Origin of the sequence: Streptomyces sp. NPDC059247, from assembly GCF_042754005.1 — a bacterium.
GTDB lineage: Bacteria > Actinomycetota > Actinomycetes > Streptomycetales > Streptomycetaceae > Streptomyces.
Window position 1 is genome coordinate 224,482 of sequence record NZ_JBHYZW010000005.1, and the last position, 57,671, is coordinate 282,152.

The 57,671-nt window shown below is 72.8% G+C and carries 34 protein-coding genes and 1 pseudogene (2 of these 35 only partly in view); 10 read left to right on the forward strand and 25 right to left on the reverse strand.

Annotated elements, in window-relative coordinates; genetic code table 11:
• Both ACFXGN_RS12930 and ACFXGN_RS12935 read left to right on the forward strand, forming a co-directional pair.
• Nucleotides 1-361: the final stretch of a DEAD/DEAH box helicase gene (locus ACFXGN_RS12930; RefSeq protein WP_384857354.1), read on the forward strand. It extends 1,772 nt beyond the left edge of the window; the window shows 361 of its 2,133 coding nt (coding positions 1,773-2,133); its start codon lies beyond the left edge, outside the window; its stop codon occupies nucleotides 359-361.
• 224 nt (nucleotides 362-585) lie between these two features.
• Entirely contained in the window at nucleotides 586-714 is a 129-nt protein-coding gene (locus ACFXGN_RS12935) for a DUF6408 family protein (protein WP_384857357.1), read from the forward strand.
• Nucleotides 715-772: 58 nt separating this feature from the next.
• Here ACFXGN_RS12935 and ACFXGN_RS12940 read toward each other — a convergent pair whose 3' ends face one another.
• From ACFXGN_RS12940 to ACFXGN_RS12970, 7 genes are all read right to left on the reverse strand, one after another.
• Entirely contained in the window at nucleotides 773-2,893 is a 2,121-nt protein-coding gene (locus tag ACFXGN_RS12940) for a DUF2075 domain-containing protein (RefSeq protein WP_384857741.1), read from the reverse strand.
• A 246-nt stretch (nucleotides 2,894-3,139) separates the two neighbouring features.
• A complete protein-coding gene (locus ACFXGN_RS12945; RefSeq protein ID WP_384857359.1) occupies nucleotides 3,140-3,682 on the reverse strand; it encodes a hypothetical protein in 543 nt (180 codons plus the stop codon).
• A gap of 373 nt (nucleotides 3,683-4,055) precedes the next feature.
• Nucleotides 4,056-5,051 (reverse strand): LacI family DNA-binding transcriptional regulator, encoded by a 996-nt coding sequence (locus ACFXGN_RS12950; protein ID WP_384857361.1) that lies wholly within the window; start codon nucleotides 5,049-5,051, stop codon nucleotides 4,056-4,058.
• The gene (locus ACFXGN_RS12955) at nucleotides 5,048-6,871 is read right to left on the reverse strand and encodes a glycoside hydrolase family 36 protein (protein WP_384857363.1); all 1,824 of its coding nucleotides are present in this window, start codon (nucleotides 6,869-6,871) and stop codon (nucleotides 5,048-5,050) included. The genes ACFXGN_RS12950 and ACFXGN_RS12955 overlap by 4 nt, the downstream gene beginning before the upstream one ends.
• Nucleotides 6,872-7,200: 329 nt before the next feature.
• Complete coding sequence (locus ACFXGN_RS12960; protein ID WP_384857365.1) at nucleotides 7,201-8,247, reverse strand: carbohydrate ABC transporter permease; 1,047 nt, start codon at nucleotides 8,245-8,247, stop codon at nucleotides 7,201-7,203.
• Complete coding sequence (locus ACFXGN_RS12965) at nucleotides 8,244-9,155, reverse strand: carbohydrate ABC transporter permease (RefSeq protein ID WP_384857368.1); 912 nt, start codon at nucleotides 9,153-9,155, stop codon at nucleotides 8,244-8,246. Before ACFXGN_RS12965 ends, ACFXGN_RS12960 begins: the two co-directional genes overlap by 4 nt.
• A complete protein-coding gene (locus ACFXGN_RS12970; RefSeq protein ID WP_384857371.1) occupies nucleotides 9,152-10,534 on the reverse strand; it encodes an ABC transporter substrate-binding protein in 1,383 nt (460 codons plus the stop codon). The genes ACFXGN_RS12965 and ACFXGN_RS12970 overlap by 4 nt, the downstream gene beginning before the upstream one ends.
• A gap of 158 nt (nucleotides 10,535-10,692) precedes the next feature.
• On the opposite strand from ACFXGN_RS12970, the gene ACFXGN_RS12975 reads away from it, so the two are divergent.
• Both ACFXGN_RS12975 and ACFXGN_RS12980 read left to right on the forward strand, forming a co-directional pair.
• Nucleotides 10,693-12,684 (forward strand): hypothetical protein, encoded by a 1,992-nt coding sequence (locus tag ACFXGN_RS12975; RefSeq protein ID WP_384857374.1) that lies wholly within the window; start codon nucleotides 10,693-10,695, stop codon nucleotides 12,682-12,684.
• The gene (locus ACFXGN_RS12980) at nucleotides 12,681-13,937 is read left to right on the forward strand and encodes an aminotransferase class V-fold PLP-dependent enzyme (protein WP_384857376.1); all 1,257 of its coding nucleotides are present in this window, start codon (nucleotides 12,681-12,683) and stop codon (nucleotides 13,935-13,937) included. Before ACFXGN_RS12975 ends, ACFXGN_RS12980 begins: the two co-directional genes overlap by 4 nt.
• A gap of 121 nt (nucleotides 13,938-14,058) precedes the next feature.
• On the opposite strand, the gene ACFXGN_RS12985 is transcribed toward ACFXGN_RS12980, so the two are convergent.
• From ACFXGN_RS12985 to ACFXGN_RS13000, 4 genes are read right to left on the reverse strand one after another with little or no spacing between them, the layout of a single operon-like run.
• Complete coding sequence (locus ACFXGN_RS12985) at nucleotides 14,059-16,920, reverse strand: pPIWI_RE module domain-containing protein (protein ID WP_384857380.1); 2,862 nt, start codon at nucleotides 16,918-16,920, stop codon at nucleotides 14,059-14,061.
• Between the two features lie 11 nt (nucleotides 16,921-16,931).
• The gene (locus ACFXGN_RS12990) at nucleotides 16,932-20,474 is read right to left on the reverse strand and encodes a hypothetical protein (RefSeq protein ID WP_384857383.1); all 3,543 of its coding nucleotides are present in this window, start codon (nucleotides 20,472-20,474) and stop codon (nucleotides 16,932-16,934) included.
• Nucleotides 20,467-21,624 (reverse strand): hypothetical protein, encoded by a 1,158-nt coding sequence (locus ACFXGN_RS12995; RefSeq protein WP_384857385.1) that lies wholly within the window; start codon nucleotides 21,622-21,624, stop codon nucleotides 20,467-20,469. The genes ACFXGN_RS12990 and ACFXGN_RS12995 overlap by 8 nt, the downstream gene beginning before the upstream one ends.
• A gap of 32 nt (nucleotides 21,625-21,656) precedes the next feature.
• The gene (locus tag ACFXGN_RS13000; RefSeq protein WP_384857388.1) at nucleotides 21,657-23,162 is read right to left on the reverse strand and encodes a PD-(D/E)XK nuclease family protein; all 1,506 of its coding nucleotides are present in this window, start codon (nucleotides 23,160-23,162) and stop codon (nucleotides 21,657-21,659) included.
• Nucleotides 23,163-23,292: 130 nt separating this feature from the next.
• Here ACFXGN_RS13000 and ACFXGN_RS13005 point away from each other — a divergent pair, with 130 nt between their 5' ends.
• Entirely contained in the window at nucleotides 23,293-24,195 is a 903-nt protein-coding gene (locus tag ACFXGN_RS13005; RefSeq protein WP_384857391.1) for a serine/threonine protein kinase, read from the forward strand.
• Between the two features lie 24 nt (nucleotides 24,196-24,219).
• Here ACFXGN_RS13005 and ACFXGN_RS13010 read toward each other — a convergent pair whose 3' ends face one another.
• Nucleotides 24,220-26,961 carry a tetratricopeptide repeat protein gene (locus tag ACFXGN_RS13010; protein WP_384857394.1) on the reverse strand — a complete coding sequence of 914 codons (2,742 nt, stop codon included), beginning with the start codon at nucleotides 26,959-26,961 and terminating at the stop codon, nucleotides 24,220-24,222.
• Between the two features lie 796 nt (nucleotides 26,962-27,757).
• Between ACFXGN_RS13010 and ACFXGN_RS13015 the strand changes: the two genes are divergently transcribed.
• The gene (locus tag ACFXGN_RS13015) at nucleotides 27,758-28,444 is read left to right on the forward strand and encodes a hypothetical protein (RefSeq protein ID WP_384857396.1); all 687 of its coding nucleotides are present in this window, start codon (nucleotides 27,758-27,760) and stop codon (nucleotides 28,442-28,444) included.
• Entirely contained in the window at nucleotides 28,441-28,710 is a 270-nt protein-coding gene (locus tag ACFXGN_RS13020; RefSeq protein ID WP_384857399.1) for a DNA-binding protein, read from the forward strand. The genes ACFXGN_RS13015 and ACFXGN_RS13020 overlap by 4 nt, the downstream gene beginning before the upstream one ends.
• Before the next feature lie 120 nt (nucleotides 28,711-28,830).
• Here the strand turns inward: ACFXGN_RS13020 and ACFXGN_RS13025 are convergent, their stop codons facing one another.
• The 3 genes and pseudogenes from ACFXGN_RS13025 to ACFXGN_RS13035 all read right to left on the reverse strand — a co-directional run.
• Nucleotides 28,831-30,381 carry an MFS transporter gene (locus ACFXGN_RS13025; RefSeq protein WP_384857402.1) on the reverse strand — a complete coding sequence of 517 codons (1,551 nt, stop codon included), beginning with the start codon at nucleotides 30,379-30,381 and terminating at the stop codon, nucleotides 28,831-28,833.
• A 96-nt stretch (nucleotides 30,382-30,477) separates the two neighbouring features.
• Entirely contained in the window at nucleotides 30,478-30,891 is a 414-nt protein-coding gene (locus ACFXGN_RS13030; RefSeq protein ID WP_384857405.1) for a RidA family protein, read from the reverse strand.
• Nucleotides 30,892-31,235: 344 nt separating this feature from the next.
• Nucleotides 31,236-32,351: pseudogene (locus ACFXGN_RS13035) on the reverse strand (acyl-CoA dehydrogenase family protein); the annotation flags it as partial.
• 231 nt (nucleotides 32,352-32,582) lie between these two features.
• Here ACFXGN_RS13035 and ACFXGN_RS13040 point away from each other — a divergent pair.
• Both ACFXGN_RS13040 and ACFXGN_RS13045 read left to right on the forward strand, forming a co-directional pair.
• Entirely contained in the window at nucleotides 32,583-34,205 is a 1,623-nt protein-coding gene (locus ACFXGN_RS13040) for an AMP-binding protein (RefSeq protein WP_384857407.1), read from the forward strand.
• Nucleotides 34,206-34,278: 73 nt separating this feature from the next.
• Nucleotides 34,279-35,106 (forward strand): PaaX family transcriptional regulator C-terminal domain-containing protein, encoded by an 828-nt coding sequence (locus tag ACFXGN_RS13045; protein WP_384857410.1) that lies wholly within the window; start codon nucleotides 34,279-34,281, stop codon nucleotides 35,104-35,106.
• 120 nt (nucleotides 35,107-35,226) lie between these two features.
• On the opposite strand, the gene ACFXGN_RS13050 is transcribed toward ACFXGN_RS13045, so the two are convergent.
• Entirely contained in the window at nucleotides 35,227-37,461 is a 2,235-nt protein-coding gene (locus ACFXGN_RS13050) for a bifunctional salicylyl-CoA 5-hydroxylase/oxidoreductase (RefSeq protein WP_384857744.1), read from the reverse strand.
• Between the two features lie 164 nt (nucleotides 37,462-37,625).
• Nucleotides 37,626-38,453 carry an enoyl-CoA hydratase family protein gene (locus tag ACFXGN_RS13055; protein WP_384857413.1) on the reverse strand — a complete coding sequence of 276 codons (828 nt, stop codon included), beginning with the start codon at nucleotides 38,451-38,453 and terminating at the stop codon, nucleotides 37,626-37,628.
• A 444-nt stretch (nucleotides 38,454-38,897) separates the two neighbouring features.
• On the opposite strand from ACFXGN_RS13055, the gene ACFXGN_RS13060 reads away from it, so the two are divergent.
• Nucleotides 38,898-39,320: an ATP-binding protein gene (locus ACFXGN_RS13060; protein ID WP_384857747.1), complete on the forward strand. Its 423-nt coding sequence runs from the start codon at nucleotides 38,898-38,900 to the stop codon at nucleotides 39,318-39,320.
• On the opposite strand, the gene ACFXGN_RS13065 is transcribed toward ACFXGN_RS13060, so the two are convergent.
• The 8 genes from ACFXGN_RS13065 to ACFXGN_RS13100 form a co-directional block, all read right to left on the reverse strand.
• Entirely contained in the window at nucleotides 39,274-40,752 is a 1,479-nt protein-coding gene (locus ACFXGN_RS13065) for an amino acid permease (protein ID WP_384857416.1), read from the reverse strand. The two genes, ACFXGN_RS13060 and ACFXGN_RS13065, sit on opposite strands and share 47 nt — an antisense overlap.
• Before the next feature lie 229 nt (nucleotides 40,753-40,981).
• The gene (gene argF / locus ACFXGN_RS13070; protein ID WP_384857419.1) at nucleotides 40,982-42,043 is read right to left on the reverse strand and encodes an ornithine carbamoyltransferase; all 1,062 of its coding nucleotides are present in this window, start codon (nucleotides 42,041-42,043) and stop codon (nucleotides 40,982-40,984) included.
• Nucleotides 42,044-42,160: 117 nt separating this feature from the next.
• Nucleotides 42,161-43,393 carry an arginine deiminase gene (locus ACFXGN_RS13075; protein WP_384857422.1) on the reverse strand — a complete coding sequence of 411 codons (1,233 nt, stop codon included), beginning with the start codon at nucleotides 43,391-43,393 and terminating at the stop codon, nucleotides 42,161-42,163.
• 119 nt (nucleotides 43,394-43,512) lie between these two features.
• Nucleotides 43,513-46,200 (reverse strand): hypothetical protein, encoded by a 2,688-nt coding sequence (locus tag ACFXGN_RS13080; protein WP_384857424.1) that lies wholly within the window; start codon nucleotides 46,198-46,200, stop codon nucleotides 43,513-43,515.
• Nucleotides 46,197-48,932, reverse strand: a complete 2,736-nt coding sequence (locus ACFXGN_RS13085) for a hypothetical protein (RefSeq protein WP_384857427.1) — start codon at nucleotides 48,930-48,932, stop codon at nucleotides 46,197-46,199. Before ACFXGN_RS13085 ends, ACFXGN_RS13080 begins: the two co-directional genes overlap by 4 nt.
• Nucleotides 48,929-51,676 (reverse strand): hypothetical protein, encoded by a 2,748-nt coding sequence (locus ACFXGN_RS13090; RefSeq protein WP_384857430.1) that lies wholly within the window; start codon nucleotides 51,674-51,676, stop codon nucleotides 48,929-48,931. The genes ACFXGN_RS13085 and ACFXGN_RS13090 overlap by 4 nt, the downstream gene beginning before the upstream one ends.
• Nucleotides 51,673-55,488, reverse strand: a complete 3,816-nt coding sequence (locus tag ACFXGN_RS13095) for a tubulin-like doman-containing protein (protein ID WP_384857433.1) — start codon at nucleotides 55,486-55,488, stop codon at nucleotides 51,673-51,675. The genes ACFXGN_RS13090 and ACFXGN_RS13095 overlap by 4 nt, the downstream gene beginning before the upstream one ends.
• Nucleotides 55,489-55,755: 267 nt before the next feature.
• Nucleotides 55,756-57,671, reverse strand: the 3' portion of a protein-coding gene (locus ACFXGN_RS13100; RefSeq protein WP_384857750.1) for a VWA domain-containing protein. 640 nt of this gene lie beyond the right edge of the window; 1,916 of the gene's 2,556 nt are visible here — the last part of the coding sequence; its start codon lies off the right edge, out of view — the gene reads right to left on this strand; its stop codon occupies nucleotides 55,756-55,758.

Here is a 57,671-nt window from a genome sequence, read left to right on the forward strand (position 1 = left end):
CGGAACGCTCGTGGTGCGGCAGGGAGACGACGTCCGCTGGTGGACATGGGCGGGTTACCGCGCCAACGCGACGCTCGGCGCGACCCTGGGGTCGATCGCCGACCCCGTCCAACGTCCCACCGACTGCTTCGTCCGGCTGCGGGAGGACCTCACCCGGAGCATGTGGCGGGCCGCCCTGGACGCTGCCCGGTCCGGTCCCGCTCTCGTGCTTCCGGAGGTGGACCAGCGCGCGGTGGCGGGCCTGAAGTTCTCCGCCGCGCTCCCCCCGCGTCTCGCCATGGCGACGGTCGCGGCGAGACTGGCGGACTTCGACGGGGCACGCGCGGCGCTTTCGGAGACGGCCAGATTCCAGTCGGCGTAGTCATGCCGACGCGAAGCGCCGAAGAGGGCTCACCGGCCCCTGTGCCGTGCACTACTGTGGTGCGCGCCGCGCACCTTCCCGGAGGGTACGCCGGCGGTGCTCGGTCACCGGTTCCCGGTCATGACTGACGAATGGTTTCCCCCGCGTCCCGTACGCGGGGTGAGTGCGGATGCCCGGTAGGGCGATCCCTGCCATCTCCGATGTCATGTCGAGGAGTGGTGTTCATGAACCCCGTCGAGTACAAGGCCACGCGTCGCAACCGGTTCCTCAGGGTCCTGGTGGACGTGGGCGTGAGTGTCGTCGCCAACCTTCTGGTGGCGGCCCTGACGGCGGCAGCGCACCTGGTCTTCTGACCCGGGGCGAGTGGCGGGCCCGGGTTGCCCGCCACTCACTCGCGTGGTGCCGTCCCCTTCAGAAGAGCCTGAGGTCGTTCTCGCCTCCGCCCTTCTTCTTGCGCTTTCCGCGGCCTCGTCGCCTCTGGCGTTCACCCGGCGGGTGCACCGGGCGTGCTTCCGGCGGCAGGTTCTCCGTGGTGGGGCGAAGTCCGTGAATCATCACTTCACCGACCAACTCCTTGAGGTAGGTGCGGGTCTCCTCGTCCGTGGAGTAGATCACCGTCGCCCGGCTCGCCCTGGTCATCAGCACGTGGTACGCCTGGCGTACGAGCAGGGCGAATTCGTCGTCGTCAACGCTGCGGGGCTTCACCTTCGGATCGAACGATCCAGCCACGTGGACGCGTTTGACGCCCGACTCCGGATCCTTGCGCTCCTTGCCGCGCTGGAAGACCCACTTTCCGTCACGGCGCACCATGTCCTCGCCCATGATCACACCGCACCAGTCCCATTCGAGACCTTGCGCCGTGTACACGCATCCGATTTGACCGAGTCCGTTCTCGTGCACGGACCAGATTCGCGAAGGCGGAATGTCGTTCTCACAGAAGCTGAGGCTCTTCGCGTTCCACGGGCGATGCCAGCTTCCGATTCGGACATCGGACTCCAGCCTCTTTTTCTTCTTCTTTCCTTTCGGCTTCGTCCACGGCCAGCAATAGCCCGCGACCATCCGAGCGGACGCACCTGCCAACGTCTGGCTGCGGATGATCTGTTCGAGTTCCTCCGGAGTGTCCACGACCTCGACATGCATCAACCCGTCCGGTGTCCACTGCTCAGGTGTATCGTCCGTGAGCTCCAGCAGGTTCTTCACCCAGCGGATGTAGGAACCGCTGCCACCGCACCGGAACTGTTCCCGCAGCCCGTACGTGACGAGTGCGGCGTCGTGCCGCGCGGCCGCCTCCTCGATCAGTTTCACGGTTCCCACCTCCTTCGGCCGCACGGACTGCCCCTCGTCCATGAAGAACACGGTCAGACGGGACGCGGCGAAGAGTTCGTCCACCTGAGGCCCGGTTCCCTGCTGCTCCGACTTCTTGAACCGGTCCTCCGAACGTGCCCTCAAACGGTGTGCCTCGTCGCAGATCAGGATGTCCAGCGGTGGTTCGGGGGGCGTGACGAAGTTATGGAAGTAGACGAACGATTTCCGGAACTCGCGGTCACCGAAACCGATGTGCTCCTGCAGTGCACCGTTGAAGGCTCTGCTGCCGCTGGCATACTTCACCGTGTGTCCCTTGGCCTCCAGTTCGGCCTTCAGCTGCAGTCCGATCGCGCTCTTTCCTGTTCCGGCGCCACCAGTCACCAAAAAGACGGCCCGACGCTCGTCAGGAATCAGGGCAGGACGGCGAGGGTCCGGAAGCACTCTGGAGGCCGCCTCAAGGATGTCGACGGCGACGTCCTTCTGCCTTCCCCTCAACGTGAACACGGTGTCGGCGCCACGCGACCAGATCATGGCGTCCAGCAGCGGAGTGTTGCGCAGTCCCATGCCCTGGAGCAGGATCTCGGCGGCCGAGGAGGCTCCGTCCTCCGCGAAACTCCTCCGGAGGTCCGCCAGAAGCTGCTCGCGGCGGTCGAGCGTGTAGATACGGGAAACCGCCCCGGTCGGCGCATCCACATCGAGGAGAGGGCGAACGGAATCGTCCGTCGCGTTGTGCAAGTACGCGAACCCACCGCATTCGAATGCGAAGCCCCGGAACGGACCCCGGTCACTCGTGAACGCCTTGTAATATTCGCCCAGCTGCAGCGCGGGATGCGTCTTCGCGCCCATGCCCTGCACGTACACCAGATCCGCGGTGGCCTGTTCCACCCTCGTGACCGTCGACCAACGCTTCAGTTCGACCAGCTTGACGGACGGCCGATTCTCGAGCGGGTGACGGCCCACGAGAACGACGTCGATCAGGCGCGGATCGCCCGGGCGGTCGGACTCGTCGATCGTGGCGGCGCACTCGACGACCATCTCCACGTTCCCCCGGCCTGCGGCCACCAGGTCCGTAGCCAGGCTCACCAAGCTCTCCGCCCACGCGGCTCGCTCCGTGGCAGAGGCATCGGCGCCACGGAAGTGACGCCACCTGGCAGCAAGGTGCGGCACCATGAGGCGCCGTGTGTCGAGACCGAGCAGATCCCGCGCCGACATCTTCAGCAGGAGCATGGACACGAGGTGGTTCCCCCAGGGCACGAGTGACTCGTGCGGATGGGGGCATGTCCTCGAGAGGAAGCCCGTCGGGCCGCAGACTTGCCGCGATCTTACTGAACGGACGGGTGCCGCCCGCAGGCGCGTGGCTCCCGCTCGCCGTCCGGGCGGTTCGGATCATCTCTCGCCGGAAGGCCACGGAACGACGGGAAACGATGGGCCGCCCCCTTTTCCGGGGGCGGCCCTCCTCGCGGGTTCCGGTGGCTACTCGCCGTCCTCGTCCTCGAAGTAGGCGTCCAGTGCCGCGTCCAGTTCCTTCTCCCAGACGGGGAGCCGGTCGCGGTCCGGGGCGATGATCTCGATGGGGTACCAGCGGGGGCCGGGGGTGTGCACGGTGACGAGGAAACGGCGGCCGAAGCGCTTCGACTCCGACTCGACCGCGCTGATCTCGTCCCAGCGGAACTCGCACGCCTCCTCGTCGTAGCTCAGCCGGACGCCCTCGGCGTCCGCGACGATCCTGCCCCGCCGGTCCGCCGCCTCGAAGACGGGGCCGTCGGCCGCTTCGGGGGTGTCGTCCTCGGGTTCCTCCTCGGCCGGTGTGTCCGTGTCCGCCTCGGCGTCCGCGGGTTCGGGCTCGCCCTCGGCGGGCGCGTCGGCGGCTGCCGGGCGCGCGTCCTCGGGCGGTTCCTCCTCGGCCTTCGGCGTCGCCACCGGGGCGGGCGCCGCCATGATGCCGGGTATGAATCCCGGGTCCGCCGAGGCGCCGGGCAGGGGCTGGGTGCTGGGTCCTGTGCTCTGCTGCTCCACGGCCGCAGTATGGCCGACGCGGCTGTGGAGTGCGTAAAGAGGTTCGATCCGGGGGCGGGATTTCTGTGTGGGCGGGGTCCTCGTTCCGCCGGACGGGTGGTCGGGGCGGAGTCTGCGGGGAGCCCCGGGCCCGGCTCCGTACCCCCGCTCCGTATGACCCGGCTCCGCGTCCCCGCTCCGTACGGCCGATCCCGTACGACCGATCCCGTACGACCCGGCTCCGTACCGCCGATCCCTTACGGACGCGGACCCGCACGCCCCGGGCCCGTACGCCCGATCCCGTACGACCCTGGCCCGTACGCCTGATCCTGTTACGGGCGCGGGCCCGTACGCGACGGAGCGTACGGACGCGGTCCCGTACCCCCGCCCCCCGTCAGTCCTTCGCCGGGCCCGTCGAGGCGCGGATCACCAGTTCCGGGTCGAAGAGGAGTTCCCCCGTCGGCACGTCCCGGTTGCTGACCAGGGCCAGGACCGAGCGGCCGACCTCCAGGGCCAGGCGGTCGGCCGGCTGGCGGACCGTGGTGAGCGCGGGGTCGGTGAACTCCGTGACCGAGGTGCCGTCGTAGCCGACCACGGAGACGTCCTCGGGCACCGAGAGGCCCTGGCGGCGGAGTCCCCGGACCGCGCCGAGCGCCATGTAGTCGCTCGCCGCGACGATCGCCGTGACGCCCAGGCCGACGAGGACCGAGGAGGCCGCCTGGCCGCCCTCGACGGTGTAGGACTGGCGGACCACCCAGCGCTCGGCGTCCGCCACGCCCCGGCGGGCCATCGACTCGACGAAGCCCCGGACCCGCCGGTCGGCGGGCCGGTTCCCGGCCGGTCCCGAGGCCATGCCGATACGGCGGTGGCCGAGCCGGTGCAGATGGTCGACGGCGAGTTCGGCGGCGAGGGCGTCGTCCGTGGAGTACACGGGGACGGGCACCCCGTCGGCGAACTCGCCGTTGACGCCGACGTACGGCACCCGGCGCTGGCGCAGCAGTTCGTAGCTCTCGGTGTCGGCGCCCTCGACCGTGTTGGACGCGGAGAGGAAGACGACGGCGGCGACGCCCTTGTCGACGAGCGCGGTGAGGAAGTCCAGTTCCTGCACCCCGCCGGGGAAGACCGGGCAGAGCACCGTCTTCAGACCGTGCGGGGCGAGTGCCGACTCGATGCGCTCGGCGACGTCCGCGAAGAACGGGTTGGAGACGAACTCGGTGACGACCGCGACCAGTTGACCCTGGGTGGCCCGCTCGTACCCCAGCTCGACCATGGCCCGCTCGACGGCCTCGCGGGTCTTGCGGGACACCCCCTGGCGCCGGTTGATCACCCGGCTGACGGTGGCCTCGCTGACCTGTGCGTGGGCTGCGAGGTCGGTGATGCCGACCTTCATCGCGGTCCTTCCGTGAGAGTGAGCGACACCAGGCCGCCGCGTGGGACGTTCAGCGGCCCCGGCCCCTCCGGCAGCGGCGTCGGACGGTCGCCCATCATACGTCCGTCGGGTCCGTGGACCCGGGCGGAGAACGTTCCCCCGCCGCCCGTGACGTCGACCACGAGCCGGTCCCCGCCGGTGCCGTTGACGAGGTGGAAGACCCGGTGGGCGGCGGTGTCGAGCGGGACGACCCGGTCACCGTGCACACTGATCAGGCACTCCTCGCCCCGGACCGCGGTGACCAGCGGATAGAGGTCGTCCGGTCTGCCCGGTTCGGTCTCCCCTTCGAGGATCAGCTCCCGGTGCGCGCGCCACCAGCCAAGCCAGAACCGTACGGTCTCGCGGTGCGCCTCGGGCACCCGGTCGAGACGGACGGAGATCTGCGGTACGGAGTGGAGGGCGCCGATCAACTGCCGGGCGACGGCCTCGGGCGGGGCGTCGGCGGACCACAGGAGCATGTCCGAGTGGACGGCGCCGCCGACCGCGAGGAGCGCGGTGTCGAGGGTGCGGACCCGGTTGGCGGTGGCGTCGGCGGGGCAGTCGAAGGACCGCAGCATGTTCCCGTACGGGGCCATGCCGGGGCCGGTGTACGGCTGGCGCAACTCGATCAGCACGTCGGGCCGTACGGCTTCGAGGGCCTCGCGCAGTTCGGCCAGGAGCGTGGTCATGGCGTGGCCGACGTCGCCGTGTCCGTCGCCCGCGTAGACGGCGGCCTCGTCGAGGAAGTCGAGCTTGAGCCCGTCGAGTCCGTGCTCCGCGACCAGCCGGACGCACAGGCCGACGACGTGCGCGCGGACCTCGGGGAGACGGGGGTCGAGGACGTGGGCGCCGGGGACCGTCGCGGGGCGGGGCGCAGCGGCGGCCCAGCGCGGGTGGCAGTCGGCGCCGGGGCCGAGGAGGAGGGGCGCGGCCCACAGGAGGTAGCGCAGGCCGTGGGCCCGGACGCGGGCCACATGGGCGGTGAGATCGGGGAACTTGGCAGGGTCGGGCGTCCAGTCGCCGACGCCGGAGTAGCCCCGGCCGGAGCCGTACCGCTGCCAGCCGTCGTCGAGGATCAGGGCGCCGCAGCCGAGTCCCGCCGCGAGGGCGGCCTGGATCTCGACGGCTTCGGCGGTGACGTCCTGGTTGAAGGCGTACCAGGTGGAGTAGACGGGGACGCGGGCCGCGTCGGGGACGGGCATGGGCGGGTGGGCGGCGGCGAAGTGGGCGCGCAGCGGGCGCAGGGCGGCGGCGACGGACGCGGCGCGGGGCGCGAGGAGCAGTCGGTGGGGCCGGGCGGCGGCGGGCAGCCGGAGGTGGACGACGTGGGTGTCGTTCTCCTCGGAGACGCCGTAGCGGACGGTGGCCTCGGTGACGGGGTCGGCGGCGGCCCAGGTGAGGAGGGTGGTGCCGGAGTGCTCGTAGAGGCTGCCCGCGGCGGGGCCGTCGACCAGGCAGGTGGTGGTGCGGCCCGCCCAGTCGGGGACGAGGGTGCGGCGCCAGCCGCCCTGGGGGTGCCAGTAGCCGGTGGCGTCGCCGAGGGGGACGGAGAGCCGGATCTCGACGGGGGCGCCGGGGGCGTGGACGTCGAGGGCGCGCAGACCGCCGGGTCCCGGGAGGTCGGTGAGGGTCCAGCGCGGGTCGGCGCCGGGGGCGACGAGGGCGATCGACACCTGGTCGAGGAGGGGTTCGGCGGGGGCGGGGACGTCGTGGGCGGTGGTGAGGGGTTCGGGGGCGGCCGGGGCCCCGGGAGCGCCGGGAGCCCCGGGAGCCCCGGGGGTGGTGGCGGGTGAGGGCGTCACGGGCTCGGGCCGCGCCGGGGGTGTGGGGGCGGGGCCGGTGGCGGCGGGGCCAGTGCCCGCAGGTCCGGTGGTGGCGGGGCCGGTGGACGCGAGCCCGCTAGTGGCGGGCCCGGGACCCGCAGGTCCAGTGGAGGAGGGCCCAGTGCCCGCAGGGCCGGTGGTGGCAAGGCCGGTGGGCGCGGGCCCGGTAGAGGCGGGCCCGGGACCCGCAGGCCCAGTGGAGGAGGGCCCGGTAGTGGCGGGCACGGTGGCGGCAGGCCCCGTGCCCGCAGACCCGGTGGGCGCGGGCACGGTGGTGGTGGGTTCGGGCGACGGGTGGGTGTTCATGGTCATTCCTTCACCGCTCCCGCGAGGAGCCCGGAGACGAAGTGGCGCTGGAGGAGGAGGAAGACGATCGCCATCGGGACGGCGGCGATCGAGGTGCCGGCGAGGATGGCGCCGTAGTCGGTCTCGTCGAGTCCCTGGAGGGAGGCGAGGGCGACCGGGATGGTGAAGGTCAGCTCGTCACGGAGCACGATGAGCGGCCAGATGAAGTCGTTCCACTGGTAGAGGAAGAGGAAGATCGCGAGGGCGGCGAGCGCGGGCCGCATCGGGGGCAGCGCGACCCGGAGGAAGAGCCTCAGTTCGCCGCAGCCGTCCATCCGTCCGGAGTCGAGGAGTTCCTCCGGGAGCGCGGCCATGGACTGGCGCATGAGGAAGATCCCGAAGGGCAGGGCGAGGTTGGGGGCGATGACCGCCTGATAGGTGCCGAGCCAGTGGAGTTCGGCCATCATCCGGAAGAGCGGGACGAGGGTGATCTGGGCGGGCACGACCAGACCGAGCATCAGCAGGCCGAAGAGGGCCTCCCGGCCACGGAAGCGGTAGGTGGCGAAGCCGTATCCGGCGAGGGTGCAGACGGCCCCGGCGAGCAGGGTGTAGACGGTCGCGATGCCGAGGGAGTTGAGGACGACCCGGCCGAAGTGGGCGGTCTCCTGGAGGGTGGCGAGGTTCTCGGCGAGGTGGCCGCCGGGCAGCACCGGCGGCGGGCTGGAGAACAGGTCCTGGGAGCTGTGGGTGGCGCCGACCACGAGCCAGTAGAAGGGGACCACGACGACGGCGAGGACGATGGCCAGACCGGAGGTGAGGAGGATCGAGCGGCCGGCCCGGGTGGGGCGCGTGGTGCGGTCACGCGCGGGACGGGCGGGGCGGGCGGCGGCTCGTACAGGCGTCCCGGGTGCTCGTACGGTCGTCCCCGGTGCGTGTGCGGGTGTCCCCGGTGCGCGTGCGGCGGGCGGGCGCCCGGTTCGTCCGGCGGTCCTCCCGGCCGGTCCGGTGTCCTTCCCGGTCGGTTCCGTGGAGTCGTCGGCCTGTCCCGTGGATCTCTCGGCTGGTCTCACGACTTGTCTCCCAGGAGGCGGAACTGGAGCAGGCCCAGGAGTCCGATGAGGACGGTGAGGGCGTAGGCGACGGCGGAGGCGTATCCGAAGTCGAAGTAGGTGAAGGCGTTGCGGTAGAGGTACATGCCGAGGGTGAGGGTGGCGTTGTCGGGGCCGCCGCCGGTGAGGACGGTCGGCTCGTCGAAGAGCTGGAGGGTGCCGATCGTCGACAGGACGGTGGTGAGCAGCAGCGCGGGGCGGAGTCCGGGCAGGGTGACGTGCCGGAAGGCGGTGAGGGCGCCCGCTCCGTCGACGGCGGCGGCGTCGTACAGCTCGCGGGGCACGGTCTGGAGGCGGGCGAGCAGGATGACGGCGTTGTAGCCGGTGTAGTGCCAGGTGAGGGCGAGGCCGAGGGAGATCCGGGCCCAGGTGCCGTCGGTGAGCCAGGGCACGGGGTCGAGGCCGAGGAGTCCGAGGGCCCAGTTGACGAGCCCGTAGTCCTTGTTGAGGAGGACCGAGAAGACGATGCCGTACGCGACGAGGCCGGTGACCATCGGCAGGAAGAAGCCGAGGCGGAAGACGGAACGGCCTTTCAGGAGCGTGGAGTTCAGCGCGACGGCCAGGCCGGTGGCGAGGGCCAGCATGAGCGGGACCTGCACGACGAGGATGACGGCGGTGTTGCGGAGCGCGGTCCACAACAGCGGGTCGTCGACCAGCCGGGCGTAGTTGTCGAGGCCGACGAAGGTGTCGACGCCCGCGACCGTGCGGTGCAGGCTGAGGACGAAGGACCAGCCGATGGGGTAGAGCTTGAAGGCGCCGAAGAGCAGCAGGGCGGGCAGGACGAAGAGGTACGGGGCCGCCCGGCCGCGCCGGGGCCGGGGGCGGGGGCGGGGGCGGGCGGCGGCCGGGAGGGGGTCGGCCAGGCTCATCGAGCGGCCTTCCGGCCGGTCTGCCGGACGAGTTCGGCGGCGGCGGCGCGGAGTACGGCGGCCGGGTCCGCGCCCTTGAGGAGGACCTTGGTCTGGGCGTCGGTGACGAGCCTGAGGGCGCGGGCGTAGTCGGCGGTGTAATTGACCGGCGGGGAAGGCGCCTTGAGGGCGGCGAGGAAGACCTCGCCCTTCTTCTGGCCGCCGAAGAAGGCGGACGGCTCGTGGAAGACGGCGTCGTCGTACGCCTTCATGAGGGCGGGGGCGATGCCCTTGCCCCGGTAGATCCTCACCTGGGAGGCGGGCCGGGTGAGGGCGTACTCGACGAAGGTCCAGGCGGCGGCCTGGTGCTTGCTGCTGCCCGCGACGGCGAGGTGGGTGGAGTTGACGGTGGCGGCGGTGGGGCCGCCCCGGCGGACGGCCGGGGGCAGCCGGACCTTCCACCGTCCGGCCTCCTCGGGGACCTGCTCCTCGATGATGCCGCCGAACCAGGTGGGCCAGGGCAGGACGGCGTTGGTGCCCTTCTTGAGGGAGCTCATCAGGGTGTTCCAGCCGCCGGAGAGGTCGCTGACGAGACCGGCGTCGTTCATGGTCTTGATCAGGGTCATGGCCTTGACCGCCTCGGGCGAGTCGAGGGTGACGCGGCCTTCGAGGTCGAAGTAGAAGGCGCCCTGGAGCTGGAGCAGGAGCTGGAAGAAGTTGGCGGCGTCGGGCTGCGAGGCCGGCTTGTCGAGACCGAGGAGGTGGGCGCCGGTCTTCGCCTTGAGGACCTTGCCCGCCTCGACGGTCTCGTCCCAGGTCTGGAGGGCGTCGGCGTCGACGCCCGCCTTCTCGAAGAGGTCGGCGCGGTAGTAGAAGCCGGCCGAGTTGGCTTCCCAGGGGAGGGCGTCGACCCGCTTGCCGTCGGGGCAGACCGTGCCCCAGAGCCCGGCGGCGAAGGCGTCCTTGTGGGCGGTGGCGCCGAGCGGGGCGAGGTCGGCGAGCCCGCCGGGGAAGCGTTCGACGTAGCCGGGGAGGTAGTCGACGCCGATGTGCAGGACATCGGCGAGGCCCTGGCCCCCGGCGGCGAGACCGGCGGTGATCTTCTCCCAGATCGCGGGGTTGCCGATGTCCTCGACGGTGACCTGGATGCCGGGGTGCGCCTTGTTGAACTCCGGTATCAGGGCCTTGAGTTCGGCGGCGGGACCTTGCCAGGACCAGACGGTGATCCGTCCCTTGCCGGGGTCGCCCTTGCTTCCGGCGCCCGCCGTGGCGCCGGTGCCGGAGCAGGCGGCGAGGGCGAGTCCGCCGAACGCGGCGGCGAGGGCGCCGCCGCCCATGCGCAGGACGCCTCTGCGTCCGGGGGCCGATCTGTCCGCGTCGTCGCGGGTGGTGTCGCTCATGGGGCCGGACAGTACAAGCGCCCCTCCTTCACTTGCAATGCCTCGGTGAAAACTTTCAGTTCATCCAGCCGTTCAAGAACGGCAGAATCATTGCAAGCCTGCGTCAAGGTTGCTAGCGTGCCGCGCGCCGATCCCGCCCACCCTCACCGGGAGATCCGATGACGCGTTCCCGCCTGGCCCTCAGATCCGCGGTCGCCCTGCTCGCCGCCCTCGCCCCGCTCGCCGTCGCCCCGGCCGCGCCCGCCGCGCCCGCTCCCCCCGTCACGGCTCCCGCCACCGGGGCGCCCGCCCCGCTCGCCGTCTCCGACCCCGGCTTCGAAGCGGGCGGCACCGGCTGGGAGTTCACCTCCGGCACCGGTACGGCCACCAACCAGCCGCACGCCGGTTCCCGGCTCGCGTACCTCGACGAGGGCGACGGCATGAAGGTCTCCCAGACCGTCACCGCCACCGGCCGGGGCAGGTACGTCGTCTCCGCCTGGATCGCCACCGGAGGCACCGGCGGCCGGTACGCACTCCGCGTCAACGGCGCCCCCGCCGCCGTCCTGGAGCTGCCCTCGGCGGCCCATTACCGCCGCTACACGCTGGGCCCGGTCACCCTCGCCCCCGGCGACCGGCTGGAGATCGCCTTCGAGTCCGGCCGGGGCTGGGTCAACGCCGACGACGTGATGGTCTCCCCCGCCGCCGCCGCGCCCCGGGTGACCTCCAGCGACCCCGAACTGACCGCGATGTTCGGCTGGGCCGCGAGCAAGGCCAACAGCTGGGTCCACCTCCCCGGCACCGAGGGCCCCCTGAACGCCGACGAGCGGCAGACCGGCGGCGACGGCACCGGCGTCTACGCCCCCTCCTACTGGGCCGGTTACGCCAACCGCAGCGGCTACTACTCCCGGGACATGGCCCACCAACTGGCGGGCGCGGGCGCCCTCGGACTGCACGCCGAGAACAAAGCGATGCTCCGCGCGTTCGCCGCCTCCGCCACCGCCGAGCACGCCTACTACCCGGTGTGGGCCCTCAACTTCGACAACCGCACCTATCTGTCCATCGACTACCGCCGCCCCGACCTCTTCGTCCGCGAAGTCCCCGCCGTCTTCGAACTGGTGCAGAAGGCCGAGGAGGCGTACCGCTGGACCGACGACCGGAGCTATCTCGACGACCCGGCGCTCTGGGACTTCTACCGGCACGCCACCGAGGAGTTCGTCACCCTCCACGACGGCCGGAAGGACAACGGGCGCCGGGTGAAGGTGGCCGAGGGCACCGGCAAGGGCATCTTCCAGGGCGTGGCCAGCTACAACGAGCAGAGCGACGAGCCGCTCGCCGAGGCGGGCGACGCCATCGGCTCCCAGTACCAGGCGTACCTGGCCATGTCGGCGCTGGCCCGCGCCAAGGGCGACGGACGCCTGGCCGCCGACTTCGCCCGCCGCGCCCGCGACCTCAAGAAGTACTTCAACTCCGAGTGGAGCGGCACCGGTTCGGGCGCCGACATGGTCCGCGGCTACACCACCGACGGGCAGCCGCTGACCGGCTGGGGCAAGGAGAACAGCTGGTTCATGCCGATGAAGGGGATCGTCGCCCCGGGCGCCCGCCGCGAGGCCTACCTCGACTACGTCGACGCCCAGGCGGAGGGCGCGGGCCGCCCCGACAACATCGAGGCCCTGACCTATCTGCCCGACACCTTCTTCGCCAACGGGCGTCCCGACACCGCCTGGAAGTGGATGCGGCACGTCTACGCCGAGAAGGACGTCCAGCACGTCAACAGCCGCCAGGGCACCAACGGCGACTATCCGGAGGTCTCCTTCACCCTGGTCGGCCAGACCGTACGGGGCCTCCTCGGGGTCACCCCCGACGCCCCGGCCCGCACCCTCGCCACCCGGTCCGCACTGCCCACCGGCATGGCCTGGCTCGGCATCGAGGACCTGCGGATCGGCGACTCCGCCTTCGCGCTCCGGCACGACGGCACCCGCCGCTCCACCCTGACCCACACCACGGGCTCCGCCCCGTACACCTGGGAGGCCCGGTTCCCCGGCGCCCACCGCACGGTCCGCGTCGACGGCGTCACCCGCCCGGCCCGGGTCGAGGTGCTCGACGGCGTCACGACCACGACGGTCCGGGTGAAGGTGGCGCCGGGCCGCACGGTGACGGCGGAACTCCGATGAGCGCCGGGAACGACGAGGACCGCACGGCGTCGACCGGACCCGACGGCCTCCACGACGTCTCGCCCGGCGTCTTCCCCGACGCCCTGCCCGGCGTCTCACCCGGCGTCCTGCCCGACGCCCTCCCCGACGTCTTCCCCGGTGGAGCGGAGCTCTTCCGGCTCGACGGACGGATCGCGCACCTCAACCACGGCTCCTACGGGGCCGTCCCGCTGCCCGTGGTCCTGGAGCAGCGGCGGATCGCCGCCGAGGCGGCGGCCGACCCGGACGCCTTCTTCCTCGGCGCCCCGGACCGGCTCGCCGCTGCCCGGACACGGATCGCCGCCCGGCTCGGCACGGACCCGGACGGCACCGCGCTCGTCACCAACGCCACCGAGGCTGCGCACCTGGCCCTCGACTCGGTGGGGCTCGGCCCGGACGACGAGGTGCTGGTCACCGACCACGGGTACGGCACGGTCACGGCCGCCGCCGCCCGGCGGGCCCGGCTCGTCACCGTCCCGCTCGACCCGGAACTGCCGGACGAGGAGGCGGTGCGGAAAGCGGTACTGGCCGCACTGACCCCCCGTACGAAGGTGGCGCTGCTCGACCAGATCAGCTCGCCGACGGCCCGGATCGTCGCGGGACCCGGGCTGCTCGCGGACCTCGCCGCGCGGGGGGTGACCACGGTAGTGGACGGGGCGCACGCCCCGGGGATGCTGGCCGAACCGCTCGCCGGACGGCCCGACCTGTGGTTCGGCAATCTGCACAAGTGGGCGTACGCGCCCCCGGGCAGCGCCGTCCTGGTGGTCGCGCCCGCGCTCCGCGACCGGGTCCCGGCGCCCGTGCCGTCCTGGGAGGACCACCGGGGCTTCCCGCGCTCGGTGGAGTACCGGGCCACCGCCGACTACACCGGCCCGCTCGCCGCCCCCGAGGGCCTGGACCTGCTGCGGCGGCTGGGCGCCCCCGCCGTACGACGGCACAACGCGGCCCTGGTCGCGCACGGAGCGTCCCTCCTCGCGGCCCTGCCCGGGGTGCGCCCGCTGCCCTGGGACGAACGCCTGTCGATGCGCTCCCTGCGCCTGCCGGAACGCTTCGCCCGTACGAAGCCGGAGGCGGAGGCCCTGCGCGAGGAACTCATGACCCGCCTCGGCTGCCGGGTGGCGGTCTGGCCCTGGGAGACCGGCGGCGGACTCCGCATCTCCGGCCAGATCTACAACCACCCGGCGGAGTACGAGGCGCTGGCGCGGGGGGTGGGGGAGGTGCTGGACGGGCGGTGAGGGACGGGGCCCCGCCCCGCTTCCCCCTGAGGGCACGGTCCCGCTTCCCCTTCCGGGGACGAGGGCCCGCGCCCCAGGAAGGGGGGTGCGGGCCCTCGGTGACGCACCCTGACCGCACGTCTCAGCAGCGCTCTCCATGGTCGCCCGGAGGAAGCTCCGTCACCGATCCCTCCGGGGAGGGCCCGCCCTGCTCCTCCACCGCCGCACCGGCACCCGGAACTGCCTCACGCGGCGTGCCCCGCCCCGCCAGGGGGAGCACGTACTCCCCCGCGAGGCGTGCCAGGTGCAGCGGGAGCGGTCGCGCGAGCGGCGGATAGTCGTCGTGGTGGCGCAACTGATGGGCCAGCGTCGCCCACTCCGCCGGGCGGTCGGGCGTCCCGCCCTCGCGCCCGGCGTCCGCCAGTGCCTTCTCCGACAGACAGCCCAGTACCGTGATCTCCAGTTGTCCCGGGTTCCAGGCCGTCTTTCCGGGGGCCGTGCGGCCCGCCGCCGTGGGCACCAGCTTCATCAGCCCCTTCGGGAGCTTCGCGGCGGTGTGCGGAGTGGCGGTCGTACTGGCGAACACCCGGCTCTCCGGGTCGCCGGTGCCCCACACCCCTTCGGCGAAACCGACCTTCCCCTGCGCGTCGTGGGCGTACCACTCCGCGACCTCGCCCCGCCCGTTCGCGTCCCGCAGGCACACCACGCGGAGGTCGTTGCCGTAGCTCGCGAGGCGCTGATCGGGTTCCGTGCCGAAGCCCAGCACGTCGTGGCCCAGCGAACCGTTGCGCAACCTCGGCCAGCACTGTCGGAGGTTGACCGCATCCACCAGCAGGAGCGTCGGCCGGTCCCGCAGCTGGAAGAGCAGGGTCCGGATCTGCCGCTCGATCTCCTGCCGCCTGCGCTGGTCCACACCCGTACGATCGGCCGACCGACCCGCGTCCCCGGCGGCACCGGCGGCACCGGCGGCACCGGCGGCACCGGGACCGTCCGGCGTCGCGGACCCACCGTCCGGTTCCCGGGCCTCGGCGAGCAGAAGCAGCAGCTTCGGGTAGGAGACCCACTCGGCGCGCTCGGCGTCCCATCCCTCGATCGCGCCGGGGCCGCCGCCCGGCCGGACCCGCACCGCCACGAGCCGGTGGACTGGATGCCGTGTGGGGCCCTTCCTCGTGTGGCGGACGAGCCAGAGCGCCGCGTACTGGAGATCGCCGGGAATTCCCGCCCCCACCCGGTGAGCGGGCGGGCTGATCGCACCGAGCTGCCGGAACGCGTCCAGCCAGGTCCATCGCGCACGGTGCTCCATGGCGGTGTCGCTGTCGTCCGCCAGGTTCACGAACTGGCTGAGCCACCCCCGCCGCGCCCAGGCGACGCGCAGCGCGTGCTTGGGGTCGGAGTCGGGGACGGCGGTGAACCGTTCCTTGCCCGCGATCTCGGCGATCACGACGCCGACGGCGTCGCACGGCGGGGCCGTCCGCTCCGCCACCGCGCCGCAGCGCTCCTCCACCGCCTCGGCGAACCGCACGCCCTTCGGACGCCTGCGGTCGCGGGAGACCTTCAGCGCGTCGGCGACGGCTCCGGCGGGCCGGGCGCGGACCAGGATCTCGATGCCCTCCCCCTGCCACCGCCAGGTGTCGTCGGACTCCGGACCCACGCGCGTGCCGGGCGGGAAACCGATGAGCCCCGGCAGTTCCGAGAGGAGCGCGGCGCGGGTCTCCGGGGACTGCCAGTGGATCTCGACCTCCAGCGGACGCCCTTCCAGGGCACGCGCCAACGCCGCGCGGCGCAGCAGGGTCAGCCGCGCCTCCCGCACCCCCGGGGCGCTCCTGGCGCCCGAACGGGGCAGCAGCGAAGGGGTGTTGCGCCGGGTCACCCTGGTGAGGTCGGGGACCCGGCGCAGCATCGGGCCGAGCCCCTCCTCGACCCAGGTGTCCAGATCGGCCCGCTCCCGTGGCATCAGTCCGCTGCCGACCGCGTGGGGGCCGATCGCCGGATGGTGGACGATGCCCGCCGCCACGTCTCCGCATCCGTCGATCCAGCGTTCCGGGTGGGCGAAGAGGTCCGCGGGTTCCGGGTAGCGGCGCACGATGTCCAGCTCGGGCAGCAGGGGCACGGAGCTGTGGCGGCGCCAGACGAGTTCCTTCCGGCGCCGGTCGTGACCGAGGGTGTTGGCGGTCAGGCGGTAGCCCCTGTCCGGGCCCTCCGGCCAGGGCAGCGGGGTGTCCAGGAGCACCGTCGATCCGCTGAACCGATGCGGCGGGACGTCCAGGCGGGTGGCCCAACGGCGTACGTGGGTGGACACATGGACCCGGAACCGGTCGGCGAACGGGACCGTGTGGACGGTAATGCCCAGACACGCCGAGTAGTACCAGGTCCGTTTGCGGTGCTCGTACCGCTGGGGCGGCCAGGAGACGAGGCGCGCCTCGTTCCCCGAGCTCTCGACCCGGAAGTGGAGGGTGGCGCCGCCCGTACGGAAGGGACGGGCGGCGAGCCGGAAGGCGACCCATTCCGGCAGCAGGCCGTAGAGCCGGGCCGCGGGTTCCGCGGTGCCGCCCGCCGACGTCAGCGTCTCGGTGAGGTCGACCCGCTCGCTCTCCCAGCGCGGGAGGAGGGCCGGAACGGCCGGATCCTCCGTCAGCAGCCTCTCCTCCAGGTCCGTCTCGTCGTCGTCCTCGCAGTCCGGCGACAGGCTCGCCGCCCAGGTGCCGATCACCGGGGCGAGCACCTCCGGGGGCACGTCCTCCCGCGCGTAGAGCCATGGCGGACGGCCGTCCACGGCCGCGTTGCGGCCGGTCGCGATCACGCCGGGCGCCACGGCCCGGAGAAGGAAGTTGAGCCGCCGCACCGGCAGCCGGTCGGCACGGCTCCTGCCTCCGTCGCCCCCGGCGCGCATCCGGACCAGCTCCGCACGCAGCTCCTCCCCGAGCCGCAGCACACGCAGGTCCTCCTGCCACGGCCCGTGCAGGGGGTCGGGCTCGTAGGCGGCCGAGCGGATGGTGGGGTACATGGTGTCTCCTCCTAGCGGGTGGGGTGGGGTGCGTGGGGGCGGGCCAGCGTGGGCGGCTCGGCCAGCAGACGACCGAGCATGGTCCGCAGGGGGCCGTACAGGGCTCGGGCGATGAACCGTTCCTCGGCCGGCTTCGAGTCGCCCTCGAAGTACGGCTCCAGGACGTCGAGCACGCTGTGCAGCAGGCTGGACTCGGCGGTGTCGAGACGCCCGGCCCCCGCCCCTGTGTGCGGAGCGAAGGCGACGTCGACGAAGACCACCCTGGCGGGCACACCACCGCGTACGAGACGCCCGATCACCTGCCACATCAGGACCAGCATGTCCCAGGTGACGCGCTCCCGTTCGTCGCCGAGACGGCTCCAGGCCATGGAGTGCGCGAGGACCTGGTACCAGCGCGAACGCGCCGCGCGCCGCACCTCGTCGGCCCCCTTCTCGATGCTGGGGGCGGACCGCACCAAGGAGCCGAAGGTGTCGCCGGTGATCGCCCGGACGATCCAGTCGTTGACCGCGTGGACGGCCTGATAGAGGTCGTCGGGGTGGGGGTTGGGCCGGGCGAGGAAGTAGACGGTGCCGATGGCGGCCTCGTCTCCCTTGTTGAGGATGTTGTGGCCGCGTTCCACCGCGAGGAGAGGTGCCACGAGGACATCCGCGTCGAGGTCCCTGAGGTGCTCGACATCGCCCCGCCGCAGCGCACGGGCCTGATGGACGGACGGGAACTCCTCCTCCGGGGCGAGGTCCTCGTCGTCCGACACGAGACACAGGACGTTGTCCTGCCAGCGTGGGTGAAGGTTATGCAGCTCGTCGGCGACGACGCGGGCTTCGGCGTAGCTGCCAACCAGCAACAGGATGTGGTCCCTCCCCGGCGGGAGTTTCCCCAGTTCTCGCTGCAGCGGTCCGCCGTCGCCGGTGTCGTTCGCTCCCTCGCTCTCCCCCAGGTACCGTGCGATACGGCGCAGCTTCTCGGGCCGGTGCTCGGGATCGGTTCCGGACAGGCGCAGTTTCTCGTCCCCGTCGTCGATGAACTCGAAGCGCATCTCGCTCTCGACGGCAATGCGCTCGGTCACCTCGGACAGCGGTTCGATGACCACTCCCACGGGGACGCGGACGTGGTAGCGGCCGGACTCGCCCGCCCAACTGCTTCCGGACATGAGCAGGAGATGCGCACCGGGACGGTCGTCCACGGAGGCGAGGTGCGGGATGGCGCGCAGCAGTTCGCGACCGACCCCGCTGCAGCGGAAGAAGGTGAGCTCCCCGCTCCGCACGCCCCCTTCGTCCTCGCCCGGAACGTTGAACTGGAACCCCAGGACGTTCCCCATGGGGGCCTCGGGAACCATCGGCCCGTAGTCGAGCGGCCTGCGGTACATCTCGTTGTGGCCCAGGCTGAGGGCGGCCTCGACCCTGGGCCACATCGCGGTGATCATCGCGAGGCGGGGTTCGAGAGCGCTCACCAGCAGGGTGAACTCGAAGCGTGTGGCCAGCTCCTTACGCCAGTCCTCGGGGGAGCGCGGGGCGGCACCCGCCACGGTTCCTGGTGCCTGGCGTCCGCGTACGGCCTTCTTCCTCGGAGCGCGCGCCCGTCGCCACTTCCACTCGTCGAGTTCCTCCTCGTACGCCTTGAGCCGGGACTCCATGTACGTGTCGTCGAGCTGGAACACCTCGTCCATGACCTGGAGCAGACGACGCCGGGTGGTCTCCGGGCTTCCGGTGTGGAGCAGTTCGTTGAGCAGGACGGTGAGGTGGCTGAAATCCTTCTCCGCGCGTCGGGCACGGTCACCGAAGGGGTTGTCGCGGAACGCGCCGATGAGCTTGCCCAGCTCCTCCCTCGTTTCGTGGTGCTCATGGTCTGGGCCGCTGTCCTCCGGGAGCGGGTAGCGCTCGTCGAGCAGACCGATCTGGAGGGTCCAGGAACTGAAGTAGCCGGTGCGGACCCAACAGCGCAGGTCGTAGTCGGACACGAGCATCGCGTACAGCCGGTCCGTCGCGGCGGTCACCGTGTTGAGCGCGGCCGAGAAGGTCTCCACGTCCCGCTCGGAGAGCTGGGTGCGCCCGCTCGCCGCCAGTTCCCTGATCTTGTGGCGACTGAGCTCGTCGACGAGCCCCTTGTCCTGGTCGCTGGCGAGCACCGCGGCGGGCGCGAAGATCTGGTCCAGCTGCATCTGCACGCGGTCGGCCTCGTCGATGATCACGAGGTCGCTGCGTCGGCAGGCGAGTTCGAGGTAGCGGATGCGCTCCCCGTTCTGTGCCCGGGGCGGTGAGGCGTCGATCAGACCACCTGGTGTGGTCACCCAGATGTGCGCGTCCACCAGGGCGCGGGAGCCGTGATGCCGAGGGCAGAGGGACCAGTAGGGGCAGCTCAGCAGATCTTTCTGCCAGGGGGACTTCATGGCGTCCGGGCTCGCGCGGCGCGGGTTCCTCGGTGGCCTCAGCCGGACGCAGGGTGCCTCGCCGAAGGCGAGTGGCTCGGTGAGAGCGGTGGTCCCCTGCCTCCGGTTGTTCAGGACGCAGGAGGTTCCGAGGTAGGCGAAGGCGGGGTCGTCGTGGGCGAGAAGCCGGTGCTCACCCCGCCCGGCGAGTCTGCGGTGCAGCCGCTGGGCGTGCCGCTCCCTGCCGGAGGAGCCGAGTACGGGTGCCGCCGCCCCGTCCGTGTAGAGGTTGTAGAGCTCGACCAGTTTCAGGACCTCCGCGACATCGGTGACCACGATCGTCGTACGCAGACCGAGCCTCGCGAGGTGGACGGCGATGATGTCGCGCAGCGTGCTCTTGCCCGCGCCCACGATGCCCAGCAGGTGCTGGATCCCGTCGATCGTGAACTCGAAGTCGCGTTCCTTGCGGAAGACGCCGTCCTCCTTGACGGACAGCTCGAAGGCGTCGAGCCGCTCCACCCACCGTGGCGCTTTGCGCTTCCCCGAGCGGGCGTGGACGGCGTCCATGTCCGCCGCGGTCCGTTCCAGGTCCTTCTTGCTGAAGCGCAGCGGCTCGCCGTCACCGGCGGGGGGCATGTCCAGGTCGTGGGCGATGACCGGGGCGGGGGGAACGACCGGCAGATCGACCACGGCCAGGGAACGGCTGACAGCGAAGGTGTGGAGACCCGGTCCAGCCACCGGCAGCAGCTTGCCCGCCAGTGGTGGAGCCACCTGGAGCAGCCGGTCGTAGATCTGGAAACGGTCGCTCGCGACGGAGATCTCCCGGCGGACGGCCGGTGCCTCGGTGTCCGGTACGTCGTAGGCGCGCGCCCTCGCGTCGAGCTGCTGGTAGCGGTCGAGAGCCTCGCGCCAGGCCCTGCTCCGGCGCAGCGTCCACAGGGAGTACCGGGCGACCCGCAGCGTCCGTTCCGCGTCCGGTGGCAGTGGCACGCCGTACGCCTCCGCGAAGCCGTAGCCGCTGAACAGCACCCAGGCACTGCCCGCGGGCGTGACCGGCAGGAACCTCTCGTGGAGGTACAGTCCGAGTTCCACCTGGCAGAAGGCCTCGAGAGCGGGCCTGCGCACGGACGGTCCCAGAAACGCCTGAAGGGCGCTGATCGTGTCGTTGAGCGGCGGTGTGATGCTACGCATCGTCCTTCTCCTCCCCGTGGGCAGATTTCGGGCCGCCTCGGCCCGCCCTCCGCGATCCGTCCCTGCCGTAGAGCGCTCCGAGGTCGCGTACGAGATCGGCGGGCGTCGTCAGCACCACCCGCCCCCGCAGGGCGGGCGGAAGGGCCTCGGTGAAACTCTCGCGGTAGCCCGCGCGGTCGGCGTTCCGCTGGGGCACCACGGCGACGGTGCGGTTCGCGGAGTTCACGCCGCCGGCGATGTGGGCGGCGAGAAGGGCGGGCTGGAGCCGGTCGTACATCCGGACCTCCGGCGTCTCGGGGCCGACACCCCGCAGCCGGTAGGCGGCCGGCTCCCCCGAGACGGCCGTGTAGGCGATCCCCGCGCTGTCGAGCGCCCCCAGGGCGGCTTCCTCGACCAGATGCGGAAGCACGAGGAACGCCCGCAGCGAACGCCGCAGGACAACGGCGAGACGGGGATCCCGGATCAGTTCGAAACCACGGTCCCGAGAGCACTCCTCTCCCTCGCACCAGAGCTTCTCGTGGGAGGAGGGCTGCCCCGGGAGGTCGGTCGCCGGATCGCTCGGCCTGGCGGGGAGGCGGCACATCGGGCAGTACGGGAAGACCCCTCCGACCAGCAGGAACTCGGGCAACGGACGGTAGAAGTCCTTGACATGGCTCCATACCGCTCTGCTCCAGCCCGGTCCACGGTCCCTCTGGTGCACCACGGGACGGTGCGCCAGGAACCGTCGGCACCTCTGGTACCGCTCGCTCGAACCGCACCGTGCCTCCAGGTCGTTCAGCAGCACTCGCGCCTCCCCCGCCATCCCTCCGATCGGCCCGTGGGAGGCCACTTCGAGACATGCGCGGGTGGGCATCCGGCCGATGGGGTGCAGGAGCGTCGTCTCCGGAGTCACGAAGGAGGCCGGGACCTTGAAGAGCCGGTCGTCCGCCCTCCTGCGCAGGCACCATTCCCACAGCTCCGGCAGACTCGTCGGCGGGGTCTCACCGATGTCGACGCAGTGCGCCACCGTACGGTCCAGCGCACGTTGCGCCAGGCCCGAGTAGGGCAGGCTGAAGGAACGGAGTCCCTCCTCCTCGGACAGCGACGTCACCATGCGGGCCAACTCCCGGAAGAGTTCGGCACCTGCTCCGGCATCCTCGGGGGTGCTCACTCCGTCACGTCGGCGCTCAGAGATCCCTGTCGTCACGCGGCGGCCTCCGCATCGGACCTCGCCGCACACCAGCGGGCCATCTCACACCGTCCGCAGGCGCGGCCGGGGGCGGGCTCGTAGTCATCGTCGACGTGCCAGTCGGCCACCATCGTCCGGAGGATCTCCTCCGCCGCGGTCCGGTTGGCCGGGACGAAGGGATCGATGATCTCCAGGTCCGCGCCACCGGGACGCAACACCTCCAGCTCGACCCGGGCGCGGGTCCGCGTGCCCCCGAGATCACCCCGTGCGACCAGCAGCACGGCCAGGGCCAGTTGCGGATAGCGTTCGAGCAACGGCCCCGTCGGCCGTCGGTCACCCGCCGACGTCTTGGTCTCCCGCCACACCCAGGAATCCCCGTCGCGGTAGAGCAGGTCGGGCGCCGCCATCACCACGACGTCGGCGGAGGTGTCGTGCCGGACCACCCGGGGTTCGGTACGGACATCCGTACCGTTCTCGACGCACCGCAGCGGACAGACCGCGGCGTGTCGACGCAGCAGGCCCACTCCGAGGGCTCGTTCGTGGTCGGGCAGCTCGAAGCCGCCCGGCACCCACTGCTCGGGGACCTCCACCGTGCACGGCCGCGAAGGGCCCTGGGCATGGCGGTCGGCGAGGTAGGCGTGCAACGCCCGGCCTCGCTCGGCCGACACCTCCCGCTCGATGGAGTCGGCGGCGGGAAGACGGAGGCGGCGCATGTGGTCGCGGGCCGGGCACACCCGGTAGTTACGTCCGTTGGTCACGGACCAGGTGCGCCGGGGACGTCCCTTCGACTCGGTTCCGAGCAGGCCGGGCGCGCTCCGCAGAGCGGGACAGACTCCCGCGTACACACAGTCGCCGCACGAGAATCCCGGACGGTACTCCTGGCTGTCCAGGATGTCGGTCAGCACGCCACGTCCGCGTGCGCGGTAGAGGGCCAGCGCTTCCGCCCGGCTCCCGACGAGGAGTTCCCGTGTACGCCCGTCCAGCAGCGCGAACTCCACGATCCGCACCCGCTCGGGCAGCGGCCCCGGTGAGCCCTCCGCCAGCACCAGGGCCACCGCGGCGACGAACTCCTCGGACGGCTTCGCCTCTCCGAGCCGGTGGACGGGAAGGCGGAGTTCGCGGAATCCCCCGTCCGCGGAGACCAGACAACGCCCCCACACCGTGAACCGGTACTCCTCCGCCGTCCGTGCCTCCACCCCCGAAGGCCGGTAGCGGTAGGTCCACCGCTGGGCCACCTCGCGCAGCGGACGGGACGGATCGACGGGAAACGCCACGTCGTACATGGCCATCGCGTGTTCGGTCCAGGTACGGAGCCCGTCGTGGACCGGGACGGTACGTGACAGGCCCGGGGAACCGTCGGGCGAAGAAGGCCGGTGCCGGGCGTCGCACGCGTCCATGAAGGGGCCGAAGGTGAAGTGCTCCAACCGCTCGCGGCGGCGCGACGGCTTTTCCGTGGGCAGATATCCGCGCGCTTTGAGCGCGTCGGCGGCCGGGCAGCGCAACTCCCCCTTCTTGAACATGGCGGCGGATACCGTGATGGTGCGAGATGTTCGTCGTACCCCGTCAGGGGGTAGCCAGGGCTGAGACAAGGCATGTTCCTTTCCCATGGTGCGACGATCCGGCTCTCGGAGACCGGAGATGGGGGAAACGATGAGCGAAGTCAGCGAAATCGGAGAGATCGAGGCGTCCTACGAGGTGCTGCGCTTGTTCGGTGACGGTGGATACGGCGATCTCTATGTCGCCCGCCACCGCATGACGGGGAAGACCGTGGCCGTCAAGGCACAGAAAGCATGGCGAGTCGGATCACACACCAGCCACAAAGAAGCGGGAGCCTCACTGGCTGAAGAAGGAAGCCTCATGCACGGGCTGAGCGGGATCAGCGCGATTCCGGAACTGATCGAGGTCGGCACGTACAACGACGACAGGTGTCTCGTCATGGAGTACATCGAGGGTCGATCGCTCCGGGACTCCCTGACGGAACGGCTTCCGGTCAAGGATCTGGGGACCGTCGCATCGGTGATCGGTCAGCTCTGCGAGATCCTGTGGGAGGTGCACGGGAGGAAACTCGTGCACTGCGATCTGAAGCCGGAGAACATCATCCTGGAACCGGACGGCCGCCTACGTCTCATCGACATGGGGATGTCCGTTCCCTTCGACCAGCCGACCGACCCCGGACACGGTTCGACCGGGTACGCCTCAGCCCTTCAGCTCGAAGGAAGCGCTCAAGGGCTGGCACAGAATGCGGACATCTTCGGTCTGGGCTGCATTCTGCTGGAGATGACCGTGCAGCGACTGCCCTACGGAGGACTGGAAAGGCACGTCCACAAAGGCCATCCCGTACTACCGGACGACCGGCTCGGTCTGATCCCCGAAGCCTTCCGTGAGCTTGCTCTGCGGATGGTCGCCTGGGAACCCGAGGACCGTCCCCAGGACGTGCGCGAGGTGTTCAACCAGATCCGGCCGTACCTCCCCGTGCCGGGGGACTCCCGGCCGGCCAAACCCCTGCGACCCGATCCGACGGAGTACTACCGGCGCCACCGGCCACGACTGTGACACCGCGTTCCCTTACGGACGGCCTCACCTCAGGGTCTCCAGGATGTCGCGGACCTCCTTGGTGTCCGCTTCCATCTGTTCGCGCAGCACGAGGACCCGTTCCAGTTCCTCCACCGCTTCCGGGATGCGACCGGCGGACACCAGAACGCCCGCGAAGAGCCGACGGGTCTTGTCCTCGTCGGTCCAGCATTCCTGTGACTGGTAGATGCCGCACGCCTGCTCGTACAGAGGGATGGCCTCCTCCCGCTCCGTACGGGCGAGGCGCACCTTCGCCAGGGTGAACAGCACGTCGGCCCGGCCGCTGTGGTCCACGGTCCGCTCGACCACTTGCAGAGCGCCCGCGCACCAGTGGAGTGCCTCGCCGTACTCGCCCCCGTCCAGATGAAGCGCGCCGATGGCATTCAGCGCCGCCGCCTCGCCCACCGGCTCACGCAATTCCCGGTACAACTCCAGCGCCTGCTTGAGATGTTCCTCCGCGGCAGTCGCATCATCCAGTTTCCGCCGGGTGATCCCGAGCGCGTACAGAGAGCGGGCGAGACTGAGCCGCCCACTCTCACTGTCGTCCTGCTTGCTGAGGCGGACCGCGCGAGCCAGATTGTTTGCGGCCAGGTCATAATTTCCGAGGCGCCACTGAGTCCCCGCCCGCATCCGATAAACCATCGCTCGGTCCACGTGGGCAACCTTCATCCTCTCCACGACCTTGGCAGCATGGGAAAGACCGGTATCCGAGTCCTGGAGACGGTGGCGCCGCCACTGATAGGTGACCAAAGCCATCGGCAGCAACCACGAATAGCGGTCCTTCATCCGATGATTCGCCAATTCCAGACACCGTTGAGTGGTGTTGTACTCCTTGTCCATCCGATCCATCACCTGCTTAGGACCTTCTGGGTCGATCACCGTGACACCATCCACTTCGCCGATGGGCAGTTCACGTTGACTGTCAAGCACACGGTCGCAAGCCCATACGTTCTGCAACTGATGCTCCAGCACTTGCCGTAGCGTCGCCTCCTCGAGACCTTCCAGGTCCTCGGAAGCATCCAGTTCCAGATGATGTCGGGCGAAAGTACGAACCAAGTCATGCAGACGGTACCGGTCGGACTGACGCTCCACGAGATTCGCCCGCATCAATTCCCACAGGGCTTGATCCGTACACAGTCCCGCGACTGCCGAGCCGATGTCCATCAGGGCTTCCAAGGAGAGATTCGGTCCGGGATGAACAGCCAACTGCCACAGCAACAACCTGGCCTCTGCGCTGAGATCACGTACGGAACAGTTCAGAGCCACTCGGATCGACCACTCGGCTTCCGGAAGATCCAGGTACTCAAGCTTCTTCTTCTCCTCCTTCATCTGCCGCACCAAGGTGGGAAGGGCATAGACCCCGTGATACCGAAGGCGCCGCGCCACGATACTGAGAGCCAAGGGAAGGTTTCCGCATAGGCCGACGAGCTCCCTGAATAAAAAGGAATGCTTCGACCGGTCCCCCTCGGCCACGTTCTCCTGGAGAACCTCCAGGGCATCCTCATCTCGAAGCAGTTCCACTCTGCGCGAATAAACCCTTCCGCCGCAAGAGGAAAGACTCTCCAGCTCATTGCGACTGGTCACAATCACAACAGAAGACCCGGTTCCTGGAAGCAGCGGATCGACCTGCTTAGAATTTAGCGCATTGTCCAGAAACAGTAGAGTTGACCGGTGGGCCAGGACAGAACGCAGCTCTGCGGTCTTCCTGTCGATATCCGTCACCGTAGAGTAAGGAGGCAGGGCGGCAAGGAACCCATCCAGAAGTTGCTCAGGATCGGTGGGTGACGCTCCGTCGGTGTGGCCGTTCAACTCTCCATAGAGAGTACCGCCCGAAAACCTTTCCCTCAGTCGATGCGCCAGGTGGAGTGCCAGCGTACTCTTTCCCACTCCAGCCATTCCACTCAGCAGGATAATGAGCAACTGGCCAGCAGCCTGCGCCTCGTCCACAAGTCCGGTGAGCTCATCGAGTAACTTCCCCCGCCCAACAGGGAAACGTTTTTCAGGGGGTAACTGGTCAGGGACAGAAAGCAGTCCGGACCGCCCCACCCGCGGAGTTCTTCCATACAGCCTTTCGATGACCGAGAAGAGAAAGTCATCCGAGGAATTATTTCGGTCGAGCCATCGCGCGACGGTACGCTCAAGATTTTCGTCAGGTCTCTTCGGGTCATGCGCGATCAGATAGTAAGCAAAGATCTTAGGGTCCCCAGGAAATAGCACATGCCATTTCTCTGACTCCTCACGGAGGAACTTCTCCTCCCTGGCCTTCCATGCCGCGTCCAGCAGTTCGCACACAGTGTCGGCCCGTTCCCGCCACATCCGTTCCCGGCGGAGCTTGAAGCCGGGCATTTCGAGCCCCTTCAGAGGCTCGTCGTCCGCCCATTCGTCCAGGGCAGCCCTGAGCAGGTCGATCCGTTCCATGGACGGCAGCCCCTCGGCCTGCCGTCGGCGCTCCAGGAAGCGCAAGTAGTCGACGCTCTCCAGCGGCAGGCGGAGCACGCATCGCTTCGATCTGCCCGCATGTGGCAGGAACTGCGACCCCAGCAACTTCCGAAGCTCTCCCACGACCCACTCAACCCGGCCTTTGAGCACCTTCGCGTCGCTCTCCTCTGGCCAGAGGACGGCTGCGATCTCGCCCCTGTCACAGGTGAGTTCACTCGAAGTGACCAGCAGAGCGAAAAGTGCGGCCACCATCTTCGTCCCAAGGTCGCTCCTTCGGCCCTCCACCTCGACGCCGATCGGGCCCAGCACTCGCCCGTCCATCACTCCCCCTCCCCTAGGCGGCGGCAGTAGGGCGCCGGAACCGATGCCCTACTCCCCCACACCTCTGTACACGGCTGTACCTCCCTTCACACGCGTATGCGCCTTCGCGCCCCCTGGCGCTCAGTTTTCGCTCAGTTTTGGCTCTGCGGGGCTCCTTGCGATCGGGGCACGATGGCATCAGCCGCTCGCCAAACGGTGAGATACCGGCACGATCCACCGAGGAAGGGGCATCAGCCCATGAACAACCGCGCCCGCAGCCAGCGTCTCAGCCGCCTCCGCAAGTCGCCTGGCTTCCCCCCGAGCCGCCGCCCCCGGTCGGCCACCCCCACGGAGGGGACGACCCCGACGACCCCCCAGACCGAGAACCCGACCTCAACCTCCTCCAACTCGGCCTGACCTCGGGTCCCCGGGGCCAACGGCTCCGGGCGCGGAGGGCCCCCGTCCTTCAGGCGGGCGCCCTCCGCGGCCCCCGGGTTCACGTCCGACCATCGGCCGACCCCCGGGCATCCCCCGCTCTCACCCCCCCTCTTCAAATCAAGAGCCAGCGACATCAGGTGTCCACCGACACACGCGCCATCGACCACAGGTGAACAAATGTGGGGCCCCTGTGACAGTTGACCGTTTTGTCCAGTCGGGGAGGGCGGCTCTTCACCCCTTCCATCGCACTGATTCGGCAGCATCTCCAGCCAACAAGAGGATCTTCATGACATATGCACCTTCCGCAAGTGTCTTCACCTCTGTGAGGCAGCACTTCGCCAACCCTCGGATCAAAGACGAGGCGTTGGTGAAGCTCCCCGCCGGAGCCTCCGGTGCTCAGCCGGTCGAACTCACCCCCGAGGAGGCCCACGACGCCCTGTACGGGCCGGCCAGCACTCCTCAGCTCTCCGACGCCGTCTGGGCCGCGACGCTGAGCGCCGCCCGGACCGACTCCACTCCGCACGGAACAGCCCGGCTCCTGGTGCTCTGGCTCGCTCTGCCTCAGTTGGCCCGCACGGCACACCGCATCAGCGGGCGGATGCGAGCGGAACTGGGCGATGTGGAATCGGAGATGGCGATGGCCGTGTTCGAAGAGCTCGCGTCCTCGGAGTCCGCGACTCCCGCCTCCGTCTCGCCCCTGCTCAAGGCGGCTCGCAACAGGGCTTGGGCGTACGCCCGTTCCGGACTCCGCGAGCTTCCTTCCACACGGGTCGAGCGCATCACCGAGGAGCAGGCCATCAGGTCCGTGTACGACGCTCCGGAATCCCCGGAGTCCCCTCAGGAACTGGACGTACGGGTCGACAGGGTGAACGGACCGGAAGGATCGCGTGCCTCGCTGCGCTTCCGCGTACGCACCGAACACCTGAGGGGCTCGGCCCTCGCCGATCCCTGCGACGAGGACGGGGCGCACCCGCCGTGCCGTGGTTCTCGCAGGCGCCGCTCGGGACGCCGTGTGGGCACCCTGCCCATTCGTCCCACCGCGAGGCCGGCGTGAAGCGCCCGGTCGAGCGCGGGCTCGGCTTCACCGAGATGTTCGAGCTGCCGGTCTCGACCGACATGCGTACGGCTGCTCGCGCCCTCGGCATCGGGCTGGCGACCGCGTACCGGTTGAACCGGCTGGGGCAGTTCCCCTGTCCTGTGCTCCGGGTCGGTGGCATGTACCGCGTGCCGACGACTCCGCTGATGCGGACGCTGGGAATCGAGGAACGTCCCTTGTACACGGTGGAGTCGGACGAGGAAGGGCAGGGGACCTTCTTCTAGGGCTGGACACGCCACCGGAACGGACCAGGGCCCGTGCTCCCCGGAAGGGGGGTGCGGGCCCTCGCCGTCATGAGCCGTCCCGGGCCCGTGCCGACAGCGCGAAGGCGGGTCTTCGGCGGGTCAGCCGCCCGGCATCGGGCCCGTGCCCTTCAGGCGTTCGAGGTCGGAGGGGCGGACCTGGATGGCGAGGAGGGCGATCACGAGGGCGACGGCGGCGAAGACCGCCGCCACGACGAAGCCCGCCGAGACACCGGAGGTGAGGATCTGGTTGCCCCATTCCGGGGGCAGTTGGCCGGTCCTGGCGAACTGGGCCTTCTCCAGGGGGTTCGCCTGGGCGAGGAAGGCGGGCACCTGCCGGTCGGCCTCGTTGCGGCTGGCGGTGCCGAAGACCGTGACCAGGATGGACAGGCCCAGTGAACCACCCACCTGTTGCGTCGCGTTGAGGAGTCCGGAGCCCGCGCCCGCCTCCTTGGGGGCGATCCCGGAGAGCGCCATCAGGGTCAGCGAGACGAACATCATGCCCATGCCCGCGCTGAGGACCAGCATCGGTCCGAGGATGCTGCCCAGGTACGTGGAGTGCACACCGGTCTGGGTCAGCCAGGACAGGCCCGACGCCAGGAGGACCGAGCCCACCACGATGAAGGGTTTGGGCCCGTACCGGGGCAGCAGTTGGGAGGTGATCCCGGCGAGGACGGCGATCATGGCGCTGACCGGCAGGAAGGCGAGACCGGCCCGCAGCGGGCTGAAGCCGAGGACGGTCTGTACGAAGAGCGTCAGGAAGAAGAACACGCCGAAGATGGACGCGGACAGACAGAGCATGATGCCGTAGGTGCCCGCCCTGTTGCGGTCGGCGAACATGTGCAGCGGGGTGATCGGCTGCCGGGAGCGGCGTTCCACCAGGACGAAGGCGGCCAGCAGGACGGCCGCCGCCACGAAAGAGCCGATCGTGTAAGGGTCGCTCCATCCCCGCTGGGCGGCGCGGATGAAGCCGTACACCAGGGACACCATGCCGAGGGTCGAGGTGAACGCGCCCGCCAGGTCGAAGTTGCCGGGGCGGCGCTCGGACTCCTTGACGTGACGTGGCGTCAGGAAGGCGATGAGCAGGGCGATCGGGACGTTCACGAAGAACACCCAGCGCCAGTCGAGCCATTCGACGAGGACGCCTCCGGCCAGCAGGCCGATCGCGCTTCCCGCCGCCGAGACGCCCGAGAAGACTCCGAACGCCCGGTTGCGTTCGGGGCCCTCCTCGAAGGTCGTGGTGATCAGCGAGAGCGCCGTCGGCGAGGCGATCGCGCCGCCCACGCCCTGCACGGCGCGGGCCGCGAGGAGTTGCCAGGACGTCTGGGAGAACCCGCCGAGCAGGGAGGCGAGTCCGAAGAGCAGCACGCCGAAGACGAAGACCCGGCGGCGGCCGAGGATGTCGCCCGCGCGTCCGCCGAGGAGCAGCAGTCCGCCGAAGGTGAGGGTGTAGGCGTTGACGACCCAGGAGAGGTTGGTGGTGGAGAAGTTCAGGGCGGTCTCGATGTGCGGGAGCGCGATGTTCACGATGGTGATGTCGAGGACCACCATCAGCTGGCAGGAGGCGATGACGAACAGGGCGATGCCCTTGCCGTCCCCGCCCCGCCGGGGTCGGGCGGCGGCTGTCTTCGGCGCGGGGCTACTGCCGGTCATCGCTGGTCATGGCGCATCGCGCCCTCGGGGAGGGAGCCGTGGGCCGGTCGGTCCACCTCTCGACCCTAAGCCCGCCCCGGAGGGCGGACCAGTCGATCAAGCGGGGCCGGGTTCGTCCAGGACCGCGAAGCCGTCCAGCTCGACCCTGGCCTGTTCGTCCCAGAGCCGTACGACTCCGATCACGGCCATGGCCGGATAGTCGCGGCCCGCCAACCGGCGCCAGATCCGGCCGAGTTCGGGGGCGTGGGCGCGGTAGTCGTCGACGTCGGTGGTGTAGACGGTGACGCGGGCGAGGTCGGCGGGGGCGCCTCCGGCGTGGCGGAGCGCGGTGAGGAGGTTGCCCAGGGCGGTGGTGAACTGCTCGGTGAGGGTGTCCCCGACGATCTTCCCCTGCTGGTCGAGCGCGGTCTGTCCGGCGAGGAAGACGAGCCGGGTGCCGGTCGCCGTGACGGCGTGCGAGAACCCGGCGGGCGGGGACAGCTCGGCGGGGTTGTGCCGGTGCAGGCTCACGGGGACGGCTCCTCCTGGCGACGGTGGGGTGCGGGCGGGCGGCGCCCTGGGGCGGCGACCCCGGGCGGGCCTGGATCGTGGGCGGCGGCCCCCTCGCGTCCACCAGCCCCGGGCGGGGCGGCGGGCCCAGCGGGGGCGGCGGCGGGTCCAATGGAGGTGACGGCGGGCCCAGCGGAGGCGGTAGCGGGCCCGTCGGGAGCGGTGGCGGGCCCAACAGGGGCGGTAGCGGGCCCAGCCGGAGCGGCGGCGGGCCCAACGGAGGTGGCGGCGGGCCCAGCGAAGTTGGCGGCGGGCCCGTCGGCGGGCCGTGCCCCCTCGGCTCCGTCCCGTACGGCCGTCCCCGTCAGGGACCCGTACAGCTCCTTCGCGATGATCGTGCGCTGGACCTCGGTGGCGCCCTCGTAGATCCGGGGCGCGCGGACCTCCCGGTAGAGGTGTTCGAGGAGGTGGCCGCGTTGCAGGGCGCGGGCGCCGTGGAGCTGGACGGCGGCGTCGACGACGTACTGGGCGGTCTCGGTGGCGAGGAGCTTGGCCATGGCGGAGCGCCGGGGGACGTCGGGGTCGCCCTCGTCGTACGCGGTGGCCGCCGCGTAGACGAGGAGGCGGGCGGCCTCGGTCCGGGTGGCCATCTCGGCGACCTGGTGGGCGACGGACTGGAGGTCGCGCAGGACGCCGCCGAAGGCGGGGCGGGCCGCGGTGTGGGCGAGGGTCGCGTCGAGGGCCGCCTGGGCCATGCCGACGGCGAAGGCGCCGACGCTGGGGCGGAAGAGGTTGAGGGTGCCCATGGCGACCCGGAAGCCCCGGTCGGGGGCGCCGAGGAGGTCCTCGGGGCCGACGGGGACGCCGTCGAAGGTGAGGGTGCCGAGGGCGTGCGGGGCGAGCATGTCGAGCGGTTCGCCGCCGAGTCCCGGACGGTCGGCGGGGACCAGGAAGGCGGTGACGCCCCGGGCCCCGGCGCCCCGGGTGGTGCGGGCGAAGACGGTGGCGACATCGGCCTCGGGGGCGTTGGAGATCCACCGTTTCTCGCCGTGGAGGCGCCAGCCGCCGTGTCCGTCGGGGACGGCGTCGAGGGCGAGGGCGGCGGCGTCGGAGCCCGCGCCCGGTTCGGAGAGCGCGAAGGCGGCGACGGCCCGGCCCGAGGTGATCCCGGGGAGCCAGCGGGCCCGCTGGGCGGGGCTGCCGAAGGCGGCGACGGGATGGCCGCCGAGGCCCTGGAGGGCGAGGGCGGTCTCCGCCTCGGTGCAGACGCGGGCGAGGCTCTCCCGCAGGAGGCAGAGGCCGAGGGCGCCGGAGTCGAAGAGCCGGGCGAGCAGGCCCAGCTCGCCGAGGGCGGCGAGGAGGGGGCGGTTGACCCGGCCGGGTTCGCCGCGTTCGGCGAGGGGCCGCAGGCGGGTGTCCGTGAGGGCACGGAGCTCCGCACACCAGGTGATCTGTGCGGGATCGAGCGAGAATGCGGGCATGTGGGCCCTCTCCGACGCCCTCGGGCGTCTCCGTCCCCGTGCCGTCCGGCGCTCTCCTCCGGGCGCCGGACGGCTCCTCCGTCAGGGTGGTCCGGGGTGCCGCGCCCGCACCCGGCGGGGCGGCGGCACGGACCCGGTCCCCTCCATCTGTAGCGAACCGTTGACTGTCGTCACCAACACGATACGCTCCTGGAGCGATGTGCGACCCCACCACGACAGGGGGACGGACTCATGGAGCTGACACCCTCGGCCCACCTCGACACCTTCGCCCGCGACCGGCTCCCCCCGCCGGACCAGTGGCCCCGCCTCGTCTTCGACCTCCCCGAGCTGGCGTACCCCGACCGGCTCAACTGCGGGACGGAACTCCTCGACCGCACGGTGGAACGCTTCGGCCCCGACCGGCCCGCCTTCCGGGACGGCGACGGCGGCGTCTGGAGCTACGGACAGCTCAGCGACCGCGTCGACCGCATCGCCCACGTCCTCACCTCCGACCTGCGGGTCCTGCCCGGCAACCGGGTCCTGCTCCGCGGGCCCACCACCCCCTGGCTGGCCGCCTGCTGGCTCGCCGTGATGAAGGCGGGGGCGGTCGCGGTGACCGTCCTCGCCCAGCAGCGCGCCCCCGAGCTCGCCGTGATGGCCGAGGCCGCCCGCTGCACCCACGCCCTCTGCGACGCCCACACGGTCGACGAGCTGCTCGCCGCCCGTGTCCCCGGGCTCCGCGTCACCCCCTTCGGCGGGGACGGTCCGGACGACCTGCTCGCCCTCGCCGCCCGCCGCCCCGGCCGCTACCGGGCCGTGCCGACCGCCGCCGACGACGTGGCCCTCATCGCCTTCACCTCCGGCACCACCGGCCGCCCCAAGGGCTGCGTCCACTTCCACCGGGACGTCCTGGCGGTCGCCGACACCTTCTCCGCGCACGTCCTGCGCCCGGGGCCCGACGACGTCTTCGCCGGTTCGCCGCCGCTCGCCTTCACGTTCGGCCTCGGCGGGCTCGTCGTCTTCCCCCTGCGGGCCGGGGCGAGCACGGTCCTCCTCGAACAGGCCGGACCGAAACAGCTCCTCGCGGCGGTCGAACGGCACCGGGTGTCGGTGCTCTTCACCGCCCCCACCGCCTACCGGGTCATGCTGGACGAGCTGACCGAGGGCACCGCGCCCGACCTGGGCTCGCTGCGCCGCTGCGTCTCCGCCGGGGAGAACCTGCCGGAGGCCACCTGGAAGTCCTGGTACGCCCGCACCGGGATCCGCCTCATCAACGGCATCGGCGCCACGGAACTCCTGCACATCTTCATCTCGGCCGCCGACGGCGACATCCGCCCCGGCGCCACCGGCCGCCCGGTCCCCGGCTGGCGGGCCAGGATCGTCGACCGCGAGGGCCGGGGCGTCCCGGACGGCGAGGAGGGGCTGCTGGCCGTGCGCGGCCCGGTGGGCTGCCGCTATCTGGCCGACCCCCGCCAGACGGAGTACGTGCGCAACGGCTGGAACGTCACGGGAGACACCTACGTCCGCGATCCCGACGGCTACTTCCGGTACGTCTCACGCGCCGACGACATGATCATCTCGGCGGGCTACAACATCGCCGGACCCCAGGTCGAGGAGGTCCTCCTGGACCACCCCGACGTGATCGAGACCGCCGTCGTGGGCCGCCCCGACGAACTGCGCGGGCAGGTCGTCGTGGCCTACACGGTGATCCGGGACGGGGTGCCGCGCGACGCGGGCACCGCCGCCGCGCTGCGGGCCTTCGTCCGCGCCCGGCTCGCCCCGTACAAGTCCCCCCGCGAGATCGTCTTCGTGGACGCCCTGCCCCGCACCGCGACCGGCAAGCTCCAGCGCTTCCGGCTGCGCGACCCGGCCTGACCGGCCCCGATCCGCTCCCCGGGACCCGCCTCGGCCGGGCGCGCCCGGCACGGACACCCCCTAAAGTGATCACGTGGCCGAGCAGCACACCCCCCGATCCCTGATCGTCTCCCTCTACGGCGCCTACGGCCGTACCCCCGACGGCTCCCCCCTGCCGGTGGCCGGGCTCATCAGGCTGCTCGGGGTCCTCGGCGTGGACGCGCCCTCGGTGCGCTCCTCGGTGTCCCGGCTGAAGCGGCGCGGACTGCTGCTGCCGGGCAGGACCGCCGACGGGGCCGCCGGATACGCCCTCTCCGAGGACGCCCGCAGGCTCCTCGACGACGGCGACCGGCGCATCTACGCCCGCACCGAGCCCAAGCTGTCCGAGGGCTGGGTGCTCGCCGTCTTCTCCGTGCCCGAGGCCGAACGGCACAAGCGGCACCTGCTGCGCTCCCGGCTGGGCAGGCTCGGCTTCGGCACGGCGGCACCGGGCGTCTGGATCGCGCCCGCGCGCCTCTACGAGGAGACCCGCAACGCCCTGGAACGCCTCGGGCTCTCCTCCTACGTGGACCTCTTCCGGGGCGACCACCTGGGGTACGCGGCGACCGCCGGGGCGGTGGCCCGCTGGTGGGACCTGCCCGCCGTCGCCGGGCTCCACGAGGAGTTCCTGGCCGCGCACGAGCCGGTGCTACGGGCCTGGCGGACCGCCCCGGCGGGACCCGAGGACGCCTACCGGGACCATCTGCTGGCCCTCGACTCCTGGCGCAGGCTGCCGTACGCCGACCCGGTCCTCCCGGCGGAGCTGCTCCCGGACGACTGGCCGGGCCGCCGCTCGGCCGAGGTCTTCGCCGCCCTGCACGAACTGCTGCGGGCCGGGGGCGAGGAGTACGTGCGCCCGTTCCTGACCGGGGACGCGCCGTGAGCACCCGGCCGAGACCTGTCCCGCGCCCCTCGGACTCCGCGTTCCTCGGTCGATGACCCCGTCCGTACGGCTCCGGCTCCGTGCGGGTCCGGCTTCACGCGGGGCCGCGACCGGCGCCGCTCAGGACCCGCGGCCCGTGGGGGGCGGGCGGTCGCCCGCCCGGTAGGGGGCGGGCCAGGGTGCGGCGGGGCCCTCGTAGCCCTGTTCGGCCGCCGCGTGCAGGGTCCAGTGCGGGTCGTAGAGGTGGGGGCGGGCCAGGGCGCACAGGTCGGCGCGGCCCGCCAGGAGCAGGGAGTTGACGTCGTCCCAGGAGGAGATCGCGCCGACGGCGATCACGGGGACGCCCGTCCGGTCGCGTATCCGGTCGGCGTAGGGCGTCTGGTACGAGCGTCCGTAGGCGGGGGCCTCGTGGGGGACGACCTGGCCGGTGGAGACGTCCACGGCGTCGGCGCCGTGCGCGGCGAAGGCGCGGGCGATGCCGACGGCCTCCTCCTCCGTGGTGCCGCCCTCGGCCCAGTCGGTGGCCGAGATCCGGACGGTCGCCGGGCGGTCCCCGGGCCAGACCTCCCGTACCGCGTCGAAGACTTCGAGCGGGAAGCGGAGCCTGCCGTCGAGGTCGCCGCCGTAGCCGTCGGTGCGGTGGTTGGTGAGCGGGGAGAGGAAGCCGGACAGCAGATAGCCGTGGGCGCAGTGCAGTTCGAGGAGGTCGAAGCCGCTGCGGGCGGCGCGGCGGGCGGCGGCGGTGAACTCCTCGCGCACCGAGGTGAGCCCGGCGCGGTCGAGGGCGCGCGGCACCTGGTTGACGCCGGTCCGGTACGGCAGGGGCGAGGCGGCGACGAGGGGCCAGTTGCCGGTGGGCAGGGGCTGGTCGATGCCCTCCCACATGCGCCGGGTGGAGCCCTTGCGGCCCGCGTGGCCGAGCTGGACGCCGAGGGCGGTGCCGGGGGCCCGTTCGTGGACGAAGGCGGTGATCCGGGCCCAGGCGTCGGCCTGTCCGTCGTTCCACAGACCGGTGCAGCCGGGGGTGATGCGGCCCCCGGGGCTGACGCAGACCATTTCCGTCATGACGAGTCCGGCGCCGCCGAGGGCGCGGGAGCCGAGGTGGACGAGGTGGAAGTCGCCGGGGACGCCGTCCTCGGCGACGTACATGTCCATGGGGGACACCACGATCCGGTTGCGGAGGGTCAGTCCGCGCAGCCGGAACGGGGTGAACATGGGCGGGGTGCCGGGCGGGCAGCCGAAGTCGCGTTCGACGGTGGCCGTGAAGGCGGGGTCGCGGAGCCGGAGGTTGGCGTGGGTGACCCGGCGGCTGCGGGTGAGCAGGTCGAAGGCGAAGCGCCGGGGCGGGCGGTCGACGTGCTCGGCGAGGTCCTCGAACCAGCGCAGGCTGGCGGTCGCGGCGCGCTGGGTGGACTCGACGACGGGACGGCGCTCGGTCTCGTAGGCGGCGAGGGCCTCGGGGAGCGCGGGGTGCGCGCCGAGGGCACGGGCCAGGCAGACGGCGTCCTCGACGGCGAGTTTGGTGCCGGAGCCGATGGAGAAGTGCGCGGTGTGGGCGGCGTCGCCGATGAGGACGGTGTTCCCGTACGACCAGTGGGTGTTGACGACGGTGCGGAAGGCGGTCCAGGCGGAGCGGTGGGAGCGCAGGGGCCGGCCGCCGAGGGCCTCGGCGAAGATCCTGGCGCAGCGGGCCGCCGATTCGGCCTCGTCCATCATGTCGAAGCCCGCCGCCCGCCAGACCTCCTCTCGCATCTCCACGATGACGGTGGAGGCGTCCGCCTCGTAGGGGTAGGCGTGCAGTTGCATGACGCCGTGCCGGGTCTCCGCGATCTCGAAGCGGAACGCCTCGAAGGGGAAGTCGGCGGCGAGCCAGAGGTACCGGCAGCGGTGGGTGGTGATCCGGGGCCGGAAGTGGTCGGCGTGGGCCTCGCGGGTGCGGCTGTGGACGCCGTCGGCGGCGACGACCAGGTCGTGGGTGGCGGCGAGGTCGGCGGCGGGCGGGGCCTCGGTACGGAAGCGGAGCCGTACGTCCAGGTCGGCGCAGCGGTTCTGGAGGATCTCCAGGAGCCCGCGGCGGCCGAGGGCGGCGAAGCCGTGGCCGGTGGAGGTGGTGCGGTGGCCCCGGTGGACGACGTCGATGTCGTCCCAGCGGACGAGGGCGCGGGTGAGTGCCTCGTGGACGACGGGGTCGGCGTCGCCGATGCCGCCGAGGGTCTCGTCGGAGAGGACGACTCCGAAGCCGAAGGTGTCGGAGGGCGCGTTCCGCTCCCAGACGGTGACCTCTCGGGCGGGGTCGGACCGTTTGAGCAGGGCGGCGGCGTAGAGCCCGCCGGGCCCGCCGCCGACGACGGCGATCCGGGAGGGGCCGGGGCGGGAAGGCGCGCTGCCGTCGGCGGGGGCGGGGCGGGAAGACGCTCGGCCGTCTTCGGTGCCGGGGCGGGAGGGGGCTCCGTCGCCTCCCGGGGCCGTACGGGACGGGGCGCGGGGGGCGGCGGCGGTGCCCTCGGGGGGCGGCACCGTCAGCACCCCCGCCAGTTCGGGGGGCGCTTCTCGGTGAAGGCGGCGTGGAACTCGGCGTAGTCCGCGCCGTTCATCAGGAGCGCCTGGGTCGCCGCGTCCAGTTCGACGGAGGCGGCGAGCGGCATGTCGAGTTCGGCGGTGAGCAGGGCCTTGGTCTGGGCGAGGGCCAGGGCGGGGCCGTCGGCGAGGCGCCGGGCCAGGGCGGTGGCCCGCTCGCCCGCCCGGCCCTGCTCGGTCAGTTCGGAGAGCAGCCCGATGCGGTCGGCCTCGGCGGCGTGGACGGGTTCGCCCAGCATGAGGAGGCGGGTCGCGTGGCCGAGCCCGACGACCCGGGGCAGCAGATAGGCGGCGCCCATGTCGCCGCCGGAGAGTCCGACGCGGGTGAAGAGGAAGGCGAAGCGGGTGGTGGGGTCGGCGACCCGGAAGTCGGCGGCGAGGGCGAGGACGGCTCCGGCTCCGGCGGCGACTCCGTGGAGGGCGGCGACGACGGGGAAGGGGCATTCGCGCAGGGCCCGGACGACCTGGCCGGTCATCCGGTTGAAGTCGAGGAGCTGGGCCGTGTCGAGGGCGAGGGTGGCGCCGATGATCTCGTCGACGTCGCCGCCGGAGCAGAAGCCCCGGCCCTCGCCGTCCAGGACGAGGGCGCGCACGGACCGCTCGCGGGACAGCTCGGCGAGGAGGTCGCGCAGGTCGGCGTAGGCGCCGAAGGTGAGGGCGTTGAGCTTCGCGGGGCGGGCGAGGGTGACGGTGGCGACGCCCCGGTCGACGGTGAGGCGCAGATGCCGCCATTCCTCGGTGCGGGGCGCGGAACCGGTAAAGGGGCTCATCCGGAACGGCCTCCTTCCTCCTCCCGGAGGGTATCACTCATCTGTGACTGTCGTCATGAGTACGCGATAGAGGGCGGGCGACGTCCGTAGGGCGGCATCCAAGGTCCTCCCGGCCCGCGACCGAGGTCCCCCTCGGGGCGGGAGAGGCGACTCTGGACTTGTGGATTGCACCTCGTAAGGTTGAAACCGGGACGTCTGGGTGGTCATCGCCCACCCGCCCCTCCGGCGAAGGGAGCCCGCACCATGCCCGAGGCCGACGGACCGTCCGTCCACGCCGCCACCGACGACATCAGCAGCACCACCAGCACCGGTCGCGCCGCCCGTACCTCAGGAGACGGCCGCACCGGCGGTCCCACCGGGGCGGGAAGCGCCCGTGGAGCCGCCCGTACCGCCGGAGCCCCGGACGGCTCCGGAACGGACGCCACCGCGTCCTGGCGCGTCGAGCTGCCCCACACGACCGCCGCCGTACCGCTCGCCCGCGCCCTGATCCGTACCGCGCTCGCCGACATCGACCCCGCCGCCACCGGCCGCCCGGACCGCGACACCGCCGAACTCCTCACCGCCGAGCTGGTCGCCAACGCCGTCGAGCACACCGCGGGCCGGGGCCCCATCGAGCTGGTCGTCGAGCTGTTCGCGGCGCCCGGCGGCTGTCAGATCGAGGTCCACGACGCCGAGCCCGCCCGCCCCGGTCAGCTCGTCTGCCCCGACCCGGAGACCGAGGTCGACCCCTGGCAGGAGCACGGCCGCGGCCTCCTCCTCATCCGGGCGCTCAGCAGCGACTGCGGGCACCGCCCCACCGCGCACGGCAAGGCGGTCTGGTTCACGCTCCCCGCGATCCCGGCCCCGCGTCCGCGCTCGGAGCGGTGACGGCCAGGCGCGAGTGGCGCCGCCCGTATCCCGCGTACACGAGCGAGCCGACGGCCAGGAAGACCACGAACTGGACCCAGGTCGTCCAGCCGGTGCCCCAGATCAGATAGAGGCAGAAGCCGATCCCGAGGATCGGGCTCAGGGGGAAGAACGGCACCCGGAAGGAGCGCGGCAGCTCCGGGTCGCGGCGGCGCAGCACCATCACGGCGAGGTTGACGGCCGCCATGATGGCCAGGGTGCCGATGGTGGTCAGGTTGACGACCACGTCGAGCGGTACGAAGGCGGCCGGGACGGCGAAGACGGCGGCCACGATCCAGGTGTTGGCGACCGGCGTCGCCGACTTCGGGGAGACCCGCTCGAAGACCCGGGGGACGAGCCCGTCGCGGGACATCGACATCAGGATGCGGGTCTGCCCGTACATCACCGCGAGGACGACGGACGCGATGGCGACGACCGCGCCGAAGGCGATGATCCCGCCGCCGACCGAGGAGCCGGTGACCTGGTCGACGACGACCGAGAGCGCGGCCGGACGGCCGGCCACCTCGTCGGCGCCGAGGGCTCCGATCGCGGCGAGCGCGACGGCGCAGTACAGCAGGGTGACGACGCCGATGCAGACCAGGATGGCGATCGGGATGTTCCGGCGCGGGTCCTTGACCTCCTCCCCCGCCGTGGTGATCGCGTCGAAGCCGATGTACGAGAAGAAGGCCACCGAAGCGCCCGCCGTGATCCCGCCGAGCCCGGCTCCGGCGAACGGCGAGAGGTTGCCGTCCTGGAAGGCGGAGAAGCCGATGGCGCAGAAGACGATCAGGATGCCGATCTTGAGGATCGCCATCGCGGCGGTGGCCCGCGCGCTCTCCCGCACTCCGCGCACGAGGAGGGTCGCGGCGAGCAGGATCACGACCACGGCGGGCAGGTTGACCGCTCCGCCGTCGGCGGGGCCCGCGGAGAGCGCGGCGGGCAGGCGCCAGCCGACGAGGCTGTCGAGCAGTTCGTTGAGGTACTGGCTCCAGCCGACGGCGACGGCCGAGACGGAGACGCCGTACTCCAGGAGCAGGCACCAGCCGACGAGGAAGGCGGTCCGCTCGCCGAGGCTCGCGTAGGCGAAGGAGTAGGAGGAGCCGGACACCGGGATCGCGCCGCCCAGCTCCGCGAAGGAGAAGGCGGTGAAGACGCAGGTGATCGCGGCGAGGACGAAGGAGACGACGACCGCGGGCCCCGCCTCGGCGACGCTGTCGGAGAGCCCGACGAAGATGCCGGTGCCGACGATCGCGCCGATGCCGAAGCACACGAGCTGGAAGAGGCCCATGGTGCGCCTGAGGCCGTGGCCCTCCAGGTCGGCGCCCGACTCCGCGAGGAGTTGCTGCGGGCTCTTGATCCGCCGGGGGGAGGCGGTCCTCCGGCGGGTGGTGCTCCGTGGGGCGGACGGGGTCATGCGGTGGTTCTCATCTCTGGTGGCGCACGCGAAAGGGGGGTTCGGGCATATCCGCCGGAACCCCCCTGAGGAACGCGATCGTAAACCGCGTCGCGCATATTCACCCAATCGGGCGCAAAAGTATGCCGTCGAAGTGCTTCGCCGGACCTCGGCGCCCTTCGTCGGGCCTCGAAGCGCTTCGCCGGACTTCGACGCCCTTCGCCGGGCCTCGAAGCGCTTCCGCGCGCCTCTAGAGCGCGGCGTCCGGACCGCCGGGCTCCGCCGGGAGCGCGGGGAGTCCGGGGAGCGGGCCACCGGCCATCGTGGCGACCAGGACCGCCTTGATCGTGTGCATCCTGTTCTCCGCCTCGTCGAAGACGACCGAGTGGGCCGACTCGAAGACCTCGTCGGAGACCTCCAGCTCGGTCAGTCCGTGCCGGGCGTGGATGTCCCGCCCGACGGCCGTGCCCAGGTCGTGGAAGGCGGGCAGGCAGTGCAGGAAGCCGACGTCCGGGTTCCCGGTGGCGCGCAGCACGTCCATGGTCACGGAGTACGGGGCGAGGGCGGCGATCCGCTCGTCCCACACCTCCTTGGGCTCCCCCATGGAGACCCAGACGTCGGTGGCGACGAAGTCGGCGCCCGCGACGCCCTCGGCCACGTCCTCGGTGAGGGTGACAGTGGCGCCGCTGGTCACGGCCAGCTGCCGGGCACGGGCGACGACCTCCGTGCCCGGCCAGTACGCCTCCGGGGCCACGATCCGCACGTCCATACCGAGCAGCGCGCCGGTGATCAGATAGGAGTTGCCCATGTTGAAGCGGGCGTCGCCGAGGTAGGCGAAGGCGATCCGGTCCAGTGGCTTGTCGGTGTGCTCGGTCATGGTGAGGACGTCGGCGAGCATCTGGGTGGGGTGCCAGTCGTCGGTGAGACCGTTGAAGACGGGCACGCCGGAGAAGGCCGCGAGGTCCTCGACCGCCGCCTGGCTGTCGCCCCGGTACTCGATGCCGTCGAACATGCGGCCGAGGACCCGGGCGGTGTCCTTGACGGACTCCTTGTGGCCCATCTGGGAGCCGGAGGGGTCGAGATAGGTGGTGGAGGCGCCCTGGTCGGCGGCGGCCACCTCGAAGGCGCAGCGGGTGCGGGTCGAGGTCTTCTCGAAGATCAGGGCGATGTTCCTGCCGCGCAGCCGCTGGACCTCGGCACCCGCCTTCTTGGCCGCCTTCAGCTCGGCGGAGAGCGCGATCAGGCCGCGGAACTCCTCGGCGGTGAAGTCCAGCTCCTTGAGGAAGTGGCGGCCGATGAGGTCTGTGGCCATGGGACGCGCTCCTGGGGTACGGGTCGGGGGACGGCGGTCGGGGGACGACGGCCAGGATCCTGGAAGTGTATACATACTTCAACATTTATATACAGCCCCTTTCCGTGCCCCCGGCCCTCAGGACGCGTCCCGCTCCACCGGACAGCTCATGCAGCGCGGCCCGCCCCTCCCCCGGCCCAGCTCGCTGCCGGGGATCTCGATCACCTCGATGCCCCGCTTCCGCAGATGCGTGTTGGTGGTGACGTTCCGCTCGTACGCCACCACCACTCCCGGCTCCACCGCCAGCACGTTGCACCCGTCGTCCCACTGCTCGCGCTCCGCCGCGTGCACGTCCTGCGTCGCGGTGAGGACCCGGATCTCCTGGAGGCCGAGGGCCGCCGCGATCGCGCTGTGCATCCGCTCCGGCGGCCGGTCCGTCACCCGCAGCGACCGGCCCCCGTCCCCCGGCTCGATCGTGTACGAGCGGAGCATCCCCAGCCCCGCGTACTGCGTGAACGTGTCCTGGTCCACCATCGTCATCACCGTGTCCAGGTGCATGAACGCGCGCCGCTTCGGCATGTCGAGGGCGACGATCACCCGTGCCGAACCGGCCTCGAACATGCGCCGGGCCAGCATCTCCACCGCCTGCGGGGTCGTCCGCTCGCTCATCCCGATGAGCACGGCGCCGTTCCCGATGACGAGGACGTCCCCGCCCTCGATCGTCGACGGATAGTCCGCCTGCCCCTGCGACCACTGGTGGAACGGCCCCGCCCGCACCCCCGTGAAGAGCGGGTGGTGCCGGTAGATCGCCTCGAAGTGCACGGTCTCGCGCTGCCGCGCGGGCCAGCGCATCGCGTTGATCGACACGCCGTCGTAGATCCACGCCGAGGTGTCCCGGGTGAACAGGTGGTTCGGCAGCGGACCCAGCACGAAGTCGTCCAGGTCCAGCGCGTGGAACCGCACCGACGTCGGCTCCCGGTGCGCCGCCAGGAACTCCCGCTTCGTCATCCCCCCGACCAGCGCCTCGGCCAGCGCGCCCGCTTCCAGCGAGTCGAACGCGGCCCGGATGTGGTCGGCGGCCAGCGGCCCGTACTCCTTCTCGTCGAAGACCCGGTCCAGGATCAGGGCGCGGGCCACGGGCACGTCCAGGGACTCCCTCAGCAGGTCCCCGAAGAGGTGCACCACCACCCCCCGGTCCCGCAGCACGTCCGCGAACCCGTCGTGCTCCTGCCGCGCCCGGCGCACCCACAGCACGTCGTCGAAGAGCAGCGCGTCCTTGTTGGTCGGCGTCAGCCGCTTCAGCTCCAGATCGGGCCGGTGCAGGATGACGCGGCGCAGCCGCCCGGTCTCGGAATCGACGTGGAATCCCATACGGCCATCCTGACGGAGCGAAGGGCCCCCGGCCCGCCTTTCGTCATGGGCGGGCCGGGGCGCGGCGGACGGGGACACGGCGGCGTGGTCGGGCTCCGGGCACGCCGGGGGGCCGGGGCTCAGGGCAGGATCACGGTCCGGAGGACCGCGATCAGGAGGATCGCGAACACCAGGCTCCCCAGGACCAGCCCGACGCCGAGCAGGAAGCGCCGGGTGTAGCCGTCGCCCGGGTCCTCGGGGACGTCCGGGCCCGCCCCGCCCCAGAGCCCCGCCACCGGGCGCGGCGCCGAACGCGGCAGCCCGTACGCCTCCTTGAGCAGCGCCAGCCACACCGCGTCCGGCAGTCCCGGCCGCTCGCCGTCGACGATCTGCCAGAAGGTCTCGCGGGCGGACGGCTCCGGGCCCGTACGGAGCCGGGAGAGCAGTTCGGCGACCGTGCCGACGGGGGCGTCGCCGCCGCCGAGGAGGGGGCGGACGGCCCAGCGGTGCAGCTCGGCGGAGTTCGCCGCGCGCTGCTCCTCCGGCGGGTCCGAGGGGTCGGCGTCCGCGCCCGGCGGCCGGACCGCCCACAGTTCCCGGGCGATGGCGATCTCGCACAGTTCCCGGCGCCGCCCGTGGTCCCAGGACGGCAGACGGCGGGCGACCTCGGCGAGCAGGACGGTGAGCACGGCGTACACCTGCTGGCGCCGCAGCGCGTCGAGCAGTTCTCGGCCCCCGCCCCGCTGGACGAGTTCGCGGGCCTCGTCCACGGAGCGGGCGTCGGCCAGCTTGTGCACGAGCCCGGTCTCGGCGTCCCGCTCCCGGCCCCGCCCCCGGAGCCGCGCGCGCCCGGTCTCGGCGGGCCCGGTCCACTGCGGCGCGTTCAGGGGCAGGACGGGCCGGGGGTACGGATCGCGGACGGGGGCCTCGGCCGGGGCGGGGTGCGGGGAGGAGCCGGGGGCCCTGGGGGGTGGGGTGACGGTCGCGGGGCCTTCGGAGGGAGGGGGCTCCGGGCGTTCGTGGGGCTGGTGCGGTTGGTAGGACGGCGGGGGCTGTGGGGGCTGTGGGGGCTGGTGCGGTTCGTAGGACGGCGGGGGCTGCGGGGGCTGGTGGGGGTGTCGGGGCTGCTGGGGCTTGTCGAGTACGGGCCGGGGAGTCCCGTGGGGAGTCCCGGGAGACTCCGGAGGGTCCTCACGGCCGGACCGGGACGGGAGGCCGGACCGGGGCGGACGGCCGGGATCGAGGCGTGGTTCGGGGCGTGGATCAGGGCGTGGACCGGGCACGAAAGGCTGGTCGGACGGGGACGGACAGCCGGACCCGGACGGGCGGTCGGGTCCGGACGGGCGGTCGGGACCGGACTGACGGCCGGACCCGGACCGTGGGTCGGGTCCGGGCCACGCGTCGGATCCGGGCCACGCGTCGGGTCCGGACGGACGGTCGGACCGGGGCTGGAGTTCGGACCGGGGATGGTTGTCAGGCCCGGAGGGACGGTCGGGCGCCTTCGTTCCGGGGTCCGCGCGGTCCTCCGCCTCCGCCGGGCGGTTCCACGCGTCGGCACCCGCAGGGCGTTCCGGACGGTCGGCCCCGGTGGGCGGGGGCGGGCTCTCCGGGCTCTCCGGGCGCTCCGCCTCCACGCGCCGGTCCGGGTGGGACGGGCCTGCCGGACGGTCCGGACGCTGAGGGCGGTCCCGGCGATCCAGGCGGTCCTGACCGGGCCCCGCCGTGGGGTGACCCGGTCGGCCGGGGTGATCGGGGTGATCGGGGTGGCCCGGCCGGTCCGGGTGACCGGGGTGGTCCGTACGGTCCGGGCGAGGGGGGCGGTGGCCGGTGCCGCCGCCCCGGCCCTCGTCCGGGCGGTCCCGTAGGGGACCTCCCCTCCGGGGCTCGGCGGACGCGCTCCCCCGCCGGGGTCCGCCCACGGGCCCCGGCGCCCCGGAACCGCCGTTCCGCTCCAGCGCGTCGAGGGCCCGCGCGGCCGTCTCCAGGAGGGAGGCGCGGGCGGACCGGACGGCGTGGAGCGCACCGGCGACCGCGTACCCGCCGCTCTCCCCCTCGGCCACGTCCCGCAGGTGGTGGGCGACGAGGCGGGCGGCGACGGCCTCCGCCCGGTCGCCGGTCCGTTCGCGCGGGTCCACCCGGCGGCGACCGGTGTTGCCGCTCGCGGCCCCGGACCAGCGGCCGACGAAGACGAAGCGGAGCGCGGCGACCTCGGCGGTGTCGTGGGTGGCGAAGGTCCACCAGCGTTCCGTGACCCCGCCGAACATCCCGTACAGGCCCCAGAGCACCGGGGAGGCGGTGTCGCCGTGCGCGTCGAGGACGGTGAGGCGCTCATCGGGGTGACGCAGCAACTCCGCCACGGCTCCGGTGAGTTCGTCGGGCACGTGGGCCAGCGCCCGGTCGAGTCCGTCCTGTCCCCGGCGGGCCGCCCGGCCGAGGGCGGAGTCCGGGACGAACGGCAGCGGCCCCCGGACGGCCGGATCGAGGCCCGCGCCCTCCCAGTCCCAGGCGTGGAGCCTGAGGCAGGTGGCGGGTTCGAGGAGGGCGGGGGAGCCGACGAGGGCGTGGCAGAACACGGAGGTGCCGCCGTCCGCCCCGGTGAACGGGACGCGCCGGATCAGCATCACGTCGGCGCGCCGCTGCATCCGGACCAGGGCGGGCCGGGTCTCCTCGCCGCTGGCGCGCAGGACGGGCCCGGCGAGCCGGAAGAGGGTCTCGGCCTCCTCGCGGGGGCCGGACCAGGCGACCGGGCCGAAGCCGGTGCTGCCGGAGAGGTTCTCGCTGTCCCAGCGGAAGACGATCTGGTCGACCTCGTTCTCCGGCCGTGTCATCGGACGTTCCCCTCTCCCGGCCCCAGGGGTCCGGCGGTGTCCGCCCCGGGCAGCAGCCCGCACGAGGCGAAGAGCGACAGCAGTGGCGCGAGGACCCGGCGCGGCCGGGCCCCGTGCGGGAACCGGTCGCCGCGCGCCTGCCCTCCGGTGGCGGCCACGAAGTGCAGCGCGCAGTCCGCGCAGTCGTCGAAGGGCTTGAGCCAGGCGGGGCTGGCGTGGTGGGCGAGGAAGGCGTACGCGTCACGGCTCTCGGCATCGACGGCGACCGGGTCGTGACGGCCCGTCATGGCGCGGCCGAGCCAGCGGTCCACGACGGGCTCGAAGCGGACCAGGTCGCTCTTGTTGACGGCGAGCGCCACCGGAGCGGCGACGAGCCCGCCGCGCTGCCGGGGGATGCGGTTGAGGACGGTCGCGAAGGCCTCGTCCCCGAGTTCGCGCCGCCGCAGACCGCTCTGCTGCCGTACGGAGTCGAGGGAGGTGAGCCGGAGCGCGCGCAGCGGGTCCAGGACGAAGACGAACGCGTCGACCCCCATGAGGAAGCGGCCGACCTCGCTGTCCTGGGCGAGGTCCTCCCCCGCCAGGTCGAAGAAGACGACGGGCCGGGGCGTGGCGCCGCCCGCCGACACGAGCAGCCCGTCGGCGAACCGGGCGAACGTCTGCTGTCCGGTGCGGCCCAGTTGTCTGCCCTGCTGGAGGCTCTGCACCCGTTCCCGCAGATAGGTGCGGTGGGCCTCGGGGTTCAGCGGCCGGCACTTCAGTCCGTACGGTTCGAGCCCGCCCAGCTCGACCTCGCCGAGCATGGCGGCAAGCAGATGGGTCTTGCCCACGGAGGAACTGCCGACGAGGGCGACGGTGAGCGGCTCGCCGTTGGTGAGGTACGGCACGGGCAGTTCGTGCTCCTCGTCGCCCTTCCCGGTGTGCGGGCAGAGGTGGTACGCCTTGCGGAGGGCGTCCGCGCGGTGTCCGGGCCGCCGTTCGGCGCCGAGGTCCAGCGGGATGCGGTTGCCCTTGGCGTCGATGGTGACGAGCAGCCGTTCGTCGTAGGTGACGGGCAGCAGGCAGTGCGGGCACATCCGGCCCCGGGAGAGGGCCGACGACAGGGGCTCGGGCGACGGCACGAAGGCGGCGGGACCACTGGCTCCCGCCGGACCGCCGCGCGCGTCTTGACCGAACCTCCGCTCCCTGTAGGGCGGTTGACCGGGGCCCGTCCCGCGATCCTCGTCCGGGCGCCGGTCGGCACCGGCGGGACGGGCCGGGTCGCCGCCGCCGAAGATCCGTCCGAGGAGGGAGGCGCGGGGCGGACGGGGCTCATGGGCGGCGTCGGGGGCGGTCCCGTCGTCCGGGCGGCCCGCTCCGGTGAGGGCGCGCTTACGGGCGATCTGATGGTCGTACGCGGCGCGCCACCGGTCCAGCGGATCGGCCGCGCCCGCCCCGGAGGCGAGCGGGTCGGGGACGTGGAGGAGCCTCAACAGCTCCTCAGGACTGGGCCGTTCGGCGGCCAGGGGTGAGAAGAGGCCGCTGTGTCCGAGGGCGGCGAGCCGCCGGTAGTCGGCGAGGTCCCGGGGCGGCCCCTCACCCCGGTCGGGGTGCCCGGCGAGCAGGAAGTAGGCGATCTCGGCGACGGACCACAGGTCGTCGCGGGGATCGGCGGTCCCGTGGCCCGCGCGCTGCTCGGGCGAGGCCCAGGGGGCGGCCCCGTAGGGCTCGCGCGGCTCTCCGGCGCGCAGCGCCGCGTACGGCTCGCACAGCCGCACCCGGGTGCCGTCCCACCGTACGGTGCCGGGGGTGACCGCCCGGTGGACGAGACCGGCGTCGGCCAGCAGCCTGACGGCCGTGGCGAGTTGGCCGACGATCCGCTCCTGCTCCTCGGCGGCGAGGCGGCCCGCCCAGTCGGCGAGCGGACGGCCGGTCGGCGGCCGGTACAGCACGAAGGGCTCGGCCGAGGTGAGGTCGAAGCCGACGGTCCGGGTGAGGACGGCCCCGGACCTGGCCCCGCCGTAACGCCGTTCGAGGGCGACGGCGGCGGCCACCTCGCGCTCCAGGCGTCCGTACGCGTACGGGTCGGCGAGCGCCGGGGAGGCGAGCCGGTACTGGACGACGGGCTGCGCCGCGGTCCCGAGGTACGCCCGGCGCGCCAGGAAGCCGGGGCGGCCCGGGACCTGGTGGTCCTCGCCGTACCGCACGGCGAAGCGCACCGGCGCCTCGCCGTGGGTGAGGAACTCCACCTCCTGGTAGTACGGGTGGGGCGGCGGGGCGGGCGCCCGGAGGTGGTCCGGGTCCTCCGGCCCGAGGGACCGGCCGGGGTCGACGGCCCCCCGGCCCGCCTCGGCCGGGAACTCCGGTCCGCCTCCGGGAGCCCCCGGGAAGACCGGGCGGGACGGGCCGTACGGATCGTCCGGGAGCTCTGAACCCTCGCCGCGGGCAAGGCTGTTCGGGTGGACCGGGCCGGGCCGGTGCCCGAGGCCGTCCGGGGACGCCGACTCGGCGGGACGGCCCGTGCCGCCCGGGGAACCGGCGTCGTCCGGAAGGCCGGGGCCGGGCGGGTGGTGCGGGCGCGCGGGTGGGGGGAGGGTCCGGTCCGCGGGACGCCAGATCTTCGGGCGGTACGGTTCCGGGCGCCCCCGGCCCGCCGGGTCGCGCGGATCGTGCGGGTCGCCCGGTTCGTACGGGTCCCCCGGTCCGTGCGGGTCCGTGGGGTCGTTCCCGTGGTTCGGACGGTTCGGGTCGGTCACTGGTCTTCCGCCTCCTCGGCGCGGACGGTGTGCACGACGTCCGCGCGGAGCGGGACGAGACGGAGGATTCCCGCGTGGCGTCCCGCGCCGGTCCAGACGACCTCCTCGGGAGTGCCCCGCCAGATGTCGTCGCCCGCCGCCCCGCGCCGCATGGCCTCCGGTACGAACCGGACCTGCCGGGCGGCGAGCGGGTCGTGGGAGAGCAGCCGCAGGTGCTCCGGCCCGCAGAGCGTGACCGTGAGTCCGGGGTCGTCCCCGGCGAGGAGCAGCCGGGCCACCGCGTCGGGGGCGACCCCGCTGAGCCGGGCGGCGTCGGGCCGGTCGGCGGGGGCGGTGAGCCCGGCGGGGCCCTCGGGGTCGCGCGGCCCCTCGGGGCGGGGCGGCGGCGAGGCGGCCACGTCCCGCTCCAGGCGCAGCCGGGTGTCGTCCAGGAGTTCGGTGAGCCGCCGCTCGTGGACCGGGGAGGCGGGGGCGCCGGGGTCCCGCTCGACGCCCGCCCAGCAGCGGTCGAGGATCAGGAGGGTACCGGCGACCAGATCGCCGACGAGGGTGTCGACGAGGAGCGGGCCGCCGTCCCCGTGCCGCCGTTCCAGCCAGGCGGGCGCGGGCAGCGCCGAGGGCCCTCCGTAGGGGTCCCCGGGGTCCCGGGCGAAGGACCCCGGGGCGGCGGTGGACCTGCCGGAAGACCCGTAGGGGTCCCGGTCGTCGCGGTCCCCGTAGGGGCTCCGGTACGGCTCCTCCCGGTCCCCGTAGGGGCTCCCGTACGGGTTGTCCCCGGTCCCGAGGTCGTCCCCGTACGGGTCCCCGTAGTGGTCGTCGCCCATGTCCCCGAACGAGTCCCCGAACGAGTCCCCGTACGTGTCCCCGAACGAGTCTCCGTGAGGGTCGTACGAGCCCCCGTACGCGTTCCCGTACGTGTCTCCGCGCGGGTCCCGTGGACGGGAGGCGCCGGAGGACCGGGGAGACGGCGGCGGGAGGCTCTCGCCCCACTCGCCGCCGTCCCGTCCGCCGCCGTCCCACTCGCCGCCCCGGTCCTCCCGGCTCCGTCCCGCCGCGCGGAAGTCCGCGCCCGGCGGGGCGGCGGTGCCGGGCCCGTGCGCGTCGGCCGTGTCCGCGAGGTCGCCGAGCAGACGGGCCACCGCGCCCGCGCCCGCCGAGCAGTGGTGGCGCACCTCGGCGAAGAGCCAGTCGTGCACGGCGGTCGTGACGACGAGGTTCCGGACCTCCCCGAGGACGCGCCAGGCCTCCTCCGGGTCCGCCCGCGCCCACCAGTCGTCCACGCCCCGGGTCCAGTCCCTCAGCGCGAGGAGGACGACGGCCGTCAGGGACACGGCGAACGCCAGGGCCCCCGCCCACGGCGGCGGGCCGAGGAACAGTCCGAGGCCCGCCCCGGCCAGACCGCCGAGGAGGCCGCCGAGCAGCCGGGGGGCGGCCCCCGTCGACCCGCCGCCGTCGGTCCGGCCGTCCGGCGACCGGTTGGGCCTGCGCCACAGCGCCAGCCGGGCGAGTCCGGCGGCGACGACGCCGACGGCCGGGCCGAGGACCCAGCCGAGGACCGGCCACACTCCGGCGAGCAGGGCGAGGAGCCCGGTGACCGCGAAGGCCGTGGGGCGCGGGCCCCCGGCAGTGAAGGCGTACCGGCCGTCGAGCCGACCCAGCCGCTCGGGGCCGCAGAGCGCGTCGAGCCGGGCGAGCCGGGCGGTGCTGCCGACGGGCGCGGTGCGCGCGGACAGCGCGGAGAGCCTGGCCGCGACCGAACGCAGCGGGAGGCCCCGGCCGATCAGTTCGTGGGTGTGGTCGCGCAGGGCCGGGACGATCCCGGCGCGGGTGATCTCCCTCGGCATCTCGGGGAGTTCGACGCCCCGGTCCCGGAGGACGGCCCGGTGCTCGACGGTGGGGCGGCTGCCGCCCGCGGCGCCGAACGCGTCCGCGACGACGGCCCGGACCCGGCCCAGTTCCCGTACGACCCGCTCGATGTCCCCCGGCAGATCGACGTCCGCGCCCGCCCGGGTGAGGAGTCCGGCCGCGCCCCGGACCCGCTGGTGCCCGTCGGCGGCGTCGGCGACGGCCTCCTCGCAGGCGGCGAGCGCGGCCCCGGTCCTGCCCCCGGGCGGCAGCCACGGGTGACCGCTCAGGGAACGCGGCACGCCCTCGTCGAGGAGCAGCGCCAGCGCGCCGGGCACCCGCTCGGCGGCGGCGGACGCGCCCGCGGGCACCTCCTGGCCGACGAGCCCCTCGACCGCCTGCCGCCAGGCGCGCTCCCGGGCCTCGTCGGTGAGGCCGTGCTCCAGGACGCGCACGGCGGGCACGGCGACCCCGTGCACGACCTCGCCGAGGGCGCGCAGGACCGCGTCGAAGACCTCGGGGGTGGCCAGGACGTCGACGAGCGGGCGCAGTACGGCGTCGCCGGGCACGTCGTCCTCGACGCCGTCGAACAGCCAGAGGACGCCCGCGGCGGGCGGGCGCAGGGTGAGGGTGCGGCGCACGGTCCGCCCGTTCCGGTCGCCGACCGCGAGGCAGACGACGCGGGCGGGGCCGTACGAGGAGAGGCGTTCGTAGAGCCGCTGGTGGGCGACGAGCCGGTCGGCCGTGTCGAGCACCAGGAAGCGGCGTTCGCCACCGGGCGGCTGGGCGTCGAGGGCGGCGCGGACGGCGTCGTCGGGGTCGTGCGCCGCCGTCGTCCGCAGGTCCAGGCAGACGGCGTGCCCCGGGAGGGGCCGTTCGGGAAGGACGCGGGGGCTCATTCGGCCTCCTTCTCCGGGTCGCGGCGGGGCGCCCTCCGGCCGTCCCGCCCGGCCCCGCCGTCACCACGGCGGGCGGAGCCGGAGCCGCGCGCGGGGCCGGGCCCGGGGTGGCGGCCGGGGTCGCGGTCCGGATCACGGCCGGGCCTGTGGCCGGGATCGCGGTCGGTCTCACGTCCGGGGGCGGGATCCCTTACGGGGTCGCGTCCGGGATCGCGGTCCTCGAACGGCTCGTCGAACGGGTCGTCGTAAGGGTCGTCGTACGGGGTCCCGTACGGGTTTCCCCGCCGGTTGCCGTCCCGATGGCCGTCCCGGATTCCGCCCCGGTGTCCGTTCGGGTGCCCGTTCCGCTGCTCGCCCCGGTCTCCGCCCCGGATTCCGTCCTGGTGTCCGTGCGGTTCCTCGTAGGGGTTCTCGTGCGGCTCGTCGTCGTACGGGTCGGGTTCCGGTTCGGGGTCGTACTCCCACTCACCGTCGTAGACGGACCGGTGCCGGGGCGTCCGTCCACCGGGTCCGGGGCCCCGGGTGTCCCTGTCCCCGTAGGGGACGCGGGGGTCGGGACCGGGGCCGTCGCCGGTCCCGTAGGGGCCCCGCTCGTCGGTCCCGTACGGGGCACGGGACCCGCCCTCGTTCCCGTACCCGCCCCGCTCCCCCGTCCCCCGTGGGCGGGGGTCCCGGCCGGGGGCCGGGCGCGGGGTGTGCCGGTCGTACAGGGCGCGCAGGCTCGACTTGGTCGCGCGGGCCGCCTTCGGGAAGCGCATGGCCAGCGCGCCGGGGTAGGTGACGGACCAGAAGTGGCGCAGCGGTGCGAGCCATTCGCTGTCCGCCGCGCCGAACTCCTCGACCAGCCCGTCGATGAGGTCGAGCTGGCGCGGGGCGACCTCCTCCACGAACCGCGCGAAGAGCGGCGACGGCGGCACCGGCACCTGCGCGAGCCCCTTCGGCAGGGCCTGCATGAGGCGTTCGCAGAACTGCTCGATGATCTGCCCCTCGTCGAGCAGCGCCCAGCGCTCGTACGCGCGCAGCAGCCCGGCCCAGCTGGAGAGGGAGCCGTCGAAGTCCTCCAGGCGCAGCGACATGGTCGCGGACTCGCCGTCCTGGAGCCGGATGCGCACCCGGTGGGGCGAGTCCGCCGGGCCCTCGGCGTCGACGTGCCCGTTCCACATCGCGCAGAGCAGCCGGTGCAGGATGCGCTGCCGGTCGTGTTCGGTGGAGACCAGCCAGTCGTCCTGGTAGCCGAGGCGCTGGCGCCAGTGGAGGAAGTCGTCCTCGCCGCCCGCGTCGCGCGCCTCGGACCAGACGCTGAGGACGGCGCGGACCTCGGAGATGTCGGTGAGGTTCATGCCGCTGCGGAAGAAGACGACGGTGATGGAGTCGGTGTCGCCCGCGCGGCTCTCCGGGGTGACCCGGGCGGGCAGGTTGAGTTCCTGTTCGAGGAAGTCGCGGGCCCGGCCGTCGGCCTCGCTCGCCGGGTGCACGATGAGGATCTTCAGCGGTCCGCTGCCGTCGGGCACGAACCCCACCGGGATCAGCCCGGCGAGCCGGGCGCGGAACTGGTCGAGCCAGCGCGGATCGACCTTGGCCTCGGCGGACTCGTCGCCGGACGCGGCCCGCAGGAGCAGTTCCATGGAGGGCAGCAGGGGGCGGGCGAAGACGTCGTCGTTGGCCTCGCCGAAGAGCCGTTTGACCCGGCGTTCGACGACCTGCTTGATCTCCTTCACGGCCGCCCCCGAGGACCGCCGGACGGTGTCGAGGGCCCGCCGCCAGTCGTCGGGTCCGACGAGCCTGCCGAGGATGGCGGCGGGGTCGGCGGTCTCCGGCAGGCCCAGGCTCTCGGCGAGCCGGTCCACGACGTCGTCGTAGAAGGCGCGCAGGGTGTTCTGCGGGGGCAGCAGGTAGGCGATGCCCGCGCGGTCGTCGCGGTAGAGGTCGCGGCGGCGTTCGGCGAAGGACTTCGCCTCGTCGTGCTCGTGCGCGCGCAGCGCCTTGGCGAGTTCGGCGACCTCGACGGTGACCCGGTTGAGGGAGGGCCGCCACTGGGCCTCGCCCGCCTGCCAGCCCCGGTGCCAGAGGGTGCGGGCCCGCCACTGGTACCAGGCCTCCTGGGCGGCGAGCGCGTCCTGCACGTCGGGGTCGCTCCACCGGGCCGGTACGACTCCGCCGACGCTGCCCCGGACGGCGGGGATGGCGGGCGCGGAGGTCCCCACGTCCGGCGGCCGTTCGGGTTCGTTGCGCCGGTTGTCGAGCATTCCGGTGAAGCCCTCCCTGGCCACCCGGTCGGGGTGGCCGGGCAGTCCGGCGAGGACCGCCTCGACCTGGAACGGGTCCATCTGGCCGAGGAGTTCACGGACTCCGGCGCTGGGCCGGAAGTCCTCGGTGAGGCGGGGCATCTCGCGGGCGAGACCGCTGTCGAGGCGGCGCAGGGCCTCCTCCATGTCCCCGAGCCGGTTGCGGAGTTCCTGGGTGATCCGGTTGCGGCCCCGGGGCAGTTGCTCGGGCGCGGGCACGTCGGGGGCCTCGCGGCTCCAGAGACGGCCGACGCCGGAGCGGGTGAACAGGTCCCGCACGTGGTTCTGGCCCTCCCGGTCGGGCCGCCCGGCCCGCTCGGCCATGCCGCTCACGGCCTGGGCGAGGAGGCGGGCGGCGACGATCTCGGCGAGGTCGTCGACGGGCACGGTCAGGGAGGCGGCGAGGCTGGTCGACATGCCCCGGTAGCCGATGCCGGTGCGGGCGGGCGTCGAGCGTTCGACGCTCTTGTTGATGAAGCTGGCGGCGAAGGACTGGTAGTCCTCGTCGGCGCGGGTGGCCGAACCGCTGTCGTCGCCGATGTCGGTACCGATCAGGGACATCACCATGGCGGCGATGGAGCGGCGCAGGTCCTCGCTGCCGATGACGGCGGGCTTGGAGAACAGGAACGCGGTCTGCATGGTGGCCGGGCGCAGCGCGACGACCCCGTCGCCGGGGTAGGTGACGCTCAGCCTGCCCCGGTCCTCGACGTCGCCGACCTGGTCGAGGGCGTCGGGCACGTTCTGGTCGTCGACGAGCCGCGAGAGGTCCACGAGGGCGCGGGCCGAGTTGAGTTCGGCCTCGCGTCCGCCGCCCGCCTCGGGCGGGAAGGCGGACGGCATGACGACGAGCGGGTAGATCTTCACCCCGGGGACCCGGGCGTTGCGGAACTCGTGGCCGATGAGGTGGATGAAGTCGTAGAAGATCCCGGCGCCGGTTCCTCCGGCGACGGAGAAGGCGACGAAGACGTCACAGCCCCTGATCCGGCCGCCGCCGACCCGCCGGAGGTCCCCGGCTGCCTGGCCGATGGCGCCGATGGCCTCGCGGAGCTGGCGGAGGACGGGTTCGAGGCCGGAGCGCAGGGTCGCGAAGAGGGCCGCGCGGCCGACGGTCGGGAGCTGGCCCGCGCCCGCGTTGAGCGGGGCGACGCGCGGCTGCCGGGCCTGCGGCGGCAGCCACAGCCGGGTCTCCTCGGGGAGGGAGACCCGCAGCATCCGGGTCACGTCGGGCGAGGTCTCCAGGTCGGTGGGGAGCAGGTCGCGGACCATGCGGGAGGTGCGGGCGAAGGCGGCGCCCTCGGCTCCCTTGGCGCGGAACTGCGGCTGGTTGAGCAGTTCGCCCTCGCTGAAGTCGGCGTAGACGAACTGGAGGCAGTCGGGCAGTTGGAAGGGCAGGCGACGGCCGCCGTCGACCAGGTCGGTACCGTCGGGACCGCACAGTTCCCGGCGCAGGCCGCGCTCCAGTTCGCTGCCGATGCGTCCGCCGGTGCCGCCCAGCCCGACGAACAGCATCGGCTGGTAGATCTTCATGTCCTTCTCCTCGCTGACCCGTTCAGATCTCACGCGTTGGGGGCCGGCCGGTGGGCGGTCGGCCGGTTTCCGGGAACCGGCCGGCACCCGTCACCGGCCCGTTCCCGGGACGGACCGGTGACGGGACGGCAGGTCCGGGGCCGTCCGGTCCTGGGCCGTGCTCCGGTCCTGGGCCGTGCTCCGGTCCTGGGCCGTGCTCCGGTCGGCCGGACGGGGTCCGTCCGGAGCCGGTCGGGTGATCGGTCCGTTCAGAAGTCGTCGTCGTGTTCAGAAGTTGTTGTCGTAGTCACCGCCCGCGTCGGGGAAGGTGCCCGCGCCCGGGTCGCCGGACCGGCCCTCGGGGCCCGTACGGCCGCCCGTACGCGCTCCGGGACCGCCGACGGGCTCGGCGCGCCGGGCCGCGCCGGGCCGCCGGGCCCACCAGCCGGTGCGGGACCCGCGGTTCCGGCGCCCGGCGCCGGTACGGCCTCCGGTGCCGTCCCGGCCGTCGCCGCGCGGGGCCGCGCGACCGCTCCGTACGACCAGTTCGTGGTCGCCGACGCCGGTCGGTTCACCGGATCTGAGCGGGACCTGACCGCCGCCCCGCAGGCGCAGCAGCAGCTCGCCCGCTCCGTCGCGGCGCAGCACATGGGCGGTGGAGGCGGAGCCGCCGGGGACCCGGCGGAGGGTCGGGGGCGCCCCGTAGGGCTCGTCCACGGTGAAGGCGAAGGCGCCGCCGGGGGACTGTCCCCGGCGCACGGTCAGCGAGTCCAGCGGCCTTCCCTCCTGGCACAGTTCGAGAGTGACGCCGGTCAGGTCGCGGCGGCGGCGCCGGGCGGCGAGCCGGATCCCGGCGAAGGCGCCCGCGAGGAGGGCGACGGCCGCGCCCGCCGCCACGGCCCGCCACCACCGGTCCCACCAGGTCGGCGGGGCCACCACCCGGACGTCCAGGAAGGTGCCGCGCAGGGCCCGGTCGCCGTCTCCGGTGTCCACGGCGGTGACCTGGCCGCCGAGTTCGCCGAGGGGCGTGCCCGGACCGACGGTGACGGTGAAGGGGACGCTGACGGCCTTGTTCGGCGGGGCGGTGACGGTCGCCGGGGTGATGGCGAGTTCCGCGCCGGGGACCTGGTCCGCCAGGGCGAGGCGCAGGGTGTGCGGCGCGGTGTCGTTGTTGGTGACGGCGAGGGTGCCGTGGACGGTGCCGCCGGGGTGGACGGTGACGGCGTCGGTGACGAGCCCGGCGGTCACGAGGGGGACGCCGTCGGCGGCGCGGGCGTGCAGCGGACGCCGGTCGGAGACGATGCCGGGGGCGGCCATCCTGGTGAGGAGTTCCAGGTCGCCGGTGGCTCCGGCGGGCAGCGTGAACGTACCGGTGAACCGCACGTCCCCGGCCCTGGTGTCGGGGGCCCTGCCGTCGTCGGCGAGCCGGAAGGAGACCGGGCTGAAGCCGTCGCCGCTGAGATCGGCCGTGACGGCGAGCCCGGCGAGCTGGCCCGGGTCGGTGATGACGACTCCGCGCCGGGTCTGCATCCGCACCTCCACCGTGACCTTCTCGCCGGGGCGCGGGGACGCGGGGTCGAGGACGACCGTGGAGCGGAGCCGTCCCTGCCAGATGGCCCGGACGGCGACCTCGCGGTCGCCGTGGCCCTCCGGGGCCTCGATGTGCACCCGCCAGCGGCCGGGCAGCGGGTTCGTGACGCGGAGCGCCTCGACGGGGCCGTTCTGGCCGCTCACCTCGAAGACGGAGCCGTCGAGTTCGCCCTGGGCGGGGACCTTGCGGCCCGCCGGGTCGTAGTAGGTGACCCGTACCTTCGGATCGTGCTTGGCGACGGTCAGGGAGCCGTCGGTGGCGATGGGCGGGATGGTGACGGTCAGGTCGGCGGGGGGCTTGCCCACGGTGCCGTGCGCGATCCGGGCGCAGCGGGCGGCGGCGAAGGTCTCCTGGAGCGCCGTGTCGATCCCGGCGGAGGTGCCCACGACCCGCATCCGGGGGACGGAGCCGGGGATTCCGGAGCAGGCGCCCCGGTAGCCGCCCCCGGCCATGGCGGTGAGGGCGGCGCGGTCGATCTCGCCGCCGAAGCCGAGGGGCCAGATCTGGACGCCCGCGGCGCGGGCGCGGGCGAGTTCCTCGGTGAGCCTGCGGGCGCCGTTGGCCTGTCGGCTGTCGCGGTCGGTGCCGTACTCGGGGCTGTCGGCGACGTCGA

What these genes read in the sequence shown, in the direction of transcription:
- ACFXGN_RS12935 (WP_384857357.1), top strand. Translation starts at nt 586, where the DNA reads ATGAACCCCGTCGAGTACAAGGCCACGCGTCGCAACCGGTTCCTCAGG.
- ACFXGN_RS12940 (WP_384857741.1), bottom strand. Translation starts at nt 2,893, where the DNA reads ATGCTCCTGCTGAAGATGTCGGCGCGGGATCTGCTCGGTCTCGACACA.
- ACFXGN_RS12950 (WP_384857361.1), bottom strand. Translation starts at nt 5,051, where the DNA reads ATGAAGGTCGGCATCACCGACCTCGCAGCCCACGCACAGGTCAGCGAG.
- ACFXGN_RS12965 (WP_384857368.1), bottom strand. Translation starts at nt 9,155, where the DNA reads ATGAGCCTGGCCGACCCCCTCCCGGCCGCCGCCCGCCCCCGCCCCCGC.
- ACFXGN_RS12970 (WP_384857371.1), bottom strand. Translation starts at nt 10,534, where the DNA reads ATGAGCGACACCACCCGCGACGACGCGGACAGATCGGCCCCCGGACGC.
- ACFXGN_RS12975 (WP_384857374.1), top strand. Translation starts at nt 10,693, where the DNA reads ATGACGCGTTCCCGCCTGGCCCTCAGATCCGCGGTCGCCCTGCTCGCC.
- ACFXGN_RS12980 (WP_384857376.1), top strand. Translation starts at nt 12,681, where the DNA reads ATGAGCGCCGGGAACGACGAGGACCGCACGGCGTCGACCGGACCCGAC.
- ACFXGN_RS12985 (WP_384857380.1), bottom strand. Translation starts at nt 16,920, where the DNA reads ATGTACCCCACCATCCGCTCGGCCGCCTACGAGCCCGACCCCCTGCAC.
- ACFXGN_RS12990 (WP_384857383.1), bottom strand. Translation starts at nt 20,474, where the DNA reads ATGCGTAGCATCACACCGCCGCTCAACGACACGATCAGCGCCCTTCAG.
- ACFXGN_RS13000 (WP_384857388.1), bottom strand. Translation starts at nt 23,162, where the DNA reads ATGTTCAAGAAGGGGGAGTTGCGCTGCCCGGCCGCCGACGCGCTCAAA.
- ACFXGN_RS13005 (WP_384857391.1), top strand. Translation starts at nt 23,293, where the DNA reads ATGAGCGAAGTCAGCGAAATCGGAGAGATCGAGGCGTCCTACGAGGTG.
- ACFXGN_RS13025 (WP_384857402.1), bottom strand. Translation starts at nt 30,381, where the DNA reads ATGACCGGCAGTAGCCCCGCGCCGAAGACAGCCGCCGCCCGACCCCGG.
- ACFXGN_RS13040 (WP_384857407.1), top strand. Translation starts at nt 32,583, where the DNA reads ATGGAGCTGACACCCTCGGCCCACCTCGACACCTTCGCCCGCGACCGG.
- ACFXGN_RS13055 (WP_384857413.1), bottom strand. Translation starts at nt 38,453, where the DNA reads ATGAGCCCCTTTACCGGTTCCGCGCCCCGCACCGAGGAATGGCGGCAT.
- ACFXGN_RS13065 (WP_384857416.1), bottom strand. Translation starts at nt 40,752, where the DNA reads ATGACCCCGTCCGCCCCACGGAGCACCACCCGCCGGAGGACCGCCTCC.
- argF (WP_384857419.1), bottom strand. Translation starts at nt 42,043, where the DNA reads ATGGCCACAGACCTCATCGGCCGCCACTTCCTCAAGGAGCTGGACTTC.
- ACFXGN_RS13075 (WP_384857422.1), bottom strand. Translation starts at nt 43,393, where the DNA reads ATGGGATTCCACGTCGATTCCGAGACCGGGCGGCTGCGCCGCGTCATC.
- ACFXGN_RS13080 (WP_384857424.1), bottom strand. Translation starts at nt 46,200, where the DNA reads ATGACACGGCCGGAGAACGAGGTCGACCAGATCGTCTTCCGCTGGGAC.
- ACFXGN_RS13090 (WP_384857430.1), bottom strand. Translation starts at nt 51,676, where the DNA reads ATGAGCCCCCGCGTCCTTCCCGAACGGCCCCTCCCGGGGCACGCCGTC.
- ACFXGN_RS13095 (WP_384857433.1), bottom strand. Translation starts at nt 55,488, where the DNA reads ATGAAGATCTACCAGCCGATGCTGTTCGTCGGGCTGGGCGGCACCGGC.